Source organism: Streptomyces sp. NPDC048484, assembly GCF_040651415.1.
Lineage (GTDB): Bacteria > Actinomycetota > Actinomycetes > Streptomycetales > Streptomycetaceae > Streptomyces.
The window spans coordinates 1-57,671 of sequence record NZ_JBEZJY010000034.1 but is presented as its reverse complement, the minus strand read 5'-3'; the positions used below and the strand labels follow the sequence as shown (position 1 = coordinate 57,671).

At 71.0% G+C, this 57,671-nt stretch carries 45 protein-coding genes; 18 read left to right on the top strand and 27 right to left on the bottom strand.

Features of this window, described 5'->3' with window-relative positions; translation table 11 throughout:
• The first annotated feature begins 121 nt into the window (after positions 1-121).
• Positions 122-703 carry an FxsA family membrane protein gene (gene fxsA, locus AB0D14_RS30325; protein WP_362785458.1) on the top strand — a complete coding sequence of 194 codons (582 nt, stop codon included), beginning with the start codon at positions 122-124 and terminating at the stop codon, positions 701-703.
• A 254-nt stretch (positions 704-957) separates the two neighbouring features.
• Here the strand turns inward: fxsA and AB0D14_RS30320 are convergent, their stop codons facing one another.
• The 4 genes from AB0D14_RS30320 to AB0D14_RS30305 form a co-directional block, all read right to left on the bottom strand.
• Positions 958-1,332 carry an RNA polymerase-binding protein RbpA gene (locus AB0D14_RS30320; RefSeq protein ID WP_307134522.1) on the bottom strand — a complete coding sequence of 125 codons (375 nt, stop codon included), beginning with the start codon at positions 1,330-1,332 and terminating at the stop codon, positions 958-960.
• A gap of 255 nt (positions 1,333-1,587) precedes the next feature.
• Positions 1,588-2,949, bottom strand: a complete 1,362-nt coding sequence (locus AB0D14_RS30315) for an MFS transporter (protein ID WP_362785455.1) — start codon at positions 2,947-2,949, stop codon at positions 1,588-1,590.
• Between the two features lie 93 nt (positions 2,950-3,042).
• Complete coding sequence (locus tag AB0D14_RS30310; RefSeq protein WP_362785452.1) at positions 3,043-3,810, bottom strand: glycerophosphodiester phosphodiesterase; 768 nt, start codon at positions 3,808-3,810, stop codon at positions 3,043-3,045.
• Positions 3,807-4,514, bottom strand: coding sequence for a hypothetical protein (locus tag AB0D14_RS30305; protein WP_362785449.1), 708 nt, complete (start codon positions 4,512-4,514; stop codon positions 3,807-3,809). The genes AB0D14_RS30310 and AB0D14_RS30305 overlap by 4 nt, the downstream gene beginning before the upstream one ends.
• A gap of 64 nt (positions 4,515-4,578) precedes the next feature.
• On the opposite strand from AB0D14_RS30305, the gene AB0D14_RS30300 reads away from it, so the two are divergent.
• Positions 4,579-6,078: a PLP-dependent aminotransferase family protein gene (locus AB0D14_RS30300; RefSeq protein WP_362785447.1), complete on the top strand. Its 1,500-nt coding sequence runs from the start codon at positions 4,579-4,581 to the stop codon at positions 6,076-6,078.
• A gap of 153 nt (positions 6,079-6,231) precedes the next feature.
• On the opposite strand, the gene AB0D14_RS30295 is transcribed toward AB0D14_RS30300, so the two are convergent.
• Together AB0D14_RS30295 and AB0D14_RS30290 are read right to left on the bottom strand one after the other, a co-directional pair.
• Positions 6,232-7,863 carry a hypothetical protein gene (locus AB0D14_RS30295; RefSeq protein WP_362785445.1) on the bottom strand — a complete coding sequence of 544 codons (1,632 nt, stop codon included), beginning with the start codon at positions 7,861-7,863 and terminating at the stop codon, positions 6,232-6,234.
• Between the two features lie 36 nt (positions 7,864-7,899).
• The gene (locus AB0D14_RS30290; RefSeq protein ID WP_362785442.1) at positions 7,900-8,094 is read right to left on the bottom strand and encodes a hypothetical protein; all 195 of its coding nucleotides are present in this window, start codon (positions 8,092-8,094) and stop codon (positions 7,900-7,902) included.
• A 361-nt stretch (positions 8,095-8,455) separates the two neighbouring features.
• On the opposite strand from AB0D14_RS30290, the gene AB0D14_RS30285 reads away from it, so the two are divergent.
• Positions 8,456-8,848 carry an ankyrin repeat domain-containing protein gene (locus AB0D14_RS30285; protein WP_362785439.1) on the top strand — a complete coding sequence of 131 codons (393 nt, stop codon included), beginning with the start codon at positions 8,456-8,458 and terminating at the stop codon, positions 8,846-8,848.
• A 300-nt stretch (positions 8,849-9,148) separates the two neighbouring features.
• Entirely contained in the window at positions 9,149-10,567 is a 1,419-nt protein-coding gene (locus AB0D14_RS30280) for a HEAT repeat domain-containing protein (RefSeq protein ID WP_362785436.1), read from the top strand.
• Positions 10,568-10,628: 61 nt separating this feature from the next.
• Here the strand turns inward: AB0D14_RS30280 and AB0D14_RS30275 are convergent, their stop codons facing one another.
• From AB0D14_RS30275 to AB0D14_RS30255, 5 genes are read right to left on the bottom strand one after another with little or no spacing between them, the layout of a single operon-like run.
• The gene (locus tag AB0D14_RS30275) at positions 10,629-11,501 is read right to left on the bottom strand and encodes a biotin-dependent carboxyltransferase family protein (RefSeq protein WP_362785434.1); all 873 of its coding nucleotides are present in this window, start codon (positions 11,499-11,501) and stop codon (positions 10,629-10,631) included.
• Positions 11,501-12,115: a 5-oxoprolinase subunit PxpB gene (gene pxpB / locus AB0D14_RS30270; RefSeq protein ID WP_362785432.1), complete on the bottom strand. Its 615-nt coding sequence runs from the start codon at positions 12,113-12,115 to the stop codon at positions 11,501-11,503. The genes AB0D14_RS30275 and pxpB overlap by 1 nt, the downstream gene beginning before the upstream one ends.
• Positions 12,112-12,870, bottom strand: a complete 759-nt coding sequence (locus AB0D14_RS30265) for a 5-oxoprolinase subunit PxpA (protein ID WP_362785430.1) — start codon at positions 12,868-12,870, stop codon at positions 12,112-12,114. Before AB0D14_RS30265 ends, pxpB begins: the two co-directional genes overlap by 4 nt.
• Positions 12,871-12,889: 19 nt before the next feature.
• Entirely contained in the window at positions 12,890-13,720 is an 831-nt protein-coding gene (locus AB0D14_RS30260; RefSeq protein WP_362785427.1) for a putative hydro-lyase, read from the bottom strand.
• A complete protein-coding gene (locus AB0D14_RS30255; RefSeq protein WP_362785425.1) occupies positions 13,717-15,036 on the bottom strand; it encodes an MFS transporter in 1,320 nt (439 codons plus the stop codon). Before AB0D14_RS30255 ends, AB0D14_RS30260 begins: the two co-directional genes overlap by 4 nt.
• Before the next feature lie 172 nt (positions 15,037-15,208).
• On the opposite strand from AB0D14_RS30255, the gene AB0D14_RS30250 reads away from it, so the two are divergent.
• The 4 genes from AB0D14_RS30250 (at position 15,209) to AB0D14_RS30235 (ending at position 23,310) form a co-directional block, all read left to right on the top strand.
• Positions 15,209-15,901: a GntR family transcriptional regulator gene (locus AB0D14_RS30250; protein ID WP_362785423.1), complete on the top strand. Its 693-nt coding sequence runs from the start codon at positions 15,209-15,211 to the stop codon at positions 15,899-15,901.
• A gap of 116 nt (positions 15,902-16,017) precedes the next feature.
• Positions 16,018-17,544: a hypothetical protein gene (locus AB0D14_RS30245; RefSeq protein ID WP_362785420.1), complete on the top strand. Its 1,527-nt coding sequence runs from the start codon at positions 16,018-16,020 to the stop codon at positions 17,542-17,544.
• A 61-nt stretch (positions 17,545-17,605) separates the two neighbouring features.
• On the top strand, positions 17,606-18,484 hold the full coding sequence (locus tag AB0D14_RS30240) for a hypothetical protein (RefSeq protein ID WP_362785417.1): 879 nt from the start codon (positions 17,606-17,608) through the stop codon (positions 18,482-18,484).
• 116 nt (positions 18,485-18,600) lie between these two features.
• On the top strand, positions 18,601-23,310 hold the full coding sequence (locus AB0D14_RS30235) for a hypothetical protein (RefSeq protein ID WP_362785414.1): 4,710 nt from the start codon (positions 18,601-18,603) through the stop codon (positions 23,308-23,310).
• Positions 23,311-23,325: 15 nt separating this feature from the next.
• Here the strand turns inward: AB0D14_RS30235 and AB0D14_RS30230 are convergent, their stop codons facing one another.
• The 8 genes from AB0D14_RS30230 to AB0D14_RS30195 all read right to left on the bottom strand — a co-directional run bounded on the left by AB0D14_RS30230 (position 23,326) and on the right by AB0D14_RS30195 (position 35,394).
• Entirely contained in the window at positions 23,326-24,879 is a 1,554-nt protein-coding gene (locus tag AB0D14_RS30230) for a GMC oxidoreductase (RefSeq protein ID WP_362785412.1), read from the bottom strand.
• A gap of 108 nt (positions 24,880-24,987) precedes the next feature.
• Entirely contained in the window at positions 24,988-26,577 is a 1,590-nt protein-coding gene (locus AB0D14_RS30225) for an amino acid permease (RefSeq protein WP_362785408.1), read from the bottom strand.
• Between the two features lie 297 nt (positions 26,578-26,874).
• Positions 26,875-28,341 (bottom strand): aldehyde dehydrogenase family protein, encoded by a 1,467-nt coding sequence (locus AB0D14_RS30220; RefSeq protein ID WP_362785406.1) that lies wholly within the window; start codon positions 28,339-28,341, stop codon positions 26,875-26,877.
• Complete coding sequence (locus AB0D14_RS30215; protein WP_362785593.1) at positions 28,334-29,503, bottom strand: aromatic ring-hydroxylating dioxygenase subunit alpha; 1,170 nt, start codon at positions 29,501-29,503, stop codon at positions 28,334-28,336. The genes AB0D14_RS30220 and AB0D14_RS30215 overlap by 8 nt, the downstream gene beginning before the upstream one ends.
• Before the next feature lie 14 nt (positions 29,504-29,517).
• A complete protein-coding gene (gene solA, locus AB0D14_RS30210) occupies positions 29,518-30,672 on the bottom strand; it encodes an N-methyl-L-tryptophan oxidase (RefSeq protein ID WP_362785404.1) in 1,155 nt (384 codons plus the stop codon).
• Positions 30,673-30,698: 26 nt separating this feature from the next.
• Positions 30,699-33,116: an FAD-dependent oxidoreductase gene (locus tag AB0D14_RS30205; protein ID WP_362785401.1), complete on the bottom strand. Its 2,418-nt coding sequence runs from the start codon at positions 33,114-33,116 to the stop codon at positions 30,699-30,701.
• 116 nt (positions 33,117-33,232) lie between these two features.
• The gene (locus AB0D14_RS30200) at positions 33,233-34,318 is read right to left on the bottom strand and encodes an S-(hydroxymethyl)mycothiol dehydrogenase (RefSeq protein WP_362785399.1); all 1,086 of its coding nucleotides are present in this window, start codon (positions 34,316-34,318) and stop codon (positions 33,233-33,235) included.
• Between the two features lie 257 nt (positions 34,319-34,575).
• Positions 34,576-35,394, bottom strand: a complete 819-nt coding sequence (locus AB0D14_RS30195; RefSeq protein ID WP_362785397.1) for an IclR family transcriptional regulator — start codon at positions 35,392-35,394, stop codon at positions 34,576-34,578.
• Between the two features lie 215 nt (positions 35,395-35,609).
• On the opposite strand from AB0D14_RS30195, the gene AB0D14_RS30190 reads away from it, so the two are divergent.
• The gene (locus tag AB0D14_RS30190; protein WP_362785394.1) at positions 35,610-35,930 is read left to right on the top strand and encodes a bifunctional 3-phenylpropionate/cinnamic acid dioxygenase ferredoxin subunit; all 321 of its coding nucleotides are present in this window, start codon (positions 35,610-35,612) and stop codon (positions 35,928-35,930) included.
• 202 nt (positions 35,931-36,132) lie between these two features.
• On the top strand, positions 36,133-37,317 hold the full coding sequence (locus AB0D14_RS30185) for an FAD-dependent oxidoreductase (protein WP_362785392.1): 1,185 nt from the start codon (positions 36,133-36,135) through the stop codon (positions 37,315-37,317).
• Between the two features lie 76 nt (positions 37,318-37,393).
• Here AB0D14_RS30185 and AB0D14_RS30180 read toward each other — a convergent pair whose 3' ends face one another.
• On the bottom strand, positions 37,394-38,083 hold the full coding sequence (locus AB0D14_RS30180) for a hypothetical protein (RefSeq protein WP_362785389.1): 690 nt from the start codon (positions 38,081-38,083) through the stop codon (positions 37,394-37,396).
• Positions 38,084-38,510: 427 nt separating this feature from the next.
• Here AB0D14_RS30180 and AB0D14_RS30175 point away from each other — a divergent pair, with 427 nt between their 5' ends.
• The 4 genes from AB0D14_RS30175 to AB0D14_RS30160 all read left to right on the top strand — a co-directional run bounded on the left by AB0D14_RS30175 (position 38,511) and on the right by AB0D14_RS30160 (position 43,075).
• Positions 38,511-41,501: a nitrate- and nitrite sensing domain-containing protein gene (locus tag AB0D14_RS30175; protein WP_362785387.1), complete on the top strand. Its 2,991-nt coding sequence runs from the start codon at positions 38,511-38,513 to the stop codon at positions 41,499-41,501.
• A complete protein-coding gene (locus AB0D14_RS30170; protein WP_362785384.1) occupies positions 41,498-41,938 on the top strand; it encodes a roadblock/LC7 domain-containing protein in 441 nt (146 codons plus the stop codon). The genes AB0D14_RS30175 and AB0D14_RS30170 overlap by 4 nt, the downstream gene beginning before the upstream one ends.
• A 9-nt stretch (positions 41,939-41,947) precedes the next feature.
• Positions 41,948-42,343 carry a DUF742 domain-containing protein gene (locus tag AB0D14_RS30165; RefSeq protein ID WP_362785383.1) on the top strand — a complete coding sequence of 132 codons (396 nt, stop codon included), beginning with the start codon at positions 41,948-41,950 and terminating at the stop codon, positions 42,341-42,343.
• A gap of 126 nt (positions 42,344-42,469) precedes the next feature.
• Positions 42,470-43,075 carry an ATP/GTP-binding protein gene (locus tag AB0D14_RS30160; RefSeq protein WP_362785380.1) on the top strand — a complete coding sequence of 202 codons (606 nt, stop codon included), beginning with the start codon at positions 42,470-42,472 and terminating at the stop codon, positions 43,073-43,075.
• Between the two features lie 183 nt (positions 43,076-43,258).
• On the opposite strand, the gene glpK is transcribed toward AB0D14_RS30160, so the two are convergent.
• The 4 genes from glpK to AB0D14_RS30140 form a co-directional block, all read right to left on the bottom strand.
• Positions 43,259-44,761, bottom strand: a complete 1,503-nt coding sequence (gene glpK / locus AB0D14_RS30155; RefSeq protein ID WP_362785377.1) for a glycerol kinase GlpK — start codon at positions 44,759-44,761, stop codon at positions 43,259-43,261.
• 87 nt (positions 44,762-44,848) lie between these two features.
• Positions 44,849-45,574: an MIP/aquaporin family protein gene (locus tag AB0D14_RS30150; protein WP_362785375.1), complete on the bottom strand. Its 726-nt coding sequence runs from the start codon at positions 45,572-45,574 to the stop codon at positions 44,849-44,851.
• Positions 45,575-45,966: 392 nt separating this feature from the next.
• Positions 45,967-47,157, bottom strand: coding sequence for a lipid-transfer protein (locus AB0D14_RS30145; RefSeq protein ID WP_362785373.1), 1,191 nt, complete (start codon positions 47,155-47,157; stop codon positions 45,967-45,969).
• Positions 47,154-47,579, bottom strand: coding sequence for a zinc ribbon domain-containing protein (locus AB0D14_RS30140; protein WP_362785591.1), 426 nt, complete (start codon positions 47,577-47,579; stop codon positions 47,154-47,156). Before AB0D14_RS30140 ends, AB0D14_RS30145 begins: the two co-directional genes overlap by 4 nt.
• A 301-nt stretch (positions 47,580-47,880) precedes the next feature.
• On the opposite strand from AB0D14_RS30140, the gene AB0D14_RS30135 reads away from it, so the two are divergent.
• Positions 47,881-48,690, top strand: a complete 810-nt coding sequence (locus tag AB0D14_RS30135; protein WP_362785371.1) for a M15 family metallopeptidase — start codon at positions 47,881-47,883, stop codon at positions 48,688-48,690.
• A 91-nt stretch (positions 48,691-48,781) separates the two neighbouring features.
• Positions 48,782-49,318, top strand: coding sequence for an NUDIX domain-containing protein (locus AB0D14_RS30130; RefSeq protein ID WP_362785368.1), 537 nt, complete (start codon positions 48,782-48,784; stop codon positions 49,316-49,318).
• 92 nt (positions 49,319-49,410) lie between these two features.
• Here AB0D14_RS30130 and AB0D14_RS30125 read toward each other — a convergent pair whose 3' ends face one another.
• On the bottom strand, positions 49,411-51,774 hold the full coding sequence (locus tag AB0D14_RS30125; RefSeq protein WP_362785366.1) for a glycoside hydrolase family 31 protein: 2,364 nt from the start codon (positions 51,772-51,774) through the stop codon (positions 49,411-49,413).
• Positions 51,775-51,987: 213 nt separating this feature from the next.
• Between AB0D14_RS30125 and AB0D14_RS30120 the strand changes: the two genes are divergently transcribed.
• Together AB0D14_RS30120 and AB0D14_RS30115 are read left to right on the top strand one after the other, a co-directional pair.
• The gene (locus tag AB0D14_RS30120) at positions 51,988-53,955 is read left to right on the top strand and encodes an acetoacetate--CoA ligase (RefSeq protein WP_362785363.1); all 1,968 of its coding nucleotides are present in this window, start codon (positions 51,988-51,990) and stop codon (positions 53,953-53,955) included.
• 86 nt (positions 53,956-54,041) lie between these two features.
• On the top strand, positions 54,042-54,938 hold the full coding sequence (locus tag AB0D14_RS30115) for a hypothetical protein (protein ID WP_362785360.1): 897 nt from the start codon (positions 54,042-54,044) through the stop codon (positions 54,936-54,938).
• 80 nt (positions 54,939-55,018) lie between these two features.
• Here AB0D14_RS30115 and ptsP read toward each other — a convergent pair whose 3' ends face one another.
• Together ptsP and AB0D14_RS30105 are read right to left on the bottom strand one after the other, a co-directional pair.
• Positions 55,019-56,689 (bottom strand): phosphoenolpyruvate--protein phosphotransferase, encoded by a 1,671-nt coding sequence (gene ptsP / locus AB0D14_RS30110; protein WP_362785358.1) that lies wholly within the window; start codon positions 56,687-56,689, stop codon positions 55,019-55,021.
• A gap of 77 nt (positions 56,690-56,766) precedes the next feature.
• Positions 56,767-57,216, bottom strand: a complete 450-nt coding sequence (locus AB0D14_RS30105; protein ID WP_362785356.1) for a PTS glucose transporter subunit IIA — start codon at positions 57,214-57,216, stop codon at positions 56,767-56,769.
• Between the last annotated feature and the right edge of the window lie 455 nt (positions 57,217-57,671).

The window sequence follows — 57,671 nt, the reverse complement described above, 5'->3', positions numbered from 1 at the left end:
GCGCAAGAGACAGCCTGTGTCTGAGCCGGGTCCTGGCGCACAGGGGCCGTACAGAGGCCGCACAGGCAGAGCTGATCACTTGTTTATGCCGTACTGAGCCCTGGCCAGGCACACTGGAGGCATGACGACTGGCGCTTCCATCCCGTCCTCCTCCGCCGCCCGGCCCCGGCGCTCCAGGCTGCTGCGGTTCCTGCCGCTGGGCATGGTCGCGTGGCTCGTGCTGGAGATCTGGCTGCTCACGGTGGTGGCGGGCGCGGCGAGCGGCTTCGCGGTCTTCCTGCTGCTGGTCGCCGGTCTGGTCCTCGGCTCCGTGGTGATCAAGCGGGCCGGCCGCCGGGCCTTTCGCGCGCTGAGCGAGACGCTGCAACAGCAGCAGAGCGGCGCGCTGCCCCAGGGCAGGACCAACTCCGAGGGCAACGGCCTGATGATGCTTGGAGGCCTGCTGCTGATGCTGCCGGGCCTGATCTCCGACGCGCTCGGCTTGCTTCTCCTGGTACCGCCGGTCCAGAAGGCTCTCAGCCGTTACGCGGAGCGGACGTTCGAGCGCAAGGTGCGCGAGGCCACGGGCTCCTTCGGTGAGGCCTTCCAGCAGGCTCGTATACACCGCCCTGACGGCAAGGTCGTCCAGGGCGAGGTCGTCCGGGAGGACGCTCCGCGGGGGCAGCAGGACGACACGGGTTCGCGGCCCCCGCTGACGGGCTGACCGACGAGGACGGGCTGACCGACGGGCTGAGACACCCAGCGGCGTCCCCAGGGGCGCGGGGAACTGCGCGCCGAGTCACGGGCGGACCCGCACCGTAAAGCCGGGTATAGGCGTCCGCCAAAGCAGGGTGCAGGCGTCCGGTAAAGCCAGGCGTGCAGGTGCCCGGACGCACAAAACCGCAGGGACCGTACCGGTAGAGGTACGGCGCCCGCGGTCGCGTGCGTGCTGTGTATGCCACCCAACCCCCGGAGGGGTTACGCGGACTTGCGGCTGTCCCGAGGGTGAACCGCGATGTTCATGGCTCCGGATCGAAGCACGGCCAAGCGCTCTTCGAGGACCTCTTCGAGCTCCTCCCGCGTACGCCGCTCCATCAGCATGTCCCAATGCGTACGCGCGGGCTTGGCCTTCTTCTCTTCAGGGCCGTCGCCGTTCACCAGGAGTGCCTGGGCCCCGCAGACCTTGCACTCCCACTCCGGCGGGATCTCCGCCTCCACCGAGAAGGGCATCTCAAATCGATGGCCCTTCTCGCATGCGTACTCCACGGCCTGGCGCGGGGCCAGGTCGATGCCGCGGTCCGTCTCGTAGCTAGTCACCACGAGGCGCGTGCCGCGAAGAGCTCGCTCACTCATGAATCGTGCCTCCCGGGCTTGTCGCCCACAGGACAGGTGTCGCTGTCGTCGTCATCACGGTCAACGCCCGATCGGCGGTAAAGATTCCCGTTCCGGGTCGTGCATCGCCGTCGTAGCCGCCCTTGTAGTACCCACCTGCGCCCGGTTTGTCACATCTGACAGCAGATGTGACACAGTGTTGCGGCATCTTTGACGCGCAGTAACGGTACGCCTGGCAGGCCAAACGCGTACACTACCGCCCTTTGGCTCCGAGCGCTAAATCCTCGCCGGAACGGGGTTGCCCGCATCGCGCACCGCCCGGCGCACCGGAACCCGCGCGAGCAGCACGAACCCCAGCACGAAGAAGGCCACGAGCGAGATGATCGCGTCCCGGTAACTTCCGGTCAGCTGGTAGGTCAGGCCGAACAGGAGCGGCCCCAGCCAGCTCATGCCCCGGTCGCTCATCTCGTACGCCGCGAAGTACTCGGCCTCCTTGCCGGGCGGCACCAGATGCGAGAACAGGGACCGGGACAGGGCCTGGCTGCCGCCGAGGACGAGCCCGATGCCGGCGGCGAGGGCGAAGAACCAGACGGGGGCTCCCGCGGGCAGAAAGTATCCGGCGCCCAGCGTGAGGGTCCAGGCGACCAGGGAGCCCAGAATGGTCCGTTTGGTGCCGTACGTCCGGGCCAGTCGTCCCATCCCGAGAGCTCCGGCCACCGCGAGCAGCTGGACCAGCAGCACGGCGACGATCAGCGTCGACTGGTCGAGTCCCAGCTCCTCGGAGCCGTACACGGAGGCCTGCGAGATGACCGTCTGGATGCCGTCGTTGTAGACGAGGTACGCGAGCAGGAAGGCGAGCGTCAGCGGTTGGCGGCGCAGGTCGCGCACAGTGGCGGCCAGTTGCCGCCAGCCGGGCCTGGGTGCACCAGGAGAGCCCGGGCCGGGGGAGGCTGTGCGGCGGTCGCGCAGCCGCTTGAGCGGAATGAGGGTGAAGGCGCCCCACCAGATGCCCGCCGAGGCCAGACAGATGCGGACCGCCATCGCCTCCGAGACGCCGAAGCTGTCGTGGGCGGTGTAGAGCACCAGGTTCGCCACCAGGACCAGCGCGCCCGCCGCGTAGCCGAAGGCCCAGCCCCTCGACGAGACGGCGTCACGCTCCTCGGGCGGGGCGATCTGCGGCAGATAGGAGTTGTAGAGCACCATCGAGACGGCCAGTGAGGCATTGGCCACGATGAGCAGGAGGCCGCCCAGCAGATAGCGGTCGCCGTCCAGGAAGAACATGCCCGCGGTGGCCGCCGCGCCCAGATAGGCGGCCAGCGCGAGGAGCGGCTTCTTGCGGCCGCTGCGGTCGGCCGCCGCACCCGCCAGCGGCATCACGAAGATCGACAGAAGCACGGACGCCGACACGCAGTAGGCGAAGAAGGAGCCCGCGCGCAGGGGAATCCCCAGCGGGTGCACGAATCCGTCCGGGTCCGCGGCCGCCTTGGCGATCGACGTCAGATAAGGGCCGAGGAACACGGTGAGCACGCTCGTCGAATAGACGGAGCAGGCCCAGTCGTAGAAGTACCAGCCGCGTTGCTCGCGCCGCCGTTCGGTGGCCCCGGCGGCCGCCCGTTCCTGCACGGTGTCGGTACCCACCCGTGCCCTCGCTTCCCCGTCGTGTCCCCGTACGCGGACGCCGCGCGGTGCGCCGGGGCCGCGTATGCGGACGCCGCGCGGTGCGCCGGGCCGTCAGACCCAGCTGCCACGGTCCTCCAGGACGCCGCGCAACGTCTCGATGTGATCGGTCATGATGCCATCGACCCCCAGGTCCAGAAGCCGGTGCATCCGCTCGGCTTCGTTGACCGTCCACACGTGAACCTGCAGCCCGCGCGCGTGGGCGGCGCGCACGAAGCGGCGGTCGACCACCGGGACACCCGACTGGGCCTCGGGAACCTGGGTGCAGACCGCCGAGCGCCGCAGTGCGGCGGGCACGCCCCATGACCGCAGGCGCAGCCCCAGTACGCCCCGGGTGCCGTACGAGGTGGCCAGGCGCGGGCCGGCCAGGCGCTGGGCGCGGGCGACCCGCGCCTCGGAGAAGGAGCCGACGCAGACGCGGTCCCAGGAGTCGGTGCGCCGGATCAGGTCGAGGAGCGGCTGCAGCGCGGGCTCCGCCTTGACGTCGACGTTCCAGCGGACCTCGGGGAAGGTCTCCAGCAGCTCCTCGAACAGCGGGAGCGGTTCGGTGCCCGCCACGCGCGCGTGGCGTACGTCGTCCCAGGGGAGGTCCGCTATCCGTCCCGCCCCGTCGGTCACCCGGTCCAGTGTCGCGTCGTGGAAGGCGACGAGTTTTCCGTCCACCGTGGCGTGTACATCGGTCTCGATGTACCGGTAGCCGGCCCCGACCGCGCGGCGGAACTGGGCCACGGTGTTCTCCAGGCCGTCGGCGGCTCCGCCCCGGTGGGCGAAGGGTATGGGCCCGGGATGGTCGAGGTAGGGGTGGCGTACGCGCGGGATCACCCGCGCAGTATCGCCCCCTCCGACGGCCCGGTGGCAACGACCGTGCTGCCGCGCGGTGATGCCGGAGGGACGGCGAACACCCGCAGGAAGAGCTGGGCCAGCGGCCCGATGGCCACCGCGTACAGGACCGTGCCCACGCCCACCGTGCCGCCGAGGGCGAAGCCCGTCGCGACGACCGCCACTTCGAGGGCCGTGCGCACCAGACGGATCGAACGGCCGGTGCGCCGATGGAACCCCGTCATCAGGCCGTCGCGCGGGCCCGGACCGAACCTGGCCGCTATGTAGAGGCCGGTCGCCACGCCGTTGAGCAGGATCCCCGCCGCCATCAGCGGGACACGGACCGCGAGGGCGTGTGCCTCCGGGACCAGGGCGAGCGTGCCGTCCATCGCGATGCCGACCACGAAGACGTTGGACACCGTGCCGAGGCCCGGGCGCTGGCGCAGCGGGATCCACAGGAGGAGAACGATGGCTCCCACGAAGATCGACACGACGCCGATGGTCAGCCCGGTCAGCTCGGCGAGGCCCTGGTGCAGCACTCCCCAGGGCTCAAGACCCAGGCCCGCCTCGACGAGGAGGGCCGAACTCGCTCCGTACAGGGCCAGGCCCACGTACAGCTGGAGGAGTCGGCGGGTGAGATGCCTGGACGGCTCCGGCGGCGGAATGGACAAGACGTGCTCCCTGGTGGTGCTAGTGGACTGCCTCATGGCACCATGTGGCTTGGGTAGAAACCTCTTCCATGGCCAATTCAGGGAAGGTGGACTGGAAATCATGACGCAGTGGACTTCGGCGGTGGGGGCCGCCCAGCTCGCCCGGCTGCTCAACTCCCAGCAGGAGCGCCCGGCGGGCCCCGGCACGCGTCGCCCGCCCGCCTACCGCGCCCTCGCCGACGGGATCCGACTGCTCGTCCTCGAAGGCCGGGTTCCCGTGGCGGCGCGGCTGCCCGCCGAGCGCGAGCTGGCCCTCTCCCTGTCCGTCAGCCGCACCACGGTGGCGGCCGCCTACGAGGCACTGCGCGCCGAAGGCTTCCTGGAGTCCCGTAGAGGGGCAGGCAGCTGGACCGCCGTACCGGCCGGGAACCCGCTGCCCGCGCGCGGCCTCGAACCCCTGCCGCCCGAGGCCCTCGGCTCCGTGATCGACCTGGGCTGCGCGGCCCTGCCCGCACCCGAACCCTGGCTCACCCGCGCCGTGCAGGGCGCCCTGGAGGAACTGCCGCCGTACGCCCACACACACGGTGACTATCCGGCGGGGCTGCCCGCGCTGCGCCAGACGCTCGCCGACCGGTACACCGCGCGCGGCATTCCCACCATGCCCGAGCAGATCATGGTGACCACCGGGGCCATGGGCGCCATCGACGCCATCTGTCATCTCTTCGCCGGGCGCGGGGAACGTATCGCCGTCGAGTCGCCCTCGTACGCCAACATCCTTCAGCTGATGCGGGAGGCCGGGGCCCGTCTGGTGCCCGTCGCCATGGCCGAGGGACTCCGGGGCTGGGACATGGACCGCTGGCGGCAGGTGCTGCGCGACTCGGCGCCCCGCCTCGCCTACGTCGTCGCGGACTTCCACAATCCGACCGGCGCACTCGCCGACGAGGACCAGCGCAGGCAACTCGTCGACGCCGCGCGGTCGGCCGGCACCGTACTGGTCGTGGACGAGACCATGAGCGAGCTGCATCTGGACGAGGGGCTCGCGCTGCCGCGCCCTGTGTGCGGGTTCGACCCGGGCGGGTCCACCGTCGTCACGGTCGGTTCGGCCAGCAAGGCCTTCTGGGCCGGTATGCGGATCGGCTGGGTCCGTGCCGCGCCCGACGTGATCCGCAGCCTGGTCGCGGCGCGTGCCTACGCCGACCTCGGCACCCCCGTCCTGGAGCAGCTCGCCGTGAACTGGCTGCTCAGCACCGGCGGCTGGGAGCAGGCCGTGGAGATGCGACGCGACCAGGCCCGCGAGAACCGGGACGCGCTGGTGACGGCCCTGCGCCGTGAGCTGCCCGGCTGGGAGTTCGACGTGCCGAGCGGCGGACTCACCCTGTGGGTGCGTACGGGGGGCCTGTCCGGCTCGCGGCTGGCCGAGGTCGGTGAGCGGGTCGGTGTACGCGTGCCGTCCGGGCCCCGCTTCGGCGTGGACGGGGCCTTCGAGGGCTATGTGCGGCTTCCGTTCACCGTCGGCGGCGCGGTCGCCGACGAGGCGGCTACGCGTCTGGCGGCGGCGGCCCGGCTGGTCGAGACGGGCGCGAACGGGGGGACGGAGACGCCACGCACGTTCGTGGCGTGACACCTGGCGCGGCGGTGCCGCCCGCTCGGGATCGCGGGTGCGGATGCGGGTGCGCGTGCGGGCGAGTCGTGGCCGGCCCCGCCCGCGCGGCGGAGCCGCAGATCGATACGGCCCCGCGCCCCTCTGGGGCTCGTGTGCGGAAGCGTGGGGCGCTCAGCCCTCCGCGACCAGGCCCATAGGGCCCGGCGCCGTGACGCGTACGGGGCCGGCCGGGACCGCGGGCATCGGGTGTTCCGGGGCCGGGGCCGTGGCCACCGGGCCCACCGGGTCCACCGGAGCGGTGCGCTCCGGCAGCAGGCCGAGCACCGCCTGACGGTGGGTCTCGCTGGTGGCCTCGTCGTACGGGTCCGGGGTCGCAGGCACCTGGAGGCGGTGGACCGGGCCCGCGCCCAGCCGGGCGTACCCACGGCCGGGCGGAACGTCGGGCGTGGGAGTCGTGTGCGGCGGCGCCCCGAGCACCGCTTCGAGCCGGGCCGCCGATGCGGGGCCGAGAACGACCCGCGCGCGTGTGTGCCCCAGTACCGCGTCGCCGAGTGACTCCAGGGCGTCGAACTGCTCCGCCATCACGACCGTCACACCGGCCGCACGGCCGTGGCGCAACGGCGCCTGGAGGAGGGCCCCCGGATCCTGCCGGCCGTCGGCCGTCGCGAGATGGCCGAGCATCGTCGGACGGTCCAGGAGGAGCCACAGGGGGCGCCTCGTGTCCTCCGGCGGAGTGAGGCCGGCCCGTCGGGCCCGGCTCGCGGCGATGAGACGGCGCTCCGTCTCGTGAGCCGCCCATTCGAGGCCGGCCAGCGCACCCGCCAGGCCGCATTCGACGCCCAGGACGCCGTCGCGCCCCGTCAGGCACGCGTACTCGCCCGTACCGGCGCCTTCGACGATCAGCACGTCACCGTGCTGGAGGGCCTGCAGCGCGATCGAGCGCAGGAAAGTGGTCGTGCCGCTGCCGGGCCCGCCCACCGCGAGCAGGTGCGGCTCGGTCGAGCGCACACCGGTGCGCCAGATCACCGGCGGGGTGTCCCGCCGCTCCTCGCCGAACGCGAGAGGGAGCGTGCGCTGCACGTCGGCCGGGTCGGTGAAGCCGAGGACGGTCTCGCCCGGAGCCGTGACGAACCGCTGGGCGGCGACGTCGGTCGGCAGTGGCGGCAGGACGGCGACCGTGAGCTGGTTGCCCTCCTCGTCCCATACGAAGCGGTACTCCCGGCCGCGGCCCGACTTGGCGTGCAGCAGTTGCTCGATGCGGGCCCGGGAGCCCGCCTCGCCGTCCGTGAAGTAGGCGGGGTAGCGAACGGACAGGTGAGAGAGGCGGCCGGTGTCGTCGAACGCGTACGAGTCGAAGGCCTGGTCCCATGCACCGCCGTGGGCATAGAGCGGCGCCGGGTCCTCGGGGACGGAGAAGTACGGCACGAGCGCCTCGTAGAGGGACTCCAGACGCTTGCTCTGTGCCTCGTCGGGATCTGTCGGCGCGGGCGGGGTGCGGTCCCTGCCCCGCCACGCGGCCGCCGCCATCAGGGTGATGACGGCGAGCAGCGGCCCGTACGGGAGGAGGGCCACGACCAGGACGACCGAGGCCACCAGGAACAGCAGTGGACCGCGCCGGTCCTTGGGGGTGTCCGCCCAGGTGCGCCGTCCGGCAGCTGCCAGCCGGCGCAGTCCACGACTGATGGTGATCAGCGGGTGGAGGACGTCGGTGGCGCTGTCGGCGGCCGTCCTGGCCAGGTCCCGGCTGCGGGCGAGCTGTGTGCTGCCGGTACTCAGAATGCGGGGAAGGGGGCGCCGTGCCACTGCTGTCTCCTGGAGGTACGTGCGAACGGGACGGGGTCAGAACTTGATCCCGCCGATCAGGCCGGCCAGGCTCGCGCCGCCCGCCGTGATGCTCGGTGCGATGGCCGTACCCGCGAGGTAGAACCCGAAGAGGGCGCTGACCATCGCGTGCGAGGCCTTGAGTCCGTCCTTGCGGAAGAAGAGGAAGACGATGATGCCGAGCAGGACCACACCTGACATGGAAAGGATCATGAGATTTCTCCTGGATCGATGGGGACAGTCACCATGAGTACTTCCAGGCTCACAGCATGTATCCATACGATAAAAGGTGCAACTGGGTGAATATCGTCTTATTTCATCCCAATGGTCCTGCGTTATGAGGCTGCCCGGCCGACCGGGCAGCTGGTCGAGGGGTTGCCGGATTCGTGGTGATGCTTGCCTCACGTGGGCCCGGTCATGTGCCCGCGGAGCCAGTACGCTGGCGAATCACTCTTACGGTCGCACCGCTGGCGGCCGCACGTTCCGGCAGTCGCGTTCGTTGTCGCAGTGTTCCCGTAGGTGTTTCCGCAGGTGTTTTCCGTAGGTGTTTCCGCAGTGAGAGGTGGTCCCGTCGATGACTGAAGCCCCCGACCCCGAGGTCGTGGAGCTGGCGACCAAGATCTTCGATCTGGCTCGGCAGGGGCAGACCGAAGCGCTCGTGGCGTATGTCGACGCGGGTGTGCCGGCCAACCTCACCAACGACCGCGGCGACTCGCTGCTGATGCTCGGCGCCTACCACGGTCACGCCGACGCGGTGAGCGCACTCCTGGAGCGCGGGGCGGAGGCGGACCGCATCAACGACCGTGGCCAGACTCCGCTCGCCGGAGCCGTCTTCAAGGGCGAGGGCGCCGTCATCCGCGTGCTCCTGGACGCCGGCGCGGATCCCTCGGCGGGGACGCCCTCCGCCGTCGACACCGCTCGGATGTTCGCCAAGACCGAACTGCTCGAACTGTTCGGAGCACACTGAACCATCCGCCTTGACCAGGCGGAACAAGATTTTTGGGGGAGGCGGAACGGGGCCGCCGGAAATGCGGTCGCGGCAGCGAGAACCGCTGGGTCATCATGACGTCGTGATTCACGGACGCGATGGCTGGGCAGATGTTGCCGCACCGCGCGGACCGTGATGCGGCCCGCACGGGCCACCGACGAGAGGCAGAGGAAGATGGCTTACAGCAAGCAGGAAACGGCGGGCGCCCCGACGTGTTGTCATGCGGCCAGGTAGAGCAGGACCCCGGTTGCGTCGACGCTTGATGTGAGGCTGTTTCCCATGTTCGATCCGGTCATAGCGCCCAGCGGTACGCTGCTCGGCCTGCTGCAGAGAGGCCGTGGCGACGGCACGCTGCACGCGCTCACCGCGCCACGGGCCGAAGCGCTCACGGCGCTCAACCACTGCGTGCTGAGCGACCCCCGCCACGACTGGCAGGTGGAGAACCGCTCCCTCTACTACGCCCGTCTCTACCTCGATCTGGGCGGAAGCCTCGACGAGATCGAGGCGCACCTCTTCGACGCGGCGGACGTGCTCGACACCGACGAGTCACGCACGGGCCTCGCGCTCGCCGTCCTCGGTCATCTCGCCTCGTACGGCAGGCAGGCCGCCCTGGAGATGCTGCGGCGGTACGCCGCCTGCGGCGCCAACTGGGCCTGGGCCCTCGACGAACTGGCGCTGCGCGACGACGATGCCGGCCTGCGTGCCCTCGCGGCCCCCGTTCTCGCCCGGTTTCCCGCCGATGCCGAGGGCGAGGCCGAGCTGGCCGCGGTCGTACGGGACTCCTTCGAACCCCGGCCCTGGCGGCTGTGGGCCGACGATCCCCGCTCATCCGTCGCCGCACGCGTACGCGGCGCCCGGGAAGCCGGTTCCTTCGACCGGTGGCAGCGGCAGATGCGACCGTCCGGGCCCCGCCCCGGATGGAGCGTGCGGGCCGTCTTCGAGTGGGCCCAGCAGGGCATCGAGCGCGGAGCCGCCCTCCATGTGCCCGCCGCACGCTGCCTCACGGCCGTCGCCGGACCCGGCGACCGCCCCGAGATCGTCGAGGCCGCCCGCACCGGAGACGACGGCGCGCGGTGCACAGCTCTGCGCTATCTCGCCGACAGCCACGATCCCGACGCACTGGAGCTGGTCGAGGCCGCACAGACCTCCGGCTCACGGCTCGTCGTGGACGCCGCCGTGGACGCCTTCGAGCGGATGCGGAACGTCGCCGCGGTGGAACGGGCCCGTGGCTGGGCACACCGCCCCGACGCACTGGGAGAGGCCGCCGGACGCGTGCTCGCCTGTTGGGGCGGCGCACAGGACAGCGAACTCGTCCTGGGCGCCCTGCGCGAGGCCGTACGAGGCGAAGGGCCCGACGCGCAGACCCTGTGGACCCTCGTCGACGGTGCCGGACGGCTCGGGATCGCGGGGGCGGCTCCCGTCCTGCGGCACGTCTACCGCGAGACCGCCTCGTCCCATCTGCGCGGGCGAGCGGCTCGCGCGCTGGCCGCCACCGATCCCTCCTTCGCCGCCGGCTTCGCCGTCGAGTGCCTCTGGGACTGCGAGGAGACCACGCGCGAAGTGGCCGCACGGCACGCCGAGACCGGGGACGCCCGGGTGGTCGACCAGCTACGGCGGCTCGCTGCCGATCCGGCCGAGGAAGCCGACGTGCAGACCGCGGTCCGCAGCAGGATCGGCCCGGACGCGTCCGCCGTATGAGACCGCCCGAAGCAGTCGTGTTCAGGGTGACCGGCCGCCGCGGAGATCCATCAGAAGCCGCCTAAGTCCGGTGGCGCACCGGCACGAATCGTACGGGTGTGCCCGGGGTGGCCTGGGCTGTGGTGGGGAGGTCGGTGGGGTGGACCACCGCGATCACCGGATAGCCCCCTGTGGTCGGGTGGTCCGCCAGAAAGACCATCGGCAGGCCGTCCGGGGGGACCTGGACCGCGCCGAGGACCATGCCCTCGCTGGGCAGTTCGCCCCCGATCGCCCGCTCCAGGGCGGGCCCTTCCGTGCGCAGGCCGATGCGGTTGCTCGCGGAGGACACCCGATAGGTGTGCGTGGTGAAGGTGCGCAGGGCCGCCGCCGTGAACCAGTCGTCGCGCGGCCCCGGCGTCACCCGCAGGACGAGCTCGGCCGGCGGTGACGGCTGCGGAACGACGTCCACGTGCGCGTGGTGGCCACTGGGCCTCCCCAGGGGGAGCACCGTCCCGTCGGCGAGGGGCGGCGGGCCGAGGCCCGACAGCAGGTCCGTCGACCGGCTGCCCAGCACCGACTCGACGGCCACCCCACCGGACACGCCCACGTAGGCGCGTACTCCGGAGGCCGCCGTTCCCACGGACAGCAGCGCCCCGGCGGGCACGTGCACCGGGGCTCCCCAGGCGGCCGGGCGGCCGTCCACGGAGACGGCGGACGGGGCGCCCCCCACGGCCACGGTGACCGTGGAACGCGGCCGCACGTCGCATCCGTTGAGCGTCGTCTCCAGGAGAGCCGCCTCGGGCGGATTGCCGACGAGCCGGTTCATCAGGGCGGCGGCGGGAGCGTCCAGCGCGCCGGAGCGCGGTACCCCGAGGTGCGCGTGGCCCGGGCGTCCCAGGTCCTGCACCGTGGTCAGCGCCCCGGCCCGTACGACGACCAGCGCGCGGTCCGTCATCAGGAGTCCACCGGGACGAAGCGGACCGGCGTGCCCGGTGACAGCAGCGCGGCCGGTACGCGCGCGTGGTCCCACAGGACGGCGTCCGTCGTGCCGATCAGCTGCCAGCCGCCCGGCGAGGAGCGTGGATACACGCCCGTGTACGGGCCCGCAAGGCCCACGGAACCCGCCGGGACGGTCGTACGGGGTGTCGCGCGCCGGGGCACGCCGTAGCGGGCCGGGAGCCCGGTCAGATAGCCGAAGCCGGGAGCGAACCCGCAGAAGGCGACCCGGAACTCGGCCGCCGCGTGGATGCGCGCCACCTCGTCCGGGGACACGCCCCAGAGTTCGGCGACGTCGGCCAGGTCGGGGCCGTCGTAGCGCACGGCGATCTCCACGACCTCCTGCGCGGGCGGAGGAACGGGCGGGAGCCGCGTGACGGACAGCTGCGCGGCCAGCCGGGACGGGTCGTCGAGACCGTCGAGGAGGACCGTGCGGGCGGCGGGGACGATCTCGCGCACGGAGAGGGAGCCCTCCGCGCGGCGGCGGAGCAGATCGGCGTGCAGGGCCTGTGCCTCCTCGTCCGTGGACACCTCGACGAGCAGGGCACGGTCGCCGACCGGCAGTGCCCTCATACGAACGCCTCGACGCGGACGCCCGACTCTTCCAGCTGTGCCCGGACCCGGCGGGCCAGGTCCACCGCGCCGGGCGTGTCGCCGTGCAGGCACAGGGAACGGGCCCGTACGGCGATGTCACGGCCCGAGTGGGACGCGACGACACCAGAACGGGCGAGGCCCACCGAGCGTTCCACGACGGCTCCCGGATCTGTGATCACCGCACCCTCCCGGCCACGCGGCACCAGCGTGCCCTCCTCGGTGTACGCGCGGTCCGCGAACGCCTCGGTGACGACCGGGAGCCCCGCCTCACCGGCCACGTCGAGGAACCGCGAGCCGGGCAGGCCGAGCACCGGGAGCGTGGCGTCGGCGAGCAGTACCCCGTTCACCACCGCCCCGGCCTGCTCCTCGTCGTGCACGACGCGGTTGTAGAGCGCGCCGTGCGGTTTGACGTACGCCACGCGTGCGCCCGCCGCGCGCGCGAAGACCTCCAGGGCGCCGATCTGGTAGGCCACTTCGGCCGCCAGCTCGTCGGACGGCACGTCCATCGCGCGGCGTCCGAAGCCCGCCAGGTCCCGGTAGGAGACCTGGGCGCCGATCCGTACACCGCGCGCGGCGGCCAGGTCGCAGACCCGCCGCATGGTGGAGGCGTCCCCGGCATGGAAGCCGCAGGCCACATTGGCGCTGGTGACGACGGACAGCAGTTGTTCGTCGTCGGTCAGGTGCCAGCGGCCGAAGCCCTCGCCGAGATCGGCGTTGAGATCGATCGAGGTCATGGCGTGTTCCGTTCTCCGGTCAGGCGACGCGGTACTGCTCGTCACGGGTGTCGGTGATGAACATCTGCCCCGGCGCGTGGGTGATCGCGAACGGCGGCCGTGAGGCCATCACCGCGGCCTGCGGTGTCACACCGCAGGCCCAGAACACCGGGATGTCGCCCGGCTCGGCGTCCACCGGGTCGCCGAAGTCGGGGCGGCCGAGATCCTCGATGCCGAGGGCGCCCGGGTCGCCGCAGTACACCGGACTGCCGTGCACCGCGGGCAGCAGGCTGGTCTCCCGGATCGCCGCGGGCAGGTGCTCGGGCGGCACCGGACGCATGGACACCACCATGGGCCCGTGCAGCCGCCCGGCGGGGCGGCACTGGCGGCCGGTCACGTACATGGAGACGTTGCGGCCCTGCTCGATGTGGCGCATCGGTACGCCCGCCTCGGTCAGCGCCCACTCGAAGGTGAAACTGCACCCGATGAGGAACGACACGAGGTCGTCCCGCCAGTGCGCCACCACATCCGTGGGCTCCTCCACCAGCTCGCCGTGCTCCCAGACCCGGTAGAGCGGCAGATCGGTGCGCAGGTCGGCGCCGGCGGCCAGGACGGTCGTCCAGGAACCGGCGTCGGTGACGTCGAGCACCGGGCAGGGCTTCGGGTTGCGCTGGCAGAACAACAGCATGTCGTACGCCCAGTCGGCCGGCACCGAGATCAGGTTCGCCTGGGTGTGGCCGGCCGCGCAGCCCGTGGTGGGGCCCGACGCGCCCGCACGGAACCGGGAGCGTGCCTCTGCCGGGCTCCACACGCGCGCGTGCTCGTCGAGAACCTTGAGCGGGCGGTGCCGGGTACTCGGTGACCGGTTCACAACAGTTCCTTCCCACGGGTCTCGGGCAGACCGATCAGGGCCAGCGCCGCGAGACCGTATCCGATCGCGCCGAAGACCAGCGCGCCGCCGACACCCCAACTGTCGGCCAGGAAGCCGACCAGGGTCGGGAAGACCGCGCCGATGGCACGGCCGGTGTTGTACGTGAAGCCCTGTCCCGTGCCGCGTACGGCCGTCGGGTACAGCTCGCTGAGGAACGAGCCGAAGCCGCTGAAGATCGCCGACATACAGAACCCGAGCGGGAAACCGAGCACCAGGACGAGGGTGTTGGCGCCGCTCGGAATGTTCGCGTAGGCCAGGATGCAGACCGCCGAGAGGATCGCGAAGAGCAGGATGTTGCGCTTGCGGCCCAGCTTGTCGGTCAGATATCCGCCGGTCAGGTAGCCGATGAAGGCCCCCGAAATCAGGAACGTGAGGTAGCCGCCGGTGCCGACGACGGACAGGCCGCGGTCCGTCTTCAGGTACGTCGGAACCCAGGTGGCCAGGGTGTAGTAGCCGCCCTGGACGCCTGTGGAGAGCAGGACGGCGAAGATCGTCGTCTTCAGCAGGCCGGGCGAGGTGGCCGTGCCCGGCTTGAAGATCGCGGCGAAGGAACCCTTCTCGGGGCTCTCCTTGCGGCGCGCGGCCGCCTCCGGGGCGTCCTGGACGTGACGGCGCACCCATATGACCAGCAGGGCCGGCAGCGCCCCGGTCCAGAACATCACGCGCCAGGCGATGTCGTCGTCGAGGAACTGGAAGACCAGCGTGTAGACCACCACGGCGAGCCCCCAGCCCACGGCCCAGGCGCTCTGGACCGCGCCGAGCGTACGGCCCCGGTGCTTCGGGCTCGCGTACTCGGCGACCAGGATCGCGCCGACCGCCCACTCACCGCCGAAACCGAGCCCCTGAAGCGCCCGGAAGACCAGCAGGGTCTCGTAGTTGGGCGCGAAGCCGCAGGCCACGGTGAAGACCGCGTACATGATGACGGTGATCATCAGTGCCTTGACGCGCCCGATCCGGTCCGCGAGGACACCCGCGGCCGCGCCGCCGATCGCGGACACGACCAGCGTGACGGTCGTGAACAGGCCGGTCTGGCCGGTGCTGAGACCGAAGTACGCCGCCAGGGCCACCATGCTCAGCGGCAGTGTGAAGTAGTCGTACGAGTCGAGGGCGTAGCCGCCGAACGCGCCGCCGAAGGCGCGGCGGCCGCGCGGTCCGAGGGCCCGCAGCCAGGCGAACGCGCCCTCGTCGGCGGTGGGCTCACCCGCTCCGGGGCGCGATGCGGTGGGCGGGGCCTGCGGTGGAGGGGTCGTGCTCATGGGCACCTCGCAGATGAGGGACGGGAGGGTGCTTCGGGACTGAGCCGTGCCGTGCGGAAGCCGTTCGGCGCCGGGATGAGCGGCCGGTGCCTGATAAGCAAGGTAGAGGATCGTTGAACGATCCTTCAATACCCATGTTGTTTCGTTCTTGTATCTGCGATTGAATTCGGGCGTGGCCGAACTGAACGGACTGGCGGACGACCGCGCGCTGCTGGGCCGCACCAGCACCGCCGAGCGGGTCTCGGACATTCTCAGGAGCCGGATAGCCGAGGGATTCTTCCCGCCCGGCACGCGACTGTCCGAGGACAGCATCGGCAATGCGCTCGGCGTCTCGCGCAACACGCTGCGCGAGGCGTTCCGGCTGCTCACACACGAACGGCTGCTGGTCCACCAGCTCAACCGGGGCGTGTTCGTGCGGGTCCTGACCGTCGAGGACGTCGAGGACATCTACCGCACCCGCGGCCTCGTCGAGTGCGCCGTCGTACGCGGACTCGGCAAGCCGCCCTACGCGGTGGACGGTCTCGCCAAGGCGGTCGCGGACGGGCGGCGGGCGACCCGCGAGAGCGAGTGGAAGGGCCTCGGCACGGCCAACATCCACTTCCACCGGGAACTGGTGGCGCTCGCGGGCAGCGCCCGCACCGACGAACTGATGCGCAGCGTCTTCGCCGAACTCCGGCTCGCCTTCCACCTGGTGGACGACCCGAAACGACTGCACGAGCCCTACCTCGCCCGCAACGCCCAGATCCTCCAGGCACTGCAGGAGGGCAACCGCGAGGAGGCCGAGAACCTGCTCGCCGTCTACCTGGACGACTCCCGCAGAAGGGTCGTGGAGGTCTACGGCCACCGGGTGGCAGAGGAATCCTGAACCGGGCGGAGCGCTGTGCGCCGCACCGGGCGGAGCGTCGTGCGTCGCACCGGGCGGAGCGTCGGCGCTATGCGTCGTTTGGGTCGCTGTCAGACCGAGGACCTAGTCTGTGCACCGTGACTTCGCCTGCATCGACGGACAGCGTTCCGCCCCAGCTCAGCGCGGGGCCGCGCCCCGCGCTGGGCCCGGCCGCCGACGAGGGACTGGCGCGGCGGCTGCGCGCGCTCGCCTGCACCGCGCCCCTGCACGACCTCGACGTACGCAAGGCGAACCTCGCGGGTGAGTACTCGGTGTACGGGATGGCGGAGGTGGCCCTCGCCGCCATCGACCTCATCACGCTGAACATGGACTTCGACACGGGCGCCGACCACGACCAGATAGTGGCCAGGCTCATCCCGCGCATCGCCGCCCAGGCCCCGCGCCGGCCCGTCGCCGAACACGAACGGGTGGCCCGCTGGGTCCTGGAGAACCTGATCAACGTCGGCAGCGTCGACCGCGGCTTCCGTGCCGTGTACGGCACGTTCGCGCCCGACGGCTCGTACGTGCGCCGCGACTACGACTTCAAGCTGATCGAGGAGGTGCCGGGCTACGGAGGGAGCGTGTACCTCCGTACGACGGACGAGGCGGTCAACGTCCTCGTGGGCGCCCTCGACACCGACGTCACCAGCGCGCAGATCGCCGCCGAGGTCAAGCTGGAGGTACTGATCAGCCGGGGCCGCCTCGCGGACGCGCAGCTCGCCGCCGAGCAGGCCCGCTACCGGACCGTGCAGTACTCGGAGACGCTCCGCAGGGCCCTGGACGCCACCCGGCGCAACGTCCGGGCGGTGGACTGGCTGCAGACCGTGCCCGACATGATCGCCGAGGCCCTGGACCACGTGGCCGACCGCTACCGGCACGAGAACGCGATCCTCACCAACATCCGCAAGGCGCGGGACGAGTCGGAGGACCCCGAGCAGAAGCGCCGGGCCGCCGAACTCGTCGACATCGTCAAGGACTGCATCCGCCGCCACACGCAGTTGCAGTCGCGGCTCCTGGAGGCCGGGCCGCTGTTCCGCGCCGAGCAGGACCGGCAGGCCTTCGCGACACCGATGACGACCTCGGGCATCGACCTGTACGGGCATCTCGTCGCCCCCGTGCTGCCCCTGCCGGTGGAGCAGGCGCTGCGGGTGACCGATGCCTTCTTCGCGCGCGGGACGGGGCTTCGCACCCCCGCCTCCGTCCGGGTCGGAGATCTGGTCGACCTGCTGCTGATCCCGCCGATGGAGCGGGAGCACCTCGGCGCCGAGATGCCCGAGCCGGACCTGATCGCCACGCCGGACGACAGCCGGTTCAGCGAGGAGCAGCTCGCCGCCGCCATGGAGCTGCTCGACCTGCCGGCCGACGCCCCGCGCCGGCTCTCCGGGCTGCTCGCGGACGCCCGGCGGCAGGACCCCGAACTGCCGTATCTGGTCGCCCTGCTGGCGGTGCACGCGGCCAGCCCGCCGGTCGGTACCGCCTATCGGCAGGGCGAGGAGAGACTGCTGTTCGCCGTGGACGACGGGACCGAACTGGACGATCCGGAGTTCGGCGGTGCGGACCTCGTCGTCGGCATGGCCCTGCTGGACGCCGCGGGGATGGCGGCCGACCGGACGGAGGTGGCATGAGCGCTCCGTCGGAAGAGGTGCCTGTCCTCGAATCGCCCGTGAAGTTCAAGGAGTTTCAGTCGTGACCGAGCATGTCGAGTGGAGTGACCCGGAGGCGGCCGCCGCGCCGGTGAGTGCCGCCGTCACTCCCGCCGACACCGCCGATGCCGCGCGGCTCGTGGCCTTCGGGCTGCAGCCCAAGACGCAGCCCGCGCGGGACCAGGAGTACACCGAGCTGCTGCGGCGCTATCGCGAGGATCCGCCCTTCGCGCGGCTCGCCGACGCCGTCGCCACCGGGCTCGGCCTCGTCGTGCTGGAGGTGTCCCCACGGGCCGGAATGGCGGTGACCGCCGCCGAGGACTCGGTGTTCGCCGTGCGCATGGGCGACTACGCGCGGCGGGCGTCCGCGGACTCGGGCGACCGGTTCCTGCACGGGCTCGCCCATCTCGCCGTCGCCGCCATGGCCTTCCCGAGGCCCGAGGACCTCGCGGACGACGGGTACATCGGGCGCGTGTCGGTCAACGGCGTCGACGCGTTCGTACGCCAGGCCTGCCGCCGCCTGGAGGAGCGGGCCGAGGAGCAGGGGGAGAACAGCGACCCGGCGACGGACGCGCCCGGACTTGAGGCCGCCTGGCGGATCTGGGCGCGGCGCAGCTCCGCCGGGGCCACCAAGGACGCGCGAAGACTGGCCGGTTCGACCACCGGCATCGTCGGCAAGGCGGCCGCGTTCCTCACCGACTCCGGGTTCCTGCAGCGCACCGGGGACGATGCCGGAGGGACGTACCGGACGACCGCCCGCTACCAGCTCCAGGTCCGGGACATGGCGGGCAGCGCCGCCCTGGCCGAGCTGCTGGAACTGGGCGTCGTGCCGGTGACCGACGGCACCGCGAGCCTGTTGCCCGCCGAGGACACCGAAGATCTGGAGCTGGCCGCCGACGCCGGACTGCCGTTCCACTCGTAACCGACCGAGCGACCGGCCGAATCACCGACCGGCCGACCGAACCACCGACCGCCGCAAGCCCTCTTCTCGACACCCCTTACGACAGACACCCCTTACGACTACGAGAGTCCGCCGCCATGTACGAGCTGTCCCGGGTCCGCCTCTACTCCATCGGGCCTGCCGGTGCGCGTTACGCCGACACCGTGCTGGACCTGCGCGGAGTCGGCGGGCTCGTGCCCGACCCCGCGCCCACGCAGGCGGAGTTCTTCGCGGAGGAGCCCGTCGGTCCGCCGCGACGCCCGGCACCCGCCGGAGTGCTCTTCCTGGAGAACGGCGGCGGCAAGTCCGTACTGCTCAAGCTGATCTTCTCGGTGATGCTGCCCGGCCACCGGAACACCCTGGGTGGCGCCAGCTCCGGTGTGCTGCGGAAGTTCCTGCTCGCGGACGACTGCGGCCACGTGGCGCTGGAGTGGCAGCACACGCTCACCGGCGAGTGCGTCGTGGTCGGCAAGGTCAGTGAGTGGCGCGGGCGACAGGTCTCCAACGACCCACGGAAGTTCGCCGAGGCCTGGTACTCCTTCCGGCCCGGCCCCGGGCTGAGCCTGGACAACCTGCCGGTCGCCGAGGCCACCGCCGTGCGCTCCTCCGTGGAGGGCGTATCGGGCGCGCAGGGCCGGCGCCGCACGATGAAGGGCTTCCGGGACGCGCTGACCGAGGCCGGCAAGGCGTACCCGCACCTCGAAGTGCACTGGGAGGAGATCCACGACCGGTGGAACGAGCACCTCGGTGACCTGGGCCTCGACCCCGAACTCTTCCGCTACCAGCGCGAGATGAACTCCGACGAGGGTGAGGCCGCCGGTCTCTTCGCCGTCAAGAAGGACTCCGACTTCACCGACCTGCTGCTGCGCGCGGTCACCGACACCCGGGACACCGACGGCCTCGCCGACCTGGTGAGCGGATTCGGCAACAAGCTGGGGCGACGGGCCGAACTCATCGCCGAACGGGAGTTCACCGCCGGATCGGCGGACCTGCTCGGACGGATCGTCGAGGCGGCCGCCGCGCGCTCCCGTGCGCGGGAGATCCACACGGCCGCCGAACGGCGTACGCGCACGCTGGCCCGGCGGCTCTCCGCACGCGCCGTGCTGGAGCGGGGCCGCACCGGCGACCTCGCCCAGCAGGTCACCACCGCCGCGCACCGGGTCACCGAGGCCGAGGGGTCCAGGGAGCGCAGCGCGCTGATCGCGGCCGAACTGGCCTACCGGCACGCCTCGTTGGCCCTCGCCGGGGCAGAGAGGGGTGCGGCCGCGCAGAAGAAGGAACTCGCCGACGCGCGCACGCTGCACTCCGCGTGGCAGGCCGCGGAAGCCGTGCTGCGCCACCGCGCCGCCGCCGACCGCTCCGCGCGCGTGGCAGCCGCGATCCTGGAGGCCGAGCGGGACGCCGCACCCGCGCTCGCCGCGCGTGGCCGGGCCGCCGTCGATCTCGTACGCGCCCTGCACAAGGCCGCCGAAGGGGCCGAGTCGGTCGCCAACGAGGAAGAGGAGCGGTCCGGCGCACTGCAGGAAGTCGGGGAGGCCGCCCACCGGGACGCGACGTCCGCCGCCACCGAGGCCCAGCGCGCCCGCAGCGAGGTCGGTCATCTTCGCCAGCGTCTCGGCGAGGTCGAGCAGGAGACCGCCGAGGCGGTCCGCGCCGGCTGGCTCGACGACACAGCCCCCGACGCGGACCCGGCCCGCGCCGCGCTCGCCGCCAGTGATGCCGAGAAGACCGCCGTCGCCTCGTGGGACACCGCGCGTGAGGCGTCCCGCCGCACCACGGACCATGCCCGTGAGGCCGCGTCCGCCGAGTCCCGCGCCGAGCTCACGGCGGCCCGAGCGGCTGATGCCGCGACGGCTGCCGAGCGGGCGTACGACGCGGAACGGCGTACTGCCCAGGCGCTGGCGGGCGAGGAGCGGCTGGCCGAGCTGCTGAGTCTGCCGGGGGCCTTCGGCGGTTCGGGGAGCGGGACGGACAGCTCAGGGCGCCCGTCATTGCCGCAGCCCAGGCGCGCGGACGCCACGCGGGACGGTGCCGGCGGCAGAGGCGCCTCGGCGGCCGGAAACCCTGAAGGCTCCGCGGCCGACGGCCCCCTCACTCCCCGGGAGCTGGATCACTACGCCGACGAGCTCCGGCAGCTTCTCGACGACGGGGTCGCCTCCGCGGAACGACAGCTCTTCGAGCTGCGGACCGCCGCGGCCGACGACGCCCGGATCCTCGGTGCCCTCGGAGACGGCGGGCTGCTGCCGCCCGGCCCCGACGTGCTGGCCACCGTGGAATACCTGGGCGAGCACGGCATCCCCGCGCTTCCCGGCTGGCGCTACCTCGCACAGGCCGTCGACCCCGTCGACCACGCGCGCGTGCTGGCCGCCCGGCCCGAACTGGTCGACGGTGTGATCATCACGGACCCTGACACCCACGCCCGGGCACGGGACGCCCTCACCGACGCCGCGCTGCTCCCGCGCTCCACCGTGGCCGTCGGTACGGCCGCCGCGCTGCTCGCCCCGACCCCGGCCCCCGGCGCCGGCGAAGGGGACCGTGTCGATGTGTTCCTCGTCCCGCCGAACCCGGCCATGCACGACGAGCACGCCGCCGACGAGGAGCGGCGGGCGCTGCGTACGCGCGCGGCAGGGCGGGACGACGAGATCCGCGAGCTGGCGGCCCGGCTCGCCAAGGACCGGGAGCTCGCAGCCCGGCTCGCCTCCTGGCGGACGGGCTGCCCGGCCGGGCGGCTCACCGAGCTGGCCACGGCGGCCGGTGACGCGCGCACGTTCGCCGAGGAGACCGAGGCCGAGCTGGCCGAGGCGCGTGCCGTCAGGACCGAGGCGGACGAGGCCGCGGCCGAGGCGGCCCTCGTACGGGACGAGAGGCAGGAAGCCGCACAACGGGCCCGGCGCGGGGCCGACGCCCTCGCCGGACTCGCCTTCCGGCTGCGCGAGCGAGCCGGCTGGCAGGTCAAGCTGCGGAAACTCGCCGACGAGGCGGCCGAGTCGGAGGCCCGCGCCCAGTCCTGTCTGGAGCGGGCCCGCGCCGCCGACGAGGACCGGCGCGGCACCCAGCGCGCCGCCGACGACGCCCGCCGCACGGCCCGTGCGCTGCGTGCCGAGCGGGCGGAGATCGCGGGCGCCCCCGACGACGTACCGGAAGAGGAGCCGGGCACCGCGAAGCCGTCCCTGCCCGCGCTCCGCGAGGCCTACCGGGCCGCCTCCCAGCTGTACGAGAAGGTCGGGGTCGGCGCCGATCTGCGCGCCGAGCAGGCCCGGGCCGAGAGCGACGAGAGCGCGGCGCTCACGGAGCTGAACCGGCTGACCAACAAGGTCCGCACGCGTGCCGCCCAGCTCCTGGAGTCCACCGACGGCTCCGACGGCCCCTCCCGGCAGGCCGCCGTGGCCCGCGCCGAGGAACTGGTCCAGCTCCTCGAAGGCCGTGTGTCGACCGCGAGCGAACAGCTCGGCCGGCTGCGCGGAGAGGCGGAGCGGCACGCGCCCGAGGACGGCGGCGCCCACACCGAGCTGCCCGAGGACCTCGTGCCGCGCGACGCCGGGCACGCGCAGAGCCTGCTCCGCACCGCCACGGGCGAACTCGCGTCCCGCACCGAAGCGCTGAGCCAGGCGCGTGCGGCGCACACCGAGCTGCTGGACACGCACCGCGCCGCCGAGGACGCGGCCGGCGGCTTCGACGAGACGGCGGCCCTGCTCCGTGACCTCCTCAGGGAACACTCGGACGACGAGCCGGAGGAGACCGAGCCCTATCCCGGCACGCTCGAAGAGGCCAGGCAGTCCGCCACCGAGGCCCGCCGCTCCCTGCGCGGTTGCGCGGCCGACCTCTCCGCCGCCGAGGCGGCCGTGCGCGAAACGAGCGACGTCCTCGTACGGCATGCCAACTCGACCCGTTACGAGCAGGTCCGCACCCCCGCCCGTCAGCAGATCCGGGAACTGCCCGCGTCCGCCCTGCCCGAGCACGCGCAGAAATGGGCGGACGCCTTCGCGCCCCGGCTGCGGGTTCTGACCGACGAGCTGGAGCAGCTGGAGCGCAACCGCGACTCGATCGTGGACCGGCTGCGCGGGCTGGTCGAGTCCGCGCTCGCCACGCTCCGGTCGGCCCAGCGGCTGTCCCGGCTCCCCGAGGGACTGGGGGAGTGGTCCGGCCAGGAGTTCCTCCGTATCCGCTTCGAGGAACCCGACCAGGCCACGCTCGCCGAGCGGCTCGGCGAGGTCGTCGACGACGCGACCAGGGCGGCGCTCAAGAAGAACTCCGACCTGCGCCGCGACGGTATGTCCCTGCTGCTCAGAGCGGTCGGCGCGGCCCTGCAGCCGAAGGGCGTCGCCGTGGAGATCCTCAAGCCCGACGCCGTACTGCGCGCCGAGCGCGTCCCCGTCGGGCAGATGGGGGACGTGTTCTCCGGCGGCCAGCTGCTCACCGCCGCCATCGCGCTCTACTGCACGATGGCGGCCCTGCGCTCCAACGACCGAGGCCGTGACAAGCACCGCCACGCCGGCACCTTGTTCCTGGACAACCCCATCGGGCGCGCCAACGCGACGTACCTGCTGGAGCTGCAACGGGCCGTCTCCGACGCCCTGGGAGTCCAGCTCCTCTACACCACAGGCCTGTTCGACACGACGGCGCTCGCCGAGTTCCCCCTGGTCATCCGCCTGCGCAACGACGCGGACCTGCGCGCGGGCCTCAAGTACATCAGCGTCGAGGAACACCTCCGGCCCGGTCTGCCGCGGGAGGCTCCCGCCGGGGAGACCGTGCACACGGAGATCACGGCGACGCGGATGTACAAGAGGCCGGCACAGAGCGCCCCTTAGGGGGCGCGGGGCCTCTTACGACCGGTCCTCTTTCAGGAGGTCGGCGCACTTCTCGCCGATCATCATCGTCGTGATGCACGGATTGACGCTGACGAGGTCCGGCATCACCGAACCGTCCGCGACCCGCAGCCGCTCGATCCCCTTGACCCGCAACCGCGCGTCGAGGGGAGCGGAAGCGTCGTCGTCCGCACCCATCTTCACCGTGCACGACGGGTGGTAGACGGTGTTGTGGGTCTTGTGGATGTAGTCGAGCAGTTCCTCGTCCGTCCGGACATCCGGCCCGGGAGCCAGCTCGGCCCCCGCCCACCCGCTCAGCGCGGGCTGCGCCGCGATACGCCGGGCCAGCTTCAGCCCGTACGTCATCACGCGCGCGTCGTGCTCGTGCGTGAAGTACCGGGGATCGACCCTGGGCTTGTCGCGGTAGTCGCGGGTCCGCAGCCGCACCGTGCCGCGTGACTTCGCGCGCGTGACGTTCGGAGTGAGACAGAACGCGTTCTCGGAGGTCGGATAGCCCCACCGTGCGGTGTTCATGTCGAACGGCACCGAGCCGTAGTGGAACATCAGGTCGGGCCGGTCCAGACCCGGTTCGGTGTCGTAGAAGATGCCGGCCTCCCACCACTGGCTGGACGTGGTCGTCATGGGCTGCTTGGCGTCCCACATGATGATGCCCTCGGGATGGTCCTGGAGGTTCTCGCCCACGCCGGCCGAGTCCACCACCACGTCGACGCCCACCTCGCGCAGATGCCCGGCGGGACCGATGCCCGACAGCATCAGCAGCTTCGCGCCGTCAATCGAACCGCAGGACACGATCACCTCGCGCCTGGCCCGTACCGTCCGGATGTGGATCAGGTCCGGGTCCAGGTACTCGGCACCCACGCAGCGCCGCCCGTCGAGCACGAGCTTCTTGGCGCGCACGCCGGTCCGGACATCCAGGTTCGGCCGCTTGCCGAGGATCGGGTGCAGATACGCGACCGACGAGGACTGCCGGATGTTGTTCTCGTCGGAGTTGATCTGGAACCAGTTGGCCCCGCGCACGACCGTCTTGCCGGTGTTGAACGGGGTGGTCGGGATGCCCGCCTGGGCGCAGGCCTCCAACAGGGCGGTGCCGCAAGGGTCGTCGCTCTTCAGCTGGCGCAGCTTCACCGGGCCGGTGCGGCCGTGGTGCTCGCCGGGAGCGTCGTTGTTCTCCAGCCGCTGGTAGAGCGGGAAGAGATCGGCCGAACTCCACCCCGTACAGCCCGCGGCGGCCCAGTCGTCCAGGTCCTGTGCCGGCGCCCAGAAGGCGATGCAGGAGTTGTGCGAGGAACAGCCGCCGAGCACCCTGGCGCGGGCGTGCCGCATGAAGCTGTTGCCGCTGGCCTGCGGCTCGACCGGATAGTCCCAGTCGTATCCCGACTCCAGCAGTCCCATCCAGCGGTCCAGCTTCATGACGGCGTCGTCGCCCACGTCACTGGGCCCCGCCTCCAGGACGCACACCGTGACGGACGGGTCCTCGGAGAGCCGGGCCGCGACCACATTGCCCGCGGTGCCTCCGCCGACCACGACATAGTCGAACTCGTCTTCGTTCATGGGGAGTTGACCTCCTTGGAGTCCTGGGAGTCCTTGTGTCGTTCTGCCTTCAGGTCAGGTCAGGTCGGATCGGATCGGGGAGGCGGAGGCGGGAGCGGGAACGGGTGTTCAGTCGGCCGTCGGCGTCGCCGCGGGGGAGGAGGGCGGAAGGGGTGCGTCGTCGGCCTTGTACTGGTGCTCCGCGAGCACTCCGGTGCGGTGCCGCTGCACGAACCAGTAGTAGGCGAAGCCACCGCCCATCACGATCCCGACGAACAGGACGGCACCCCAGCGCAGATACCAGTGGTACGGGGCGGCCGCGTTGTAGACCGCGGCGCGCGGCCAGATCAGGTTGAGCATCATGGCCGTGCCCCACACCACTGCGACGATGTTGACGAGCAGCCCCCAGCGGCCGAGCGAGAACTTGCCCTCGCCCGCGGGCTGCCACTTGCCGCGCAGCCTGGCCACCAGCATGGGCCCGGTGACCAGCAGATACGCGAGGTAGATCAGGATGATGCCGATGCTGGTGACCACGGTGAAGATCTGCGGCTGGCGGATGTTGACCACCAGGATCGCCAGCGCCAGGATGCCGATGATCACCGCGGGCAGGATCGGTGTCTGGAAGCGCGGATGGACCTTGGCCAGCTTGGAGGCGGCGGGCAGGTTGTTGTCCCGGGCCATCGCGAAGGCCAGCCGGATCGCTGCCGTGTGCACGGCCAGGGCGCACACGGTGACCGCGATGAACACGCACCACAGCATGGCCTTGCCCGCGTCCTCGCCGAGCACGTTCAGGACGACGTACTGCAGGCCGTCCGTGGACAGCCGATCACCCTTCAGGCTGGACACGCTCATCAGCGCGAGCAGCAGGATGAGTCCACCGAGGACGAACGAGGCGACGATGGCACGGATGATGGCGCGCGGCGCGTTGCGTGACGGGTCGACGGACTCCTCGCCGAGCGAGGCGGCCGTGTCGAAGCCGTACATCACGTACGCGGACGCCAGTGATGCGACCAGGAACGCGCCGAGGTAGCCGCCGGACTGACCCGTTCCCGTGCCGTTCGTCTCCAGCACGACGCCCGGCCCACGGGTGATGTGCACGGCGAACAACACGATCAGTACGACGGTCGCGATCAGCTCTATGAAGACGCCCGCCGTGTTGATCCTGGCCATCAGCTTCACACCGAGGGCGTTCACCAGGGTGGTGAAGACGATGAGGACGGAGGCCAGCAGAACGGCGTTGGTGGCGACGTCGTACTTGCCCGTCCCGTCGCCCACGAACTGGAACGTGGACGAGATCTGCGGCAATGTCAACTGATAGGCGAGAGCCACGGCCGCGATCGACACGACCGAGGCGATCAGCATCGTCCAGCCCGCCAGCCACCCTATGTGCGGATTGCCCACCTTCTTGGACCAGTTGTAGACGGAGCCGGCCACGGGATAGCGGGCGGCGAGTTCGGCGAAGCAGAGCGCGACCATGAACTGGCCGACGAAGACCATGGGCCAGGACCACCAGTAGGCGGGCCCGCCGCTGCCGTAACCGAAGTAGAAGAGCTGGAAGGTGCCGGTGAGGATGGAGATGTAGCTGATACCGGCGGCGAAGGTGTGGAAGTTGCCGAGCGTACGTTTCAGTTCGGGCTTGTAGCCGAACTCGTTGAGCTCCGAGTCGTCGTGGCTGTGCTTCTTGGGTGGTTGCTCCGGCGATTGCTCGGTGGTGGTCATGAGCGGACTCCTGGGAAGGGGTGGTTCTCCCGGGCGGGAGGGGAGTGCGGCTCGTGCGGGGTCGTCGCTGCGCGGGCGCTGGGTCGAAGGGAGGATCGGCGGACGCTGGATCGTACGCCGGTCGGTGCGGACTGGATCTTATGATGCGGAGCGCCGGATCCTACGGTGAAGTGCGGGGGATTCTGCGGGGGATTCCGCGGTTGCCGTCCTGGTGGCAGTGGTGGGGGCAGGGGAGGTGGCTGTCGTGGTGATCGCGGTGGTCGTCGAGACACGTGTCGAGGCGCGTGTCGAGTCGGGTCACGAGAACCAGCCCTGCGGACTCGGATTCGTCGTGCGCCAGATGTGTTTGGTCTCGCGGTACTCGGCGAGACCGGCCGGTCCGAGTTCCCGCCCGAACCCGGACTGCTTGTAGCCTCCCCACTCCGCCTGCGGGACGTACGGGTGGAAGTCGTTGATCCAGATCGTTCCGATGCGCAGTGCCGACGCGACGCGCTGTGCCTTCGCCTCGTCGGACGTGAAGATGCCGCCGGCCAGGCCGTAGATCGTGTCGTTGGCCAGCCGCACCGCCTCGGCCTCGTCGGCGAACCGCTCCACGGTCAGCACCGGCCCGAACGACTCGTCCTGGACGACGGACATCCGCCCGGAGCACTCGTCGAGCACGGTCGGCGGGTAGTAGAAACCGTCCGGGTGCGGGGGATCGGCGGGCCGCTCCCCGCCGCAGCGCAGGACCGCGCCCTCCGCAAGACCCTTGGCGACGTACTCCTCGACCTTCGCCCGGTGCGCCGCCGAGATCAGCGGCCCGGTCTGCGCCCGCTCGTCGAACGGCCCGCCCAGTCTGATCAGCTCGGCCCTGCGGACGACCTCGTCGACGAGGCGGTCGTGCAGGGAGTCCTCGACCAGCAGTCGCGCCCCGGCCGAGCAGACCTGCCCGGAATGCAGGAAGACGGCCGTCAACGTCATGTCGACGGCCGTCTCGAAGTCGGCGTCGGCGAAGACGATGTTCGGGTTCTTGCCGCCCAGTTCGAGCGCGACCTTCTTCACCGTCCCGGCCGCCGCGGCCATGAGTCCGCGTCCGGTGCGCAGGCCGCCGGTGAAGGAGACGAGGTCGACGTCCGGATGGTCGCCCAGCGGCGCGCCGGCCTCGGGCCCCGCACCGAGGACCAGGTTGGCCACACCCGCCGGCAACCCGGCCTCCTCCAGGAGGCGCATGAGGTGGATCGCCGTGTGCGGGGTCAGCTCGCTCGGCTTGAGCACGAAGGTGTTGCCCGCGGCCAGCGCGGGGGCGACCTTCCACGCCGTCTGGAGCAGCGGATAGTTCCAGGGGGTGATCAGCGCGCACACACCGACCGGTTCGTGTACGACCCGGCTGTCGACGCCCTCCGTGCCCGTTTCCACGACCCGGCCGGACTCGCTCGCGACGAGCCGGCCGAAGTAGCGGAAGCAGCTCTCGATGTCGTCGATGTCGTACTCGCTCTCCACCAGGCGTTTGCCGGTGTCGAGGGATTCCGCCCGGGCCAGCACGTCCTTGTCGCGTGCGAGCAGATCGGCGACCCGGAGCAGCAGGTCGCCGCGCTCGTTCGCCGGTGTCCGCGGCCAGGGACCCTCGTCGAAGGCGCGGCGCGCGGCCGCGATCGCGTCGGTGGTGTCCTCGCCGCCCGCCTCGTCGACGACGGCCACGAGTGAACCGTCGGCCGGACAGCGGATCTCACGGGTGCGCTTCTCCCGCGCGCCCGTCCAGGTGCCGCCGATGTAGAGATCAGCCATCCATGCCTCCCAGCATGCCTATGAGCCACTCGTGGAAAATCCCGATGTGGTGCTCGGTGGGCACCAGCACCCCGCCCCTGAGGTAGGCGCGGGACGCCATGGCGGGCTGCGTACGCTCGCATGCCTCGAAATCCTGGGCGTTGACCCGGTGGAAGAGTTCCACGGACTTCGACACGTCGGCGCCCGACTCGACGACCTCGGGGGCGTAGAGCCAGTCGCACTCCACGATCGTCCGGTTCGCGGCGCGGGGGAACATGCGGTGCAGGATGACATGGTCGGGGACGAGGTTGATGAACACGGCCGGTTTGACCGTTATCGCATAATAACGGCGGTCCTGGTCCCCGGCGAGCGCTGGAAGCCTTCCGAAACCCTCGCTGCCGTCGACGGTGAAGCCCTTGACCTCGTCGCCGAACTCGGCGCCGTGGCCCACGTAGTACTGGGCGGCGTAACCGTCCGCGAACTCCGGCAGCACATCGGTGAGTTCGGGGTGGATCGTCGCGCAGTGGTAGCACTCCATGAAGTTCTCGACGATCAGCTTCCAGTTCGCCCGCACGTCGTAGGTGATGCGTTTTCCGAGGGCGAGGTGCTCCGTGCCGTACTGCTCGATGGCCGCCACGTCTCCGAGCCGCTCGACCGCCGCGCCCGTCACCGTCTCCTCGAAGGACGGCGGCTCGTCGGCCAGGCACACCCAGGCGTAGCCGAGCCACTCCCGCAGCGCGACCCTGACCAGGCCGTAGTCCGTACGGTCGACGTCCGGCATCCTCACCAGGTTCGGCGCCGCGATCAGCTTTCCGTCGAGGTCGTACGTCCAGGCGTGATACGGGCACTGGAGGTTGCGCCGGACCTCGCCGGCCTCCTCCGTGCACAGGCGGGCGCCGCGGTGCCGGCAGATGTTCAGGAAGGCGCGCAGCTCACCGGTACGGGACCGGGTGACCAGGACGTTCTCCCGGCCCACCTGGACCGTGCGGAACGCTCCGGGCCGTGCCAGGTCGGCGCTGCGGACCGCGCAGCACCACATCGACTCGAAGAGCCGTTCCTGCTCCTGCCGGAAGATCTCCGGATCGGTGTAGTAGTGCCCCGGCAGCGTGGACACCAGGCTCGGCGGCAGCGGTCGGGAGGCGACGGAGGGGGAGGCGATGGCGGGAAAGACGGGGGGCGTCATCACGGGCGTGCTCCTCAGGCGGGCGCGGCGGCGAGGCGGTGGGGGTCGAACAGGCCGATCGGGTGACCGGTGGTGCCCGTCAGGGCCAGGTCGGCGAGGATCTCGCCGACCACCGGCACGAACTTGAAGCCGTGGCCGGAGAAACCGCAGGCCACGGTCACGGAATCGGGATGCGCGGGATGCCGGGCGATGACGAAGTGCTCGTCCGGGGTGTTGGAGTACATACAGGTGGCGGCCTTGAGGAACGCGCCGGGCAGATCGGGGATGCACCGAGCCATGTGGTCCGCCATCGACTGGATCTCGTCCGCGTGGACCGTCCGGTCGATGGTCTCCGGGGTGCAGACCTGACCCTTGCGGAAGAAGGCGACCTTGGCGCCCCGCTCCGGTCCGTCGATGGACGGGAACCCGTAGACCTGGACGTCGTCGGCGTCCTGCCAGATGTAGATGGGGTGGTTCTCCGGCAGGAAGGGCCGGACCCCGCCCCGGGGCTGGAACCAGTACATGACCTGCCGCTCGATGGTGAACGGCACCCCGAGGTCGGTGAGCAGCCGCGGCGCCCACGCGCCGGGGCAGATCACCAGCCGGCCCGCCGTGTAGGTGTTCTCCGCCGTGTGGACGCGTACGCCGTCCCGGTACGGCTCCCAGCGGGTCATCGGTTCCTCGAAGTGCAGGTCGGCGCCCTGCCGGGTGGCGAGCTGGAGATGCGCCGCGACCATGTTCTCGGGGCGGACCAGACCGGCCTTCTTCTCGTAGAGCGCGACCTCGTCGTCCTTCGGAGCGAGCGTGGGGAAGCGGCGGCGGATCTCGGCCGCGTCCAGCATCTCGTGGGGCAGGTCCCACTGCGTGGCCGAACGCAGCGAACCGGAGACGGTCGGCGAGTCGGGCCGGCCGATCATCACGCCGCCGCACAGCGTCGCGATGTCCCGGCCGGTGGCCCGCTCCACGTCCTCGTACAACTCGTACGCGCGCAGCAGCAGCGGCACGTACGCCGGGTCCTCGAAGTAGGACTGCCGGGTGATCCGCGAACCACCGTGACTGGAACCGCGGTTGTGGACCGGCCCGAACTTCTCGAGTCCGAGCACGCGCGCTCCGCGGGCCGACAGATGATGCGCGGCGGCACCACCCATACCGCCGAGCCCGACAACGATCACGTCATGGGTGGGGGACACGGGAAACCTCCGTTTCGACAGGGCGATCAACACCGGATACGGGTCATCCTCGGATCGAAGAGCGGCTCATCGGCCACGGTGGCCGCCACCTTCTCGCCGAAGTACTCGACGCAGACCCCCGTCCCGCTGGGAAGCACCGGCAGCCACGCGTACGCGACACACCGGCCCAGCGTGTACCCGTACGCCGCGCTGGTGACGTACCCCGCGGGGGAACCGTCGACGTACACCGGCTCCTTCCCGAGGACGACGGACGCGGGGTCGTCGAGCAGGAGCGGGGTGAGCCGGCGCGCGGGCTCGCCCTTCGACAGCAGCGCCCCCCTCCCCGTGAAGTCCCCCTTGTCCAGCCGGACGGCGAAACCGACCCCCGCCTCGTACGGATCGTGCTCGTCGGTCATGTCGACGCCCCACGCGCGGTAGCCCTTCTCCAGGCGCAGGCTGTTGAAGGCGGAGCGCCCGGCGGCGACCACGCCGTGCTCCCGACCGGCTTCCCAGAGCGTGTCCCAGAGGCGGAGCCCCAGGTCGGCAGTGGTGTACAGCTCCCAGCCCAACTCGCCGACGTAGCTCAGCCGCATGGCGGTGACGGGGACATGGCCGATGAACGTCTCCTTGGCGCGGAAGTAACCGAAGCCCTCGTGCGAGAAGTCGTCCCGGGTGAGCGGCTGGACGAGGTCGCGGGCGAGCGGCCCCCAGACGCCGACGCAGCAGGTGCCGGACGTGATGTCCCGGATGTGCACGCCGTCAGGGGCGTGCCTGGTCAACCAGTCCAAGTCCGCGGGGGAGTTGGCGCCCACCTGGAAGCGGTCGGGGCCGAGGCGCGCGACGGTGAGGTCGGAGCGGATGCCGCCCGTGCCGTCCAGGAGCAGGGTGTACGTGACCGCGCCCAGCCTCTTGCGGAGGTTGTTGGTGGTCATGCCGTGCAGGAAGTCGAGGGCTCCGGAGCCGGTGACTTCGAGACGGCGCAGCGGAGTCATGTCGTAGAGCGCGACCTTCTCGCGGGTCGCCCTCGCTTCGGCCGCCGCGATCGGCGACCAGTGGCGCGCCGACCAGGCGTCACGCTCGGGTACGTCCAGGCCGGCGGCGAGCGGGGCGTTCGACTCGTACCAGTGCGGATGTTCCCAGCCCCCGCCCTCCAGGAAGTGCGCGCCGAGTTCCCGCTGGCGGGCGTAGAACGGGCTGACCCGCAGGGGGCGCGGCTGCTCCATCGGCTGGAGCGGGTGCAGGACGTCGTACACCTCGACGAACTGCTGCGAGCCGCGCTCCCTGATGTACGAGGGCGAGCGCTGGGCGTCCTCGAAGCGGGTGAGGTCGCATTCGTGGACGTCGGTCTGAGGGCGGCCGTCGACCATCCACTCGGCCACGGCCTTGGCGACACCGGCCGAGTGGGTCACCCACACAGCCTCTGCCAGCCAGAAGCCCCGCAGCGCGCGTGCCTCGCCGAGAACCGGCATACCGTCCGGCGTGAAGGAGAAGACGCCGTTGAATCCCTCCTCGATCTCGCTCTCGCGCAGCGAGGGCATCAGCCGACGGCAGTCGGCCCAGCTCGGCGCCCAGTCCTCCTCGGTGAAGGGGAGGGAGGACGGCATCTCCATGTCGTCGGCGCGCGCCTCGTCGTAGGCGAGGACCGCGAACGGGTCCACGGGGAGCGGCTTGTGGGCGTAGCTGCCGATGCCGACGCGGTCGGTGTGCTCGCGGAAGTAGAGGTCGCGGTCCTGGAAGCGGAGAATGGGCCGTGGCGCCTTCGCGGTGGCGGCAGCCGGCTCGGGGAGGGGCTTCGTCCGCGCGTACTGGTGGGCGAGGGGTTGCAGAGGTACGGCGACGCCGGCCATCCGGCCGATGACCGGGCCCCAGAATCCGGCCGCCGAGACCACGTGGTCGGCGGGGAAGACACCCTGGTCGGTGACGACAGCGGTGACCCTGCCGTCCTCCTTCTCGATCCCGGTGACGGTGTGCCGGTCCAGGAAGCGGGCGCCGCGGCTTTCGGCCCGTTCCCGCTGGGCCCGGGCCGCGAGCAGGGCGTGGGCGAGGCCGTCGTCGGGCGTGTGGAATCCGCCGAGGACGGCCGACTCGTCGATCAGCGGCCAGAGTTCCTTGCAGCGGGCGGCGCTCACGATCTCGCCGCGTACGCCCCAGGAGGCGGCGTAACCCGCTCGGCGGTGCAGCTCGGCGAGCCGTTCGGGAGTCGTCGCCAGCTCCAGACCGCCGACCGGGTCGAAGCAGGAGACTCCCTCCACCTCAAGGGCGGTGAACTTCTCGACGGTGTACCGGGCGAAAGCGGTGAGCGTCCTGGACGGACTGGTCCGGAAGACCAGACCGGGCGCGTGGGAGGTGGAGCCGCCGGGAGCCGGCAGCGGACCCTGTTCGAGGACGGTGACGTCGGTCCAGCCGCGGGCGGTGAGTTCGTCCGCGAGGGAGCAGCCCACGATGCCGGCGCCCACGACGACCACACGGGGGTTCGTTTCGGGCCTGTCGGGCCTGTCGGGCCTGTCCGGCCCCTCGGGCGTGCTGGACGTGATGGACGTGCCCCTGCGTACGCTTCCCCCGCTGACGGGTTCCCGGCCGCTCACAGGACCACCACCGAGCGCAGCACCTCGCCGCGTTGCATCCTCGTGAATGCCTCCTCGACCTGGTCGAGCGCGATGGTCTCCGTGACGAACGCGTTGAGGTCCAGCAGGCCGTAGAGGTACTGGTCGATGAGGAACGGGAAGTCGCGGCTGGGCAGGCAGTCGCCGTACCAGGAGGACTTGATCGCGCCGCCGCGGGAGAACACGTCGAGCAGCGGGAGTTCGACCTTCGTCTGCGGGGACGGGACGCCGACCTGCACCAGCAGACCCGCGTGATCGCGCATGTAGAAGGCCTGCAGAAAGGTCTCCGGGTGGCCCACCGCGTCGATGGCGATGTCGACTCCGAAGCCGTCGGTGAGGGCGCGTACGGCCTCGACCGGGTCGGTGCCGCGGGAGTTGACCGTGTGGGTGGCGCCGAACCGCTCCGCCCGGTCGAGCCTCTTGTCGTCGATGTCGACGGCGATGACCTTCATGGCGCCGTTGAGGCAGGCGCCCGCGATGGCCGCGTCGCCCACGCCGCCGCAGCCGATGACGGCGACGGTGTCACCGCGCCCGACATTGCCCGTGTTCACCGCCGCGCCGTATCCGGCCATCACCCCGCAGCCGATCAGGCTCGCGGCCTCGGGGCGGGCAGCCGGGTCGATCTTCACCGCCTGGCCCGCCGCGACCACGGTTTTCCCGGCGAAGGCGCCGATGCCCAGCGCGTTGCTGAGAGGGGTGCCGTCGGGGAGGGTCATCGGCCGGGCGGCGTTGCGTGAGTCGAAGCAGTACCAGGGGCGGCCACGGCGACAGGAGCGGCAGGAACCGCAGGGGGCCCGCCAGGCGAGGACCACGTAGTCGCCGGTCCTGAGATCGGTGACGCCCTCGCCGACCGCCTCGATCGTGCCGGCCGCCTCATGGCCCAGCAGGAACGGGAAGCCGTCGTCGACCGCGCCCTCCCGATAGTGCAGATCCGTGTGACACACCCCGCAGGCCTGCACGGTCACGAGTACCTCGCCCGGACCGGGATCGGGAACGATGATCGTCTGCACCTCGACGGGTGCGCCCTTCTTCACAGCGACTACGGCACGGACCTCGTATGGCACGACCAAGCTCCTCTGCTGTTGCGCAATGCACTATGGGTTGCGCTATGAGGAACATAGTGAGAACGCCTCCGAGGGGCCGTCAAGAGGTACGGGTTAACCCTTGGCAAAAGGCGCGGGCGGCGTGAAATCCGACCGACACACAGAAGCGCGGGGCCAGCGGTTACCGGCCCCGCGCAGTGTTCCGTGTCCGTACGAAGCGCTGCCTCCACGGACTCCGCGGGCGGCGCGACCTCGGTCCGTGTCCGGTCGCGCTTCCGTCAGAAGCCGTATCCCATCCGGCGCGACAACTCGGTCGCGGCCGCAGCCGTGCGCTTGGCGAGTTCCGGCAGGCGGTCCGAGTCCAGCCGGTACACCGGGCCGGAGACGCTGAGCGCGCCGATCACCTTGCCGTCATGGGCGTGCACCGGCGCGGCCGTCGCGGCCAGGCCCAGCTCCAGCTCCTCCTGGGCGAACGCGTAGCCCTGCTCGACCACGGCCGCCAACTCGGCCCGCAGCGCGGCCGTGCCGGTGATCGTGCGCTCGGTGAAGCGCGGGAGTGCCCTGGCCAGCAGCCCTTCGCGGAGCGTCTCCGGCAGGTGGGCCAGCAGGACCTTGCCGCTGGAGGTGGCGTGCAGCGGGGTGCGCCTGCCCAGCCAGTTCTGCGCGGTGACGGCCGCGGCGCCGCGGGCCTGCATGATGTTGACCGCCGCGTTGTCGTCGAGGACCGCGATGTTGGCGGTCTCGCCCAGCTCGTCCGCGAGTTCGCGGCAGACGATCACGCCCTCCTGCGAGATGTCCAGGCGCACCGCTGCCGCCCCCGCCAGGCGTAGTACGCCGACGCCCAGGAAGTACTTGCCGCGGTCCTTGGCCTGGGCGACCAGGCCCCGGTTCTCCAGCACTCCCAGGAGCCGGAAGGCCGTGGACTTGTGCACCTCCAGCTCTTCGGCGATCTCGGTGACGCCCGCCTCGCCGAGCCGGGCGAGGATCTCCAGCACACTCACCGCGCGGTCCACCGACTGGACGGCGCTCCCCGCGCTTCTGCCCGGCTTCTCCGGTGTCCCCTCGGTGCGGCCGGCCTGCTTCTGAGTGCGGGTCATAGCTCAACTCTCACCACTTGGCGGCTCTGTTTGAGCCGCATCTGCCGGAAACCCTTGACGCGACGGGTGCCCCGCGCGGATTCTGTTGCGCATAGCGCTCCCTCGTGCGCCATGCGAAACATCATGTTACCGAAGAGTCCGGGACCGGGAAGGTCTCGGACCAGACCGGACCTGAGAGATCCAGGACTGTGGGTCCTGGACCGAGAGGGGGGCCCGTGATTCCCGTCTGCCGCCTTGATGACCTCCCAGTGGGCGAATCCGTCCGGGTCGAGACCGTGCCGCCCGTCGCCGTCTTCAATGCCGACGGCGAGCTGTACGCCATCGACGACAGCTGTACCCATCAGGACGCGTCTCTCTCCGAGGGGTGGCTGGAGGGCTGTCTCGTGGAATGCCCGTTGCACGCCGCCTCGTTCGATCTCCGCACGGGGCAGCCGACGTGCCTCCCCGCGCGCCGCGCCGTCCGCAGACACCGCGTCACCGTCGACGACGGCGTCATCCACGTCCACGTGGCAGCCGAGGAGGGAACGGCGGCATGACGATCTCTGGTGTGAGGGACGCGACAGCGCGTGCCTCTGGACTCCACTTTCCCACGGGCTCCGCCGGACGCGCCGCCGAGAGGGCCGGGGGTTCGTCCGGACCCGGCATCGACACGGCCAGGGGTGTGGCCGCGCACGCCTGCGCGGGGCCGGTCTCCGCGAGCGCCCGATCGGCACCCGCTCTGTGGAAGGGGCCCGGCGCATGAGGACCATCGCCGTCGTCGGGGCCTCGCTGTCCGGGCTGTACGCGGCCCGCGAGCTGCGCGCCCAGGGGTTCGACGGGCGGTTGGTGATCGTCGGAGACGAACCGCACCGCCCGTACGACCGCCCGCCCCTGTCCAAGGACTTCCTCACCGGCCGGTCGGGCGAGCAGCAACTCGCTCTCAGCGACGCCGAGGAGATCGACGAACTCGACGCGCAGTGGCTGCTCGGCAGCCGCGCCCGTGGCCTCGACGCCCGTGACCGCTCCGTCCTTCTGGACGACGGCCGCACCGTCTCCTGCGACGGCGTCGTCATCGCCACGGGAGCCTCCGCCCGCCGGCTGCCGGGCCGTGAACTCGCCGGAGTCCACACCCTGCGCACCCTCGACGACGCCCGCGCTCTGCGCGCCGAACTGACAGCGGGCCCCCGTCGTGTCGTCGTCATCGGCGGTGGCTTCATCGGCGCCGAGACCGCGTCCTCGTGCGCCGGACTCGGCCACGACGTCACCGTCGTCGAAGCCGCTCCGCTGCCGCTGGTGCCCCAACTCGGCGCGAGGATGGCGGCCCTGTGCGCCGCGCTGCACCGTCGCGGAGGCGTCGACCTGGTCACCGGCACGGGCGTCGCCGCCCTGCGCGGCGCCCCCGTGGTCACCGGAGTGGAACTCACCGACGGCCGTCTCCTCCCCGCCGAGGTCGTGATCGTCGGCATCGGTGCCACCCCCAACACCGAGTGGCTGGCGGACTCGACGCTCGCACTGCACGACGGCGTGCTGTGCGACGACGGCTGTGTGACGACTCTGCCCCGGGTGGTCGCCGTCGGTGATGTCGCCCGCGTGGGCGGAACCCGCGCCGAACACTGGACCAGCGCCACCGAACAGCCCCGGGTCGCCGTGCGCAACCTCCTCGCCGGGCGCACCGCGGAGACCGTACGCCCGCTGCCGTACTTCTGGTCCGACCAGTACGGAGCGCGGATCCAGTTCGCCGGACGGCGGCTCGGCACGGACACCGTCCGCGTCGCGGAGGGCACCGTCACCGACGGAGCGCCGGGCGAGGGCGGTTTCCTCGCCCTGTACGAGCGCGACGGCCGGACGACCGCGGTGCTTTCCGTGGACCGGCCACGCCCGTTCATGCGAGCGCGACGTGAACTCGGCCGCGGAGCGGGCGCGATGGAGGCGGCGGTCCCATAGGAAGAGCACCGCAACCCGAAACCGCAGGAGAGCCGCGCGTGCCGTCCTCTACGAGCTACGAGCTACGAGCGACGGGCTACGAGTGGGACAACTGACCCGCGCCGCCGCCCCGCCGGCGTATCCGCTCCTTGGTCCGCTCCGCCGTCCGCTCCTGGCGCCGGGCCTTGCGCCGCTCGCGACGCAGGGCCCGCGCCGTGCTGCTCGGCTGCGACACCACGCCGTTGCGCTGGTTCCACACCTGGCGGGTCACCCATACGTCCAGCGCGCCCCACGTGGCCGCCACCGTGCTCGCCACGCTGCTCAGCACCATGGGGAACGCGAGCCAGGAACCGGCCAGCGTGCAGAAGAAGGCGACCGTCGCCTGGATCAAAGTGACGGCGATGATGATGACGGCCCGAACCGCGGACGTACGCACGGGATCGGGCAGCCGGAGCCTGCCCGCAGGCTCCTCGACCCACAACGGCCGGTAGTACCCCCGGCCTTCGGCCTCCGCGGCCGGCTGCTCCCCGGTCTCCGGCAGAAGGCCGTCCTCGGTCTCCGCGGCCTCCGTCTTCGTGACACCCACGACGGGCATTGCCCCGGCCGCCGTCCCAGGCGCCGTTCCCGGCGCTGTCCCGGCCTCCGCCACCCGCTCCACCCCCGCCGCGATGGCCATCGCTGAAATGTCGGCCGGAATACCGTGGTCCGGGGCCTGTGGCTCCCGCTCCGCCTCCGCGATCGTGGCGACGCCCGTCCCGGGTGCCGCATACCGCTCCGCCGTGCCCATCAACTTGTCACTCCCCACCGCCTGACAGCCGCTCGCTCCGGTGTCACGAGACTCCGGCTCCCCATCGGCTGCCCGGCTTGCGATGTTTTACGCCCCCTGGCCGCGGCGACGGCCCTTGCGGCCGACTCCGCCTCCCACTTCTATACAGACAGACGCTCGACGTAAGCCGAAGATTCCCGAGATTCCCGGCGACGAAAAATTTCGGCCAACTGATCCGTTGTACGGACTGATTCGCACCGGTTGTCCCGTGTCGGATTCGGGGAGGCAATCTCCCGCAATGGACGGACAACTGCGGATGTCTCGTCCCGATGCGCACCGAGTCGACCCGGACGGGCCTTCGAGATACCTGTGGGTCGGTAGTAGGCTCACGCCGTTTGTTGACGTACATGTGTGCCCCTGGGCTCCGGGGGCCGAGCTGGGGGAGGCCATGCGCTTTCGCGGGAAGTCCATCCGCCGGAAGATCGTGGCGCTGCTTCTCGTGCCGCTCGTTTCCCTGACCGCGATCTGGGGCTTCGCCACCGTACTCACGGGACGCGAGGTCAACCAGCTGTTCGACACGACGTTCATCGTCCAGGAGATCGGCTATCCCACCGAGGACGTCATCAGCGTGCTCCAGGACGAGCGGCGCCAGACCCTCGTCTACCTCGCGGACCCCCGAGCCTCCGACGCCCTCACCGACCTGCGCCGTACCCGGTCCGCCACCGACGAGGCCGTGTCGAAGATCCGCAGGCACGCCAGGGACGCCGAGGTACGGGACGAGATGGGTGTCGACGCCACCGAGCGCCTCACCGCGATCCTGGACGCCTTCGACGGTGTCGGATCGCTGCGCCAGAGCGTCGAGGACAACACCGTCACCCGCGCGCAGGTCCTCGACCTCTACAACCGCCTGGTGGATCCCTGCTACATCCTTCTGTCCAACCTCCAGGTCCTCGACAACGTGGACGTGGACAAGCAGAGCAGGGCACTTGTCAACATGTCGCGCGCCCGTGAACTGCTCGCGCGTGAGGACGCCCTGCTCGGTTCCGCTCTCGTCGTCGGCAAGGTCACCCGGGACGAGGCCCGCGACATCTCCGACCTCGTCGCCCAGCGCACGCTCATGTACGAGATCAACCTGCCGCAGCTGCCCTCCGCGGAGCGCACCCGCTACGACCGTTACTGGAAGAACGCCTCCACGGCGCCCCTGCGCGTGGCCGAGCAGTCCGTCCTCGCCTCCGCACCGGGTACCCCCCGCGGAGTCAGCGCCAAGAGCTGGGACGGCCTCGCGGGCGGGGTCCTCGACGGTCTCGACAAACTCAACACCCAGGCGGGCGACCGCTTCCAGGACCGGGTCAGCCCCGTCGCGGTCGGCGTCATCGTCAAGGCCGCCATCGCCGGCGTACTCGGCCTGGCCGCGGTGCTGGTCTCGCTCTTCATGTCCGTACGCATCGGCCGCAGCCTCATCCGTGACCTGCGCCGACTCCGCCAGGAGGCGCACGAGACCGCCGGGGTCCGGCTGCCCAGCGTGATGCGGCGTCTGTCCGCGGGCGAGCACGTCGACGTCGAGACCGAAGTCCCGCGGCTGGAGTACGAGAAGAACGAGATCGGCGAGGTCAGCCAGGCACTCAACAGTCTCCAGCGGTCGGCCGTCGAAGCCGCGGTCAAGCAGTCCGAACTGCGCAGCGGCGTCTCCGAGGTCTTCGTGAACCTCGCCCGCCGCAGCCAGGTCCTGCTGCACAAGCAGCTGACCCTGCTCGACACGATGGAGCGCAGGACCGAGGACACGGACGAACTCGCCGACCTCTTCCGCCTCGACCACCTGACGACCCGTATGCGCCGGCACGCGGAAGGCCTGGTGATCCTCTCCGGAGCGGCCCCCTCCCGGCAGTGGCGCAAGCCGGTGCAGCTGATGGACGTCGTACGCGCCGCCGTCGCCGAGGTCGAGGACTACGAGCGCATCGAGGTCCGGCGGCTGCCGCGGATGGCCGTGACCGGGTCCGCCGTCGCCGACGTCACCCACCTCGTGGCCGAACTCCTGGAGAACGCCACGGTGTTCTCGCCGCCGCACACCGCCGTACAGGTGCTCGGCGAGCGCGTCGCCAACGGGTTCGCCCTGGAGATCCACGACCGGGGTCTCGGCATGGCCGCCGAGGCGCTCCTCGACGCCAACCTCCGCCTCGCCGAGACTCCCGAGTTCGAGCTCTCGGACACCGACCGGCTGGGTCTCTTCGTGGTCAGCCGGCTCGCCCAGCGCCAGAACGTACGCGTCTCCCTGCAGCCGTCACCGTACGGCGGGACGACCGCGGTGGTCTTCGTGCCGGACGCGCTGCTCTCGGACGACGTGCCCGACACCAACGGCATCGGATTCCGGCTCGACCGGGCACTTTCCGCGAAGAGCTCGAAGAGCTCGAAGAACGAGGCCGACGAGGGCCGCAGGGCCGCGTTGTCCCAGGTACCGGTCACGCTGCCCGGTCTGTCGACGTCGATCCTCGACGGGCCGGTCGAACTGGAGGCGCCCGTCGGCCCGGACGACGAGGACAGCGACGGCGGCAACATCTTCCGCCCGCGCCGCTCCGTCGCCGGGGCCGCGGGGGACGCGACACAGGAGACCGCGCGCGAGCCGTCACGCTCCTCCGACGGCGACGAGCGGCCCGATGTCCCGCTGCCGCGCCGCCGTGCTCCCAAGCTCGTCAGCTCCCACGGGCGTCCCGTGACCCAGACCACACCGCGGCGCGACGAGATGACCGGCCACGCGGACACCGGCGAGGTGGCGGAGCTGCCCCAGCCGGCCCAGGAGACGTCCGAGCGCTCCGGCGTGCTCGAAGAGCTGCCGCAGCGGTCGAGGAGCGCCAGGCGGGGGCCGGCACACCGTGAGGCCGGGGACTCGCTCGCCGCCCGCCGGGGCGCGGCCGACGACTGGCCCGCGGGCCAGGGCACCGACCCGGCGGACCGTGAGCGTCGTCCGGCCCCGGACCGGGGCCTGAACCGTGGCGGCGAGCCCACAGGGACAACGGGAAGGGCCGCAGAGCCAGGTGGCACGGTCATGCCCGGACCGGGCGCCAGGGAAAGGGAAGGCGGAGACGGTGAAGCCCCGGCCCTGCCCCGGCGTGGGTCGCGTCGAGGTACGGAACCGAACGGCGCTCGCCCCGGCGACCCGGTCGGCAGCGCAGGCGCCCGCCCCGCCGGAGCGGGCGGTACCGGCCCGCTGCCCCGCCGGGTCCGGCAGGCCAATCTGGCCCCGCAGCTCAAGGACGGGCCCGACCGGCGCGCCGCGAGCGACGAGGCCCGCTCGACGACACCCACGGAGCGTGACGCCGACGAGGTACGCAGTCGTATGGCCTCGCTCCAGCGTGGCTGGCAGCGTGGCCGCGAGGAGAACACCGCGGGCGACGAGGCCCAGGACGGCACAGCACCAGGAACGACTAAGGGAGACGGCCGATGACCGCACCGAAGGCCGCCGGCCACACCACGACCACCACGGCGACGGGGCAGCTCAACTGGCTCCTCGACGATCTGGTGGCGCGTGTCGCCAGCATCCGCAAAGCACTCGTGCTCTCCGGAGACGGCCTCCCCACGGGGGTCTCCACTGACCTGACGAGGGAGGACAGCGAACATCTGGCCGCCGTCGCCTCCGGATTCCACAGCCTCGCCAAGGGCGTCGGCCGTCACTTCGACGCGGGCAGCGTCCGGCAGACGGTCGTCGAACTGGACGAGGCATTCCTCTTCGTCACGGCCGCCGGCGACGGCAGCTGCCTCGCCGTCCTCGCGGACGCCGATTCCGACGTCGGGCAGGTCGCGTACGAGATGACCCTGTTGGTGAAGAGGGTCGGCGTACATCTCGCTGCCGCTCCGCGCACCGAACCGCCCGCGGGCGGGTAGTGGGACGGCATGAGCGGAGACGGTCAGGGGACGCCCCACTGGTTCGACGACGAGGCCGGACCGGTGGTCCGTCCGTATGCCATGACGCGCGGCCGCACCACCAGTGTCGGCCAGCACCGCCTCGACCTGATCGCGATGGTGGTGACGGAGCAGTACGCCGAGGACCCGGAGGCGGACAACTCGCTGTCCCCGGAGCATGTGGACATCGTCGAACTCTGCCGTGACGCCCCCCAGTCGGTCGCCGAACTCGCCACCGGACTCGACCTGCCGATCGGGGTCGTACGCGTCCTCATAGGCGACCTGGTGGAAGACGAACTGGTCCACGTGACGCGGCCGGTACCCCCGGCGGAGCTGCCGGACGAGAGCATCCTGCGTGACGTGATCAGCGGCCTCCGAGCACTGTGAACCGGGCACTGTGAACCGCGAGCCCGCACGGCCCCGCCCACGCGGTATCACCACAGCACGTGGCACCACCACAGCACGCGGCATCACCGAAGCACGTGGACACCACCGAAGCAGGAGAAGAGATCGATGATCTTCGGGCGCACTGAACGCGGCAAGGCCCCGGTCGAGCCCGTCACCCTCAAGATTCTCGTGGCGGGCGGTTTCGGCGTGGGCAAGACCACCCTGGTCGGCGCAGTCAGCGAGATCAAGCCGCTGCGCACCGAGGAGCTGTTGACCGAGGCGGGCCGGCCCGTCGACGACACCAGCGGCGTGGAGGGCAAGCACACCACCACGGTCGCCATGGACTTCGGCCGCATCACGCTCCGCGAGGACCTCGTGCTGTACCTGTTCGGCACACCGGGCCAGGACCGCTTCTGGTTCCTGTGGGACGAACTCGCCACCGGAGCCCTGGGCGCCGTGGTGCTCGCCGACACCCGCCGCCTGGAGGACTGTTTCGCGGCGGTCGACTACTTCGAGCGGCGCTCCATACCCTTCGTGGTGGGCGTCAACTGCTTCGAGGGCGCCTCCCGTTACCCCGCCGAGGACGTCCGCCAGGCCCTCGACCTCGGCTCCGGGGTCCCCGTGGTCCTGTGCGACGCCCGGGGCCGGGACTCGGTCAAGGAGGTCCTCATCGAGGTCGTCCAGCACGCGATGGCGTACGCGGCCGACCGCCGGCACACCCTCACCACCTGAGCACGCGGCTGCCGTCGGACCGTACCCGCCCGAGGGGTACCCGGCCACCGCGCCGAACCGGGCACGAGTACGGCCCGTACCCCCGCCGACCGGGGTACGGGCCGCAGTCCTCAGCCACGGAACCCGTGCTCCACGCGCGCGTGGAGCACGGACAGGCGTCTCAGAGCCTGTGTCACATCCCGCTCAGTCCTCGTGCCAGCCGAAGCTCTTCTCCACCGCCTTGCGCCAGTTGTGGTACTCGCGGTCACGGACCGACGCCTCCATGGAGGGTGTCCACTCGACGTCCTTCTGCCAGTGCGACTTCAGCTCGTCGAGGTCGTTCCACACCCCGGTCGCCAGACCGGCCGCGTACGCCGCTCCGAGACAGGTCGTCTCGGAGACCATCGGGCGGATCACCGGCACGTCGAGCACATCCGCCTGGTGCTGCATGAGCAGGTTGTTCTTGGTCATGCCGCCGTCCACCTTCAGGGTCGTGATGCGCACCCCGGAGTCCTGGAACATGGCGTCCACGACCTCACGCGTCTGCCAGCTCGTCGCCTCGAGGACGGCCCGCGCCAGGTGTCCCTTCGTGACGTACCGCGTCAGACCCGTGACGACTCCGCGCGCGTCGGAACGCCAGTACGGTGCGAAGAGGCCCGAGAACGCGGGCACGATGTACGCGCCGCCGTTGTCGTCGACACTCGCCGCGAGCGTCTCGATCTCGTCGGCGGTACGGATGATGCCGAGCTGGTCGCGGAACCACTGCACCAGCGCGCCGGTGATCGCGATAGACCCTTCGAGGCAGTAGACCGGCGGCTCTGTGCCGATCTTGTAGCCCATCGTGGTCAGCAGCCCGTTCTTCGAAGGCACGGGATGGTTCCCGGTGTTGAGCAGCAGGAAGCTGCCCGTTCCATAGGTGTTCTTGGCCGTGCCCACGTCGTAGCACGCCTGTCCGAACACGGCCGCCTGCTGGTCACCCAGCGCGGACGCCACCGGGACCCCGGCGAGCTGGCCGACGGCGGTGCCGTACACCTCGGACGAGGACCTGATCTCGGGGAGGACCGCCTCGGGCACGTTCATCGCGGAGAGGATGGTCTGGTCCCACTGAAGCGTTTCGAGATTCATCAGCATGGTGCGGCCTGCGTTGGTGACGTCGGTGACGTGCCGGCCGCCGTCGGTGCCACCGGTGAGGTTCCAGATCAGCCAGGAGTCGATCGTGCCGAAGGCGATCTCGCCGCGCTCGGCGCGGGCCCGCAGTCCCGGCACGTTGTCGAGCAGCCAGGCCGCCTTGGGCCCGGAGAAGTAGCTGGCCAGCGGCAGCCCGGTCTGCTCGCGGAAACGGTCCTGCCCGTCCGAGCCGCCGAGTTCGTTGCAGAGCGCGGAGGTACGGGTGTCCTGCCAGACGATCGCGTTGTGCACGGGCTTGCCGGTGGCGCGGTCCCACAGGACCGTCGTCTCGCGCTGGTTGGTGATCCCCAGCGCGCTGAGCTGGTCGGCGCGGAGCCCGGCCTTCGCGATCGCGCCCGCGACCACGGCCTGTACCTTCGACCAGATCTCGGTGGCGTCGTGCTCCACCCAGCCGGGCTTGGGGAAGATCTGGCGGTGCTCACGCTGATCGACGGCGACGATCGCGCCGTCCTGGTTGAAGACGATGCAGCGGCTGGACGTGGTGCCCTGGTCGATTGCGGCGACGAACTTGTCCGTCATGACGTCCCCTTCGTCGGTTCCTGCGGAAGGCCGCGCTGGATCCTGTCGTCACACTGCCGTCGGCGGACGGGAATGTGACGACAGAGCCTAAAATGCCACGTTGAAGATGACCCCGGACAGCGCTCCGCCGATCAGCGGCCCCACCACCGGGATCCACGAGTAACTCCAGTCCGACGTGCCCTTGTTGGGGATCGGCAGGATGGCGTGGGCGATGCGCGGGCCCAGGTCACGGGCCGGGTTGATGGCATACCCCGTCGGACCGCCGAGCGACAGCCCGATGCCGACCACCAGGAACGAGACGATCAGGATGGCGGTGCCGGACTGGCCGAGCCCCTCGGTGAGCCCGAAGGCCAGGATCGGCAGGACCAGCCCGACGGTCGCGATGATCTCCGTGATGAGGTTCGCCACGGGATGGCGGATCTCGGGCGCGGTGGAGAAGATCCCGAGCGTCGGCTGCGCGATCTCGTCCTGGGCGTTGGCCTGGAACTGCGCGAAGTAGACCAGCCAGCACAGCACCGCGCCGAGGAACGCGCCGACCATCTGCCCGGCGATGTAGATGTGGACCTGGTCCCAGTCCCCGGTGTCGATCGCGATGCCGATCGTCACCGCCGGGTTGAGGTGCCCGCCGGACAGCGGCGCGGCGGTGTACGCGCCGGCCATGACGCCGAAGCCCCAGCCGAAAGCGATGACGATCCAGCCGGCGTCCTTCGCCTTGGAGTAGTTGAGTACGACACCGGCGACCACTCCGGCGCCGAAGAGGATCAGAATCGCTGTGCCGATGACCTCACCGACGAAGACATCTCCATTGCTCATGGCGGCTCCTAGGGCCAAGCCCGGGGCGATCCGCCCCGGTCCACCGTGCAGGGTGCGTTCCCATGGCTACTTCAGCCGAGGGCAGGGAGATCCCGCGCCCCGCCCGGCGTCCGTGACGAGCGTGCCTTGGCAGTCGAATCGCCCGTGGGGGATGGCCCGTTGACGCGGGCAAGGGCCCGCGTGGCGCAATGCCTGAATACGCCGGAATGCGACGACGCCGACTGACACCGGAAGTGTTCACCGGCACTGTGGGAGCGTCAAGGTCGCGGGCGACAACGGTTCACGCCCCCCGCTTTCGGCCAACCGGTGGTCGCCCGATGACCAGTTCCCCGCACGCGTCGACGACGCCCCGACCCGCGCCGGATCCCGTGGCCCGGCAACAGCCCGCCACCTCACCTGACGGCGATCACGGACGACCCGTGCCCGAACAGCCCCTGGTTCGCGGTGACTCCAACCCGGGCCCCCGCGACCTGCCGGTCGCCCGCCGTCCCCCGCAACTGCCAGGTGAGCTCGCAGACCTGGGCGATGGCCTGCGCGGGAACAGCCTCCCCGAAGGAGGACAGCCCGCCGCTGACGTTGACGGGTATGCGTCCGCCGGGCGCTGTCGTGCCCTCCCGCAGGAGCTTGGCCGCCTCGCCCTCGCCGCACAGCCCCAGGTCCTCGTACCACTGCAGCTCCAGGGCTGTGGACAGGTCGTAGACCTCGGCGAGCGAGAGGTCCTCCGGGCCGATCCCCGCCTCCTCGTACGCCGCCCGTGCGATCGACGTGCGGAACGTGTCGGCCGCCGGCTCCACCGCGACCGCCGAGTCCGTCGCGATGTCGGGCAGGTCGAGCACGGTGTTGGGATAGCGCGGGGTCACCGTGGACACCGCGCGGATCCGCACCGGTTCCGCGGCCCCGTGCCGACGAGCGAACTCCATGCTGGACAGCACCATCGCCGCCGCGCCGTCCGAGGTCGCGCAGATGTCGAGCAGCCGCAGCGGATCGGCGACCACGGCCGACGCGGCGACCTCCTCGGCCGTGACCCGTTTGCGGTAGCGCGCGTTCGGATTCAGCGCCCCCATGGCCGAGTTCTTCACCTTGACCTGCGCGAAGTCCTCCAGGGTGTCTCCGTGGACCGCCATCCGCCGCCGCGCGTACAGCCCGAAGTACGTCGGATTCGTCGCCCCGAGGACACGGAACCGCAGCCAGTCCGGATCGTCGGGTCTGTCCCCGCCCGGAGGCCGGAAGAACCCCTTCGGTGCCGCGTCCGCGCCCACCACGAGCACCACGTCCGCGAGACCCGAAAGGATCTGCGCCCGGGCCGTGTTGACGGCCTGCGCCCCAGAGGCGCACGCGGCGTACACACTCGCCACCCGGGCACCCTGCCAGCCCAGCGCCTTGGCGAACGTCGCCCCCGCCACGTACCCGGGATAACCGCCACGCACCGTGTCCGCGCCGACGATCGAGCCGACCTCCCGCCAGTCGAGGCCCGCGTCGGACAGTGCCGCGCGCGCCGCCGTCGTCCCGTACCCGACGAATCCGCGCCCCCACTTGCCCCAGGGGTGCATGCCCACGCCGAGCACCGCCACATCGCCCGTCATGCCGGCACCCCCGTCGGTCGCCAGTGCCAGGTCGTCCAGGTCGTCTCAGCGTCCTCGTTGAGCACGCCCGGGACGACCTCCACCTCCATGCCCACCGCCAGATCGGCGACACCGACCCCGGGAACCGTCTGTCCGAGCACCACGAGGCGCTCCAACGACAGTTCCACAGCGATCAACGCGTAGGGCTGCCAGTCCAGTTCCGGTTCGGACACATACGGTGACGGCGGCCGGTACCGGCTGTCCGTGTAGGACCAGACGCGGCCGCGTTTCGACAGCGGCACCTCCTCCAGATCGACGCCCGGGCAACCCGGATTGCGGCAGAAGGCGTCTTCCCGGGGGAAGAACACGGACGCGCAGGCCGAGCAGCGCGTGCCGAGGAGCCGGAAATCGTCCCCCTCGCCGGTGAACCAGCCGGTGACCACGGGTGTGCGAGTACGCGACAAGGTCCCTCCACGGCGCTGGATCTGACGGAACGTCAGAAGTCTGCCACGGGCGACACCGATTGGGCAGTGGCCCGGAGTGCGCCGCCGAGAACCGCCGGGGCCTCCTGGGCGTCCGACCATCGGTAGGGACGGCCGGGGCCCACGGGGGTGGTTCCGGCCGTCCCTCGCCGCCAAGTCGCGCATATCGCCCGCCCAGGGGCCCGCTCCGGGCGGCTGATCGGGCCCGGGTTGTATCCGATCACTTCCCTCGGGGAACCCGCGCCTGATAGACGCATGCATCATGAGACGACTCACCACAGCGGTACGCGGTCTCGTGACCGCGTTCGCCGCCCTGCTCGCCGTTGCCTCCGGCAACGCCACCGCGAGCGCGACAGCCGGACCGAAGGCCCCCGACGACTTCGTGGCCCTCGCGTCCGTGGACCCCACGATCATCGAGGAGATCCGCTACTTCACCCCGCACAACTTCGTGGGTGAGCGCATCGACGGCTACCGGCAACCGCTCTGCATCCTCACCAGGCCCGCAGCCGAGGCTCTCCACGCGGCGCAGCAGCAACTGCTGCCCCAGGGCTACTCCCTGAAGGTCTACGACTGCTACCGGCCCCAGCGCGCCGTCGACCACTTCGTCCGCTGGGCCGAGGACCTCGACGACCAGACCATGAAGGGCGAGTTCTACCCCGAGGTCGACAAGACCCGCCTGTTCGAGGACGGTTACATCGCCGAGAAGTCCGGCCACAGTCGGGGCTCCACCATGGATCTCACGCTCGTGAAGGTCCCGGCGAAACCGACCCGTCCGTACGTTCCCGGAGAGCCCCTCGTGCCCTGCTTCGCGCCCCAGGGCGAGCGGTTCCCGGACAACTCGTTGGACATGGGCACGGGGTATGACTGCTTCGACACCCTGTCGCACACGCTCGACCCGCGCGTGCAGGGGCAGCAGCGCGCCAACAGGCTGCTCCTGAAGGACACCCTCGAAGACCTCGGTCTCGTGAACCTCGCCGAGGAGTGGTGGCACTTCACCTACAAGCCGGAGGCCTACCCCGACACGTACTTCGACTTCCCGGTGTCGGCGAAATCCCTCGTCGCGCCCCACTGAGGTCCTGCAGAGGGCCTGTTGAGAGCCTCTTGAGGTCTTACTGAGGCAGTCAGCCAAAACGACCATGTGATCATCGGATACAGTCCCGGGCGTGTCTCCATCCCAGATCCCGCCCGCCAACTCCGCGCCGGGCACCCACTGTTCAAGCTGCGGCGCACCCTACGGAGAAGGCGTCTCCGGCTGGCCCCGTGCCTGCATCTCCTGCGGCGGCGTGGCCTACCGCAACCCGTTGCCGGTCGCGGTGGCCATGCAGCCCGTGTACGACACCAAGGGCGCGGCCCTGGTCGTCGTCACCCGCACCATCGCCCCCGCGCGCGGGGGTGTCGCTCTGCCCGGAGGGTTCATCGACCACAGGGAGGACTGGCGGCAGGCCGTCGTCCGTGAACTCAAGGAGGAGACGGGCATCGTCGCGGCGAGCCGCGACGTACGGCTCGTCGAGGCGCTGAGCTCACCCGACGGGCACCTGCTGCTCTTCGGAGCCCTCCCGGAGCGTCCCGTGACCGACCTGCCGCCGTCCGTCGCGACGGACGAGACCGAGGGCTGGCACCTGCTGCGCAGAGCGACCGAACTCGCCTTTCCGCTGCACACCCTGGCGGCCCGGATGTGGTTCGAGGGCCGGTACATCTGAGGGGCCCGCCGGCCCTGCCGGGGAGGTATGCCGGCAGGACCGAAGCCGACGGGCCTCTCGCAGGTGCCGAGGAACCCTTCGGCACTCGGCCATCAGGTCTCCAGCCCCCGCACCCGGACGGGAACGGACGGCTCGTCCGGGCCGTCGTCCCCGTCCCGCTCCACGACCACGCGCTTCCCCTGCCGACGCGTCACATAGCGTTCGATCTCCGGCTCCTCCCAGCCGTTCCCGGAGTCGGTGACCACCAGCCCGCCCCCGGTCCGTCCGGGGGCGGGCGCCCACACCTCCAGCTCCACAGAGCCGTCGTCACCGCGAACGGGCAGGACGGCGCCCGCCCGGACCAGCACCGGAATCCGCGACAAAGGGGCGTCTACCACCACCCGGCCGGGCCCGTCGTACGCCTCCTCCGTCAGCACGTCGTACCAGCGGCCCCGCGGCAGCTGCACGGCACGCCGATCCGTGCCCGGATCCAGCACAGGAGCCACCAGAAGACAGTCACCGAGCAGGAAGGCGTCCTCGCAGTCGCGCAACGCCCTGTCCTCCGGTGCACCCCACCACAGCGGCCGCACATACGGCGCCCCCGTACGCCGTGCCAGATGTGCCAGCGTCATGAAGTACGGCAGCAGCCGCCGCCGCTCGACGAGTGCCACGCGCGCGTGCTCCAGGACCTCGGCACCGAACTCCCAGGGCTCCCTGCGACCCGCTCGCAGGCTCGCGTGGGTACGGAACAACGGCAGATACGCGCCCAGCTGGAACCACCGGAGATACAGCTCGGGGGAGGGGCTCCCGTCGAAGCCGCCCACGTCGGGCCCCGAGTACGGCACTCCGCACAGACCGAGCCCCATCACCAGGGACAGCGACGCCCGCACACCGGGCCACCCCGTGGCCACATTCCCGGACCAGGCCCCTCCGTAGCGCTGCATCCCCGCCCAGCCGGAACGCGAGAACAGGAACGGCCGCTCCTGGGGTGCCAGTTCGCACAGCCCCTCATAGGCCGCCCGGGCCATGGTGAGCGCGTACACGTTGTGCGCCTCGCGATGGTCGCCGCCGAAACCCTCCAGATCGTGCCGCGCCGAACGAGGCAGCGTGGACTCGCCGAAGGCGGTCAAGGACACGGGTTCGTTCATGCCGTGCCAGAAGCCGGCGAAACCCTGCGAGAGCCGCTCCTCGTAGAGCCCGCCCCACCATCGGCGCGTACGCGCGCGCGTGAAGTCCGGATGGACCACCTCGCCCCGCCGGGCCACACCGCGCACCACTTCTCCGGCGGAGGTCCGCACGAAGGCGTCCTCGGCGTTCCCGCTGTCGTACACGGCGTTTCCGGGCTCGGCCCCGACCGCCGGATCCACGACCGACACCAGCCGGACCCCGTCCCGGCGCAGCTCCTCCGCGAGCACCGGCAGTTTGGCGAAGCGGTCCCGGTCGACCGTGAACACCCGGTGCGCGTCGAAGTGGTCGATGTCCAGATGCACGGCGTCCAGCGGCAGCCCGTGCTCGTGGTAGCCGCCCACGATCCGCCGCACCTCCTGCTCGCTCCCGAAGCCCCACCGCGCGTGATGGTGCCCCAGAGCCCAGGCCGGTGGCAGTGCGGCGGCGCCGGTCAGGGACGCCCAGGTCTGCAGCACGCGCGCGGGAGTGCCCACCATCACCCAGCAGCGCAGGGGCCCACCGTCCATGCGCAGTTCGCTCGCCCCGGCCCGGTCGTGCCCCGACCCGGCGCCCTCCTCACCCTCGCGCAAGATCACGGAGCCGTCCCAGGAGTTGTCGTGGAACACGAGATGCGTGGCCGCGTCGGCCACCACCATCTGCACCGGCATGGTGAGGTACAGCGGATCGTCATTGGGCCCGAAGGCATGCCCGGGATCGGTGTTCCACAGCCGGTACGTCCCGTCGCGCAGCCGGGGCCCCGAAGCACGCCCGCCGAGGCCGAAGAAACGCGCGTCCGCGGCCACTTCGGACCGCTGCCTCCAGCGGCCCGCTCCACCACCGGCCGGCTCCCACCATCGCGGCGGCATATCACGCCGCAGGCTCACCCCGCCCGGCGTGAGCACCTCCACAGCGCCGTGCCGGGAGACGACCACAGTCATCCGCTCCGACACCACCCGCCAGGCACCGTCCTTGTCTGGCTCGAGGAGGGCCCGGGGGTCCGGTTCGGGAGCGGCGTCCGCGAGCGCATACGAAGGCCCGGGCCCTGCCCCGTCCCAGCCCCAGAAGACAGCCCCGCCGGCTGTGACGGTGATCCGCAGCTCCGACCGGGTGAAGCGGACGACGCCGCCGCCGGGCGCGGGCTCCATGGACAGCACAGGACCGGGAGTCCGCGCACGTTCGGCGCCGCGCGCCGGCAGCCCCGCGGCGTCGGTACGCCGCCTGCGCCACGCGGCCCGCACGGTGAGCAAGCCCTGGGCCGCCCCCGCCGAACCGACCGTCTTCATCGAACGCACCAGGTCACGACCGTTCATGCTGCTCAGCCTGCCACCCGAATGGGCCTACGAGTGAGTCGTTCAACTTCCGTTCACCCATGGCAGGACCACATGTTCACGAGCCGGACTATGTGGGGCCCACCCTGGTGTCAAAGTCGATCACATGGCATCGTCCGTCTCAGCCGCGTGACGCGCACACCCCAGCTCGTGCGCGGTACACGCACACGACGCGCGCAGTCCGGGAGCCGCCCCATGACCTCATCGAATCCCACGCCGCTCTGGCAGCCCGACCGGGAACACATCGCCCAGGCACAGATCACCCGATTCCAGGCCTGGGCCGCCGAGCACCACGGAGCCCCCGCCGAGGGCGGCTACGCCGGGCTGCACCGCTGGTCCGTGGACGAACTGGACACGTTCTGGAAAGCCGTCACGGAGTTTTTCGACGTACGGTTCTCCACCCCCTACGCGCGCGTGCTGGGCGACCGCTCGATGCCGGGGGCCCAGTGGTTCCCCGGAGCCACCCTCAACTACGCCGAGCACGCCCTGCGAGCGGCCGACACCCGGACGGACGAACCGGCTCTCCTGTACGTCGACGAGACCCACGAGCCCCGTCCCGTCAGCTGGTCCGAACTACGCCGCCAGGTCGGCTCCCTGGCCGCCGAACTCCGTGCCCTCGGCGTACGCCCGGGGGACCGGGTCAGCGGATACCTCCCGAACATCCCGCAGGCCGTGGCCGCTCTCCTCGCCACCGCCGCCGTCGGCGCGGTATGGACGTCCTGCGCCCCGGACTTCGGCGCCCGCAGCGTCCTCGACCGCTTCCAGCAGGTCGAACCCGTCGTCCTCTTCACGGTCGACGGCTACCGCTACGGAGGCAAGGAGCACGACCGCCGGGGCACCGTCGCGGAACTGCGCCGCGAACTGCCCACCCTGCGCGCCGTCGTGCACATCCCGCTGCTCGGCACCGAGCCCCCCGAAGGCGCCCTGGAATGGTCCGCCCTCACCTCGTCCGACGTGGCCCCCCTCTACGAAGAGGTGCCTTTCGACCACCCCCTCTGGGTGCTCTACTCCTCCGGCACCACCGGCCTGCCCAAAGCCATCGTCCAGTCCCAGGGCGGCATCCTCGTCGAGCACCTCAAGCAACTCGGCCTGCACTGCGACCTGGGTCCCGAGGACCGCTTCTTCTGGTACACGTCCACCGGCTGGATGATGTGGAACTTCCTCGTCTCCGGCCTCCTGACGGGCACCACGATCGTTCTGTACGACGGCAGCCCCGGCTATCCGGACACCGGCGCCCAGTGGCGCATCGCCGAACGTACCGGCGCCACCCTGTACGGCACCTCGGCGGCGTACGTCATGGCCTGCCGCAAGGCGGACGTCCACCCCTCCCGCGACTTCGATCTCTCCCGGGTCAAGTGCGTCGCGACCACGGGCTCGCCCCTGCCGCCCGACGGATTCCGCTGGCTGCACGACGAGGTGCGCGACGAACTGTGGATCGCCTCCGTCAGCGGGGGCACCGACGTGTGCTCCTGCTTCGCGGGCGCGGTCCCCACCCTCCCCGTCCACATCGGCGAACTCCAGGCCCCCGGCCTCGGCACCGACCTCCAGTCCTGGGATCCGAGCGGCAAACCCCTCACCGACGAGGTCGGCGAGCTCGTCGTCACCAACCCCATGCCGTCCATGCCGATCCGCTTCTGGAACGACCCCGACGGCAGCCGCTACCACGACAGCTACTTCGACACGTACCCCGGAGTGTGGCGCCACGGCGACTGGATCACCGTCACCTCGCGTGGCTCCGTCGTCATCCACGGCCGCTCGGACTCCACCCTCAACCGCCAGGGCGTACGCATGGGGTCGGCAGACATCTACGAGGCGGTCGAACGCCTGCCGGAGATCCGCGAGTCCCTCGTCATCGGCATCGAACAGCCCGACGGCGGCTACTGGATGCCGCTCTTCGTCCACCTCGCTCCAGGGGCCGTACTCGACGAGGCCCTCCTCGGCCGCATCAAACAGACCATCCGGGAACAGCTCTCACCGCGCCACATCCCCGACGAGGTCATCGAAGTCCCCGGCGTGCCGCACACCTTGACCGGCAAACGCATCGAGGTCCCGGTCAAACGCCTCCTGCAGGGCACACCCCTCGAAAAGGCGGTCAACCCCGGCTCCGTCGACAACCTCGACCTGCTCCGCTTCTACGAGGAACTGGCCCGCTCCCGCGCCTGACCCCCGTCGACGGTGCAGGCCGAGAGGCGTTGTCAGTGCCGCCGGTTACGGTGAGTGAGCATTGATCACCGCGCACAGGGGGAAAGATGGCGCACACCCAGCACCAGACCATGCGACGCGTCCTGCGCCGCGAAATCGCCGGAACCATCGGCCTGTTGACCGACGAGCAGGACTTCACCGCGATGCGGCGGCGTTACCGCACCTTCGCCTTCGACAACCACGCGAGCTACCTCCAGCAGATGGAGAACCTCCTCCGCACCCTCGCATCCCAGGGCGGCCACACCACTGTGGCGCTCTTCGACCCCGAGGAGTACGCGGAGTTCTGCGCCGAGAACGGCGTGAACCCCGACTGCGCGTCCAGCCGCACCCGTTTCACGGCGGAGCTCGCCGCGACCGGCGCGACCGTCCCCTATGAGGGCCAGGCCCTCAACGCCCTCGTCCCCCACCTCATCGACGAAGCCGTCCGCCAGGCCACCTGGGAGTACGCGACCACGCTTCTGTCCCGCCTCGGCAATTGCGCGTCCTGCGGCGAGGACATCGGCCGAGCGGCCTTCCTGCGCGCCTCGGATCTGCTCGTCCGCATCATCGAGACGTCGGGCGACGGTGAGCGGCACCTCGTGTGCAGTGTCTCCACCGAGCCGGAGACACTCGTCGCCGTCCTGCGCACCGAAGGCGACCAGCACGGAACACCGCACCTCGACGAGGCCGAGGCCCTCGAATTCACCACCGTCCTCGCCCTCGGCATCGCCACCCGAAGCGCCGGGGGCCTCGTCATGCGCACGAGTACGGGCCACGCGACCGACCGGGTCTACGGCTGGCGCCTGCGAGGCGGGGGACTGGAACCCCTCACTGCCGCAGAAGTCTTCGACGCCTACTGCACAGACGTCGAATCCGGCGACCTCGTCTCCCCTGAATCGGGCGTCGACTACTGCGCGCCACCGGACCTCGGCGGTGACGGGCATACGACCGCACACAGGCACTGAACACACGAGGGGCGCCGCACCCTGCGGTGCGGCGCCCCTCGATCACAGCCGCTCAGCGCCGATGGCGCGCGGCACGACGACTACTCGCCGGACAGCACCGCCTGAGCCGCCGTGCGCGCCTCTTCGGCGCTGTCGCAGGCACGCGCGGCAGCCGCGGCCCGCTCGCACTGCGCCAGCGTGTACTTGGCCAACGTCGCACGGACGTAGGGAATCGACGCCGCACCCATGGAAAGAGAGGTGACCCCCAGACCGGTCAGCACACATGCGAGAAGCGGGTCCGAAGCGGCCTCGCCGCAGACGCCGCAGCTCTTGCCCTCGGCCTCGGCCGCCTCGGCGGACATCGAGACCAGGTCGAGCAGCGCGGGCTGCCACGGGTCCTGGAGCCTGGACACCGCGCCCACCTGACGGTCGGCGGCAAAGGTGTACTGCGCGAGGTCGTTGGTCCCCAGCGACAGGAACTCGACCTCCTGCAGGATCGAGCGCGCCCGCAGGGAGGCCGACGGGATCTCGACCATGGCACCGAACTTCGCCCGCAGGCCCGCTGCACGGCACGCGTCGGCGAACGCCTTGGCGTCCGCACGGTCCGCGACCATCGGAGCCATGACCTCGAGGTAGACGGGCAGACCCTCGGAGGCCTTCGACAGTGCCGTCAGCTGCGTACGCAGCACGTCGGGGTGGTCGAGCAGCGCCCGCAGACCACGGACACCCAGCGCCGGGTTCGGCTCGTCGGCCGGTGTCAGGAAGTCGAGCGGTTTGTCGGCGCCCGCGTCGAGCACGCGCACCACGACCCGCCCCTCGGGGAAGGCCTCAAGCACCTTGCGGTACGCCTCGACCTGCTTCTCCTCGGACGGCGCGTTCTTGCTGTCGTCGAGGAAGAGGAACTCGGTGCGGAACAGGCCCACGCCCTCGGCACCCGCCTCGACCGCCGCCGGAACGTCCGCCGGACCACCGATGTTCGCCAGCAGCGGGACCTTGTGCCCGTCGGCAGTCGCACCGGGCCCGGTCGACGCGGCGAGCGCAGCCTTGCGCGCGGCCGCCGCGGCCTCCAACTCGGCCTTCTTCTCCGCACTCGGGTTCACGAAGATCTCACCGGTGCTGCCGTTCACGGCGACCATCGTGCCCTCGGCCAGCTCACCGGCGCCCGGCAGCGCCACCACGGCCGGCACACCGAGAGCCCGCGCCAGGATCGCGCTGTGACTCGTCGGCCCGCCCTCCTCGGTCACAAAGCCGAGGACGAGCGCCGGGTCCAGCAACGCCGTGTCGGCCGGCGCCAGGTCACGAGCGATGAGGACGTACGGCTCGTCGCTGTCGGGGACACCGGGCATCGGAACACCGAGCAGCCGGGCGACGATGCGGTTCCGCACGTCGTCGAGGTCCGCCACACGGCCCGCGAGGTACTCACCGGCATTGGCCAGGAGAGCGCGGTACGCGGCGAACGCGTCGTACACCCCGCGCTCCGCCGTGCTTCCGACCGCGATACGCCGATCGACGTCGGCCATGAGCTCCGGGTCCTGAGCCATCATGGCCTGGGCCTCCAGAACCTCCTGGGCCTCGCCGCCCGCCAGGTTGCCGCGCGCCATCAGGTCGGCCGCCACGGCTTCCACGGCCTTGCGGGCGCGCCCCTGTTCGCGCTCCGCGTCCTGCGCCGGTATCTGCTTGGCCGGCGGCTCCAGCACCGCTGTTCCCATGTGCCGAACCTCGCCGATCGCCACACCGTGGCTCACGCCGACGCCTCGCAGCGTTGTCTCCATGTCACCCGTCTCCGATAGGGCGGCGGGCCTGCCGCCGTGAAGTTGTGCCGTACCTGCCGTCGCGGACGGCGATGAAGTCAGTTCCAGCTGAAGAGAGCGTCGCCAGCCTTCACTTCGCCGTCAACGCTGACGTCGGAGAGGGACTCAGCGGTGGCCTCCAGTGCCACGATGGGACAGACGGGCGACTTCCCGGCCGCTTCGACCGCGGCCGGGTCCCAGCGCACCACGGCCTGCCCACGCTGCACGGTGTCACCCTTGTTGACGAGCAACTCGAAACCCTCGCCGTTGAGCTGAACGGTGTCGATGCCCAGGTGCGTCAGTACTCCATGACCTTCGTCGTCGACCACGACGAAGGCGTGCGGGTGGAGGGAGACGACGACGCCGTTGATGGGCGCCACGGCTTCGGATGCCTCCCGAACGGGGTCGATCGCGGTACCGGGGCCCACCATGGCTCCGGAGAAGACCGGGTCGGGTACGGCTGCGAGTCCGATGGTGCGTCCTGCAAGAGGGGACGTCACGGTGGTCATGGGAAGCCTCCCGGGGGCGGGGATTCAATATGGGCCGTCACTGCCTGTCCCGGACGGCGCACTGTTGAGCAGCGTAAGTCATAAGAAGTGACGGTTCCCCGCCAGAGGACCCGGTTGGCGGTCCTCGTGCACAGCGCAATCGATTTGCGCACGCTCCGGAGCCCGCTGTAGAGTCGTACACCTGCTTGGGGCGGAGTGATGCGACTGTGCGTCCTCGCCTGGCAGCACTCAACTTGTCAGATCCTATTCTCAGGGCCTGGTTCCGCATGTTCGCGGAGCGGTGGTCAGAGAGACGGAAATTCACTGATAGAGTTTGGGAACACGAAGGGAAGCGCCCGGAGGAAAGCCCGAGAGGGTGATTACAAAGGAAGCGTCCGTTCCTTGAGAACTCAACAGCGTGCCAAAAATCAACGCCAGATATGTTGATACCCCGTCCATCACATTGTGGTGGGTGG

What these genes read in the sequence shown, in the direction of transcription:
- AB0D14_RS30305 (WP_362785449.1), bottom strand. Translation starts at nt 4,514, where the DNA reads ATGAGGCAGTCCACTAGCACCACCAGGGAGCACGTCTTGTCCATTCCG.
- glpK (WP_362785377.1), bottom strand. Translation starts at nt 44,761, where the DNA reads ATGACGGACAAGTTCGTCGCCGCAATCGACCAGGGCACCACGTCCAGC.
- AB0D14_RS30285 (WP_362785439.1), top strand. Translation starts at nt 8,456, where the DNA reads ATGACTGAAGCCCCCGACCCCGAGGTCGTGGAGCTGGCGACCAAGATC.
- pxpB (WP_362785432.1), bottom strand. Translation starts at nt 12,115, where the DNA reads ATGAGGGCACTGCCGGTCGGCGACCGTGCCCTGCTCGTCGAGGTGTCC.
- AB0D14_RS30290 (WP_362785442.1), bottom strand. Translation starts at nt 8,094, where the DNA reads ATGATCCTTTCCATGTCAGGTGTGGTCCTGCTCGGCATCATCGTCTTC.
- AB0D14_RS30225 (WP_362785408.1), bottom strand. Translation starts at nt 26,577, where the DNA reads ATGACCACCACCGAGCAATCGCCGGAGCAACCACCCAAGAAGCACAGC.
- AB0D14_RS30170 (WP_362785384.1), top strand. Translation starts at nt 41,498, where the DNA reads ATGACCGCACCGAAGGCCGCCGGCCACACCACGACCACCACGGCGACG.
- AB0D14_RS30215 (WP_362785593.1), bottom strand. Translation starts at nt 29,503, where the DNA reads ATGACGCCCCCCGTCTTTCCCGCCATCGCCTCCCCCTCCGTCGCCTCC.
- AB0D14_RS30280 (WP_362785436.1), top strand. Translation starts at nt 9,149, where the DNA reads ATGTTCGATCCGGTCATAGCGCCCAGCGGTACGCTGCTCGGCCTGCTG.
- AB0D14_RS30125 (WP_362785366.1), bottom strand. Translation starts at nt 51,774, where the DNA reads ATGAACGGTCGTGACCTGGTGCGTTCGATGAAGACGGTCGGTTCGGCG.
- AB0D14_RS30115 (WP_362785360.1), top strand. Translation starts at nt 54,042, where the DNA reads ATGGCGCACACCCAGCACCAGACCATGCGACGCGTCCTGCGCCGCGAA.
- AB0D14_RS30275 (WP_362785434.1), bottom strand. Translation starts at nt 11,501, where the DNA reads ATGACGGACCGCGCGCTGGTCGTCGTACGGGCCGGGGCGCTGACCACG.
- AB0D14_RS30160 (WP_362785380.1), top strand. Translation starts at nt 42,470, where the DNA reads ATGATCTTCGGGCGCACTGAACGCGGCAAGGCCCCGGTCGAGCCCGTC.
- AB0D14_RS30175 (WP_362785387.1), top strand. Translation starts at nt 38,511, where the DNA reads ATGCGCTTTCGCGGGAAGTCCATCCGCCGGAAGATCGTGGCGCTGCTT.
- ptsP (WP_362785358.1), bottom strand. Translation starts at nt 56,689, where the DNA reads ATGGAGACAACGCTGCGAGGCGTCGGCGTGAGCCACGGTGTGGCGATC.
- AB0D14_RS30265 (WP_362785430.1), bottom strand. Translation starts at nt 12,870, where the DNA reads ATGACCTCGATCGATCTCAACGCCGATCTCGGCGAGGGCTTCGGCCGC.
- AB0D14_RS30120 (WP_362785363.1), top strand. Translation starts at nt 51,988, where the DNA reads ATGACCTCATCGAATCCCACGCCGCTCTGGCAGCCCGACCGGGAACAC.
- AB0D14_RS30135 (WP_362785371.1), top strand. Translation starts at nt 47,881, where the DNA reads ATGAGACGACTCACCACAGCGGTACGCGGTCTCGTGACCGCGTTCGCC.
- AB0D14_RS30255 (WP_362785425.1), bottom strand. Translation starts at nt 15,036, where the DNA reads ATGAGCACGACCCCTCCACCGCAGGCCCCGCCCACCGCATCGCGCCCC.
- AB0D14_RS30145 (WP_362785373.1), bottom strand. Translation starts at nt 47,157, where the DNA reads ATGACGGGCGATGTGGCGGTGCTCGGCGTGGGCATGCACCCCTGGGGC.
- AB0D14_RS30150 (WP_362785375.1), bottom strand. Translation starts at nt 45,574, where the DNA reads ATGAGCAATGGAGATGTCTTCGTCGGTGAGGTCATCGGCACAGCGATT.
- AB0D14_RS30165 (WP_362785383.1), top strand. Translation starts at nt 41,948, where the DNA reads ATGAGCGGAGACGGTCAGGGGACGCCCCACTGGTTCGACGACGAGGCC.
- AB0D14_RS30300 (WP_362785447.1), top strand. Translation starts at nt 4,579, where the DNA reads ATGACGCAGTGGACTTCGGCGGTGGGGGCCGCCCAGCTCGCCCGGCTG.
- AB0D14_RS30320 (WP_307134522.1), bottom strand. Translation starts at nt 1,332, where the DNA reads ATGAGTGAGCGAGCTCTTCGCGGCACGCGCCTCGTGGTGACTAGCTAC.
- AB0D14_RS30230 (WP_362785412.1), bottom strand. Translation starts at nt 24,879, where the DNA reads ATGAACGAAGACGAGTTCGACTATGTCGTGGTCGGCGGAGGCACCGCG.
- AB0D14_RS30220 (WP_362785406.1), bottom strand. Translation starts at nt 28,341, where the DNA reads ATGGCTGATCTCTACATCGGCGGCACCTGGACGGGCGCGCGGGAGAAG.
- AB0D14_RS30185 (WP_362785392.1), top strand. Translation starts at nt 36,133, where the DNA reads ATGAGGACCATCGCCGTCGTCGGGGCCTCGCTGTCCGGGCTGTACGCG.
- AB0D14_RS30180 (WP_362785389.1), bottom strand. Translation starts at nt 38,083, where the DNA reads ATGGGCACGGCGGAGCGGTATGCGGCACCCGGGACGGGCGTCGCCACG.
- AB0D14_RS30195 (WP_362785397.1), bottom strand. Translation starts at nt 35,394, where the DNA reads ATGACCCGCACTCAGAAGCAGGCCGGCCGCACCGAGGGGACACCGGAG.
- AB0D14_RS30105 (WP_362785356.1), bottom strand. Translation starts at nt 57,216, where the DNA reads ATGACCACCGTGACGTCCCCTCTTGCAGGACGCACCATCGGACTCGCA.
- fxsA (WP_362785458.1), top strand. Translation starts at nt 122, where the DNA reads ATGACGACTGGCGCTTCCATCCCGTCCTCCTCCGCCGCCCGGCCCCGG.
- AB0D14_RS30235 (WP_362785414.1), top strand. Translation starts at nt 18,601, where the DNA reads ATGTACGAGCTGTCCCGGGTCCGCCTCTACTCCATCGGGCCTGCCGGT.